54 protein-coding genes and 2 pseudogenes (1 of these 56 running past the window's edge) are annotated in these 57,671 nt (G+C 35.5%); 39 read left to right on the top strand and 17 right to left on the bottom strand.

Annotated features, from left to right (window positions below; translation table 11 throughout):
• The 3 genes from RMA95_RS03680 to RMA95_RS03700 all read left to right on the top strand — a co-directional run.
• Positions 1 to 9,521, top strand: a 9,521-nt coding sequence (locus tag RMA95_RS03680) for a hemagglutinin repeat-containing protein (RefSeq protein WP_409187556.1), incomplete at its 5' end; no start/stop codon positions are given.
• Positions 9,522 to 10,238 carry a pentapeptide repeat-containing protein gene (locus RMA95_RS03695; RefSeq protein WP_311069617.1) on the top strand — a complete coding sequence of 239 codons (717 nt, stop codon included), beginning with the start codon at positions 9,522 to 9,524 and terminating at the stop codon, positions 10,236 to 10,238.
• Between the two features lie 236 nt (positions 10,239 to 10,474).
• On the top strand, positions 10,475 to 10,750 hold the full coding sequence (locus tag RMA95_RS03700; RefSeq protein ID WP_311069618.1) for a hypothetical protein: 276 nt from the start codon (positions 10,475 to 10,477) through the stop codon (positions 10,748 to 10,750).
• A 93-nt stretch (positions 10,751 to 10,843) separates the two neighbouring features.
• On the opposite strand, the gene RMA95_RS03705 is transcribed toward RMA95_RS03700, so the two are convergent.
• Positions 10,844 to 11,416, bottom strand: a complete 573-nt coding sequence (locus RMA95_RS03705; protein ID WP_311069619.1) for a DUF4291 domain-containing protein — start codon at positions 11,414 to 11,416, stop codon at positions 10,844 to 10,846.
• Between the two features lie 397 nt (positions 11,417 to 11,813).
• Positions 11,814 to 12,354, bottom strand: a pseudogene (locus RMA95_RS03710) (RNA 2'-phosphotransferase).
• A gap of 129 nt (positions 12,355 to 12,483) precedes the next feature.
• Here RMA95_RS03710 and RMA95_RS03715 point away from each other — a divergent pair.
• The 7 genes from RMA95_RS03715 (at position 12,484) to RMA95_RS03745 (ending at position 16,523) form a co-directional block, all read left to right on the top strand.
• The gene (locus RMA95_RS03715) at positions 12,484 to 12,816 is read left to right on the top strand and encodes a hypothetical protein (protein WP_151794308.1); all 333 of its coding nucleotides are present in this window, start codon (positions 12,484 to 12,486) and stop codon (positions 12,814 to 12,816) included.
• Positions 12,817 to 13,335: 519 nt separating this feature from the next.
• A complete protein-coding gene (locus RMA95_RS03720) occupies positions 13,336 to 13,710 on the top strand; it encodes a hypothetical protein (protein ID WP_106465511.1) in 375 nt (124 codons plus the stop codon).
• Between the two features lie 9 nt (positions 13,711 to 13,719).
• Complete coding sequence (locus tag RMA95_RS03725) at positions 13,720 to 14,271, top strand: hypothetical protein (protein WP_209046043.1); 552 nt, start codon at positions 13,720 to 13,722, stop codon at positions 14,269 to 14,271.
• Between the two features lie 81 nt (positions 14,272 to 14,352).
• A complete protein-coding gene (locus RMA95_RS03730; RefSeq protein ID WP_311069620.1) occupies positions 14,353 to 14,964 on the top strand; it encodes a hypothetical protein in 612 nt (203 codons plus the stop codon).
• A 48-nt stretch (positions 14,965 to 15,012) separates the two neighbouring features.
• A complete protein-coding gene (locus RMA95_RS03735; RefSeq protein ID WP_311069621.1) occupies positions 15,013 to 15,288 on the top strand; it encodes a hypothetical protein in 276 nt (91 codons plus the stop codon).
• 147 nt (positions 15,289 to 15,435) lie between these two features.
• Entirely contained in the window at positions 15,436 to 15,819 is a 384-nt protein-coding gene (locus tag RMA95_RS03740) for a hypothetical protein (RefSeq protein ID WP_311069622.1), read from the top strand.
• A gap of 167 nt (positions 15,820 to 15,986) precedes the next feature.
• Positions 15,987 to 16,523, top strand: a complete 537-nt coding sequence (locus tag RMA95_RS03745) for a TetR/AcrR family transcriptional regulator (protein WP_311069720.1) — start codon at positions 15,987 to 15,989, stop codon at positions 16,521 to 16,523.
• A gap of 55 nt (positions 16,524 to 16,578) precedes the next feature.
• Here the strand turns inward: RMA95_RS03745 and RMA95_RS03750 are convergent, their stop codons facing one another.
• Entirely contained in the window at positions 16,579 to 17,679 is a 1,101-nt protein-coding gene (locus tag RMA95_RS03750; protein WP_311069623.1) for a hypothetical protein, read from the bottom strand.
• A gap of 245 nt (positions 17,680 to 17,924) precedes the next feature.
• Positions 17,925 to 18,842, bottom strand: coding sequence for a LysR family transcriptional regulator (locus RMA95_RS03755; RefSeq protein ID WP_311069624.1), 918 nt, complete (start codon positions 18,840 to 18,842; stop codon positions 17,925 to 17,927).
• Between the two features lie 97 nt (positions 18,843 to 18,939).
• Between RMA95_RS03755 and RMA95_RS03760 the strand changes: the two genes are divergently transcribed.
• From RMA95_RS03760 to RMA95_RS03770, 3 genes are all read left to right on the top strand, one after another.
• On the top strand, positions 18,940 to 20,322 hold the full coding sequence (locus RMA95_RS03760) for an aspartate aminotransferase family protein (protein WP_311069625.1): 1,383 nt from the start codon (positions 18,940 to 18,942) through the stop codon (positions 20,320 to 20,322).
• A 108-nt stretch (positions 20,323 to 20,430) separates the two neighbouring features.
• Positions 20,431 to 21,999 carry a CoA-acylating methylmalonate-semialdehyde dehydrogenase gene (locus RMA95_RS03765; protein WP_311069626.1) on the top strand — a complete coding sequence of 523 codons (1,569 nt, stop codon included), beginning with the start codon at positions 20,431 to 20,433 and terminating at the stop codon, positions 21,997 to 21,999.
• Between the two features lie 103 nt (positions 22,000 to 22,102).
• Positions 22,103 to 23,500: an amino acid permease gene (locus tag RMA95_RS03770; RefSeq protein ID WP_263614122.1), complete on the top strand. Its 1,398-nt coding sequence runs from the start codon at positions 22,103 to 22,105 to the stop codon at positions 23,498 to 23,500.
• 148 nt (positions 23,501 to 23,648) lie between these two features.
• On the opposite strand, the gene RMA95_RS03775 is transcribed toward RMA95_RS03770, so the two are convergent.
• Complete coding sequence (locus tag RMA95_RS03775) at positions 23,649 to 23,882, bottom strand: DUF2171 domain-containing protein (protein ID WP_024439164.1); 234 nt, start codon at positions 23,880 to 23,882, stop codon at positions 23,649 to 23,651.
• A 298-nt stretch (positions 23,883 to 24,180) separates the two neighbouring features.
• Between RMA95_RS03775 and RMA95_RS03780 the strand changes: the two genes are divergently transcribed.
• From RMA95_RS03780 to RMA95_RS03800, 5 genes are all read left to right on the top strand, one after another.
• The gene (locus RMA95_RS03780; protein ID WP_311069627.1) at positions 24,181 to 25,155 is read left to right on the top strand and encodes an acyl-CoA dehydrogenase; all 975 of its coding nucleotides are present in this window, start codon (positions 24,181 to 24,183) and stop codon (positions 25,153 to 25,155) included.
• Positions 25,143 to 25,937 carry a PIG-L deacetylase family protein gene (locus tag RMA95_RS03785; RefSeq protein WP_263614120.1) on the top strand — a complete coding sequence of 265 codons (795 nt, stop codon included), beginning with the start codon at positions 25,143 to 25,145 and terminating at the stop codon, positions 25,935 to 25,937. Before RMA95_RS03780 ends, RMA95_RS03785 begins: the two co-directional genes overlap by 13 nt.
• Positions 25,912 to 26,511, top strand: coding sequence for a bifunctional 2-polyprenyl-6-hydroxyphenol methylase/3-demethylubiquinol 3-O-methyltransferase UbiG (locus tag RMA95_RS03790; RefSeq protein ID WP_263614119.1), 600 nt, complete (start codon positions 25,912 to 25,914; stop codon positions 26,509 to 26,511). The genes RMA95_RS03785 and RMA95_RS03790 overlap by 26 nt, the downstream gene beginning before the upstream one ends.
• Positions 26,508 to 27,152 (top strand): glycosyltransferase, encoded by a 645-nt coding sequence (locus RMA95_RS03795; protein ID WP_311069628.1) that lies wholly within the window; start codon positions 26,508 to 26,510, stop codon positions 27,150 to 27,152. The genes RMA95_RS03790 and RMA95_RS03795 overlap by 4 nt, the downstream gene beginning before the upstream one ends.
• A gap of 389 nt (positions 27,153 to 27,541) precedes the next feature.
• The gene (locus RMA95_RS03800) at positions 27,542 to 28,012 is read left to right on the top strand and encodes an AnBLUF65 family BLUF photoreceptors (RefSeq protein ID WP_263614117.1); all 471 of its coding nucleotides are present in this window, start codon (positions 27,542 to 27,544) and stop codon (positions 28,010 to 28,012) included.
• Here RMA95_RS03800 and RMA95_RS03805 read toward each other — a convergent pair.
• Both RMA95_RS03805 and RMA95_RS03810 read right to left on the bottom strand, forming a co-directional pair.
• Positions 28,009 to 28,335, bottom strand: a complete 327-nt coding sequence (locus tag RMA95_RS03805; RefSeq protein ID WP_263614116.1) for a hypothetical protein — start codon at positions 28,333 to 28,335, stop codon at positions 28,009 to 28,011. The two genes, RMA95_RS03800 and RMA95_RS03805, sit on opposite strands and share 4 nt — an antisense overlap.
• A 698-nt stretch (positions 28,336 to 29,033) precedes the next feature.
• Complete coding sequence (locus tag RMA95_RS03810; RefSeq protein ID WP_263614115.1) at positions 29,034 to 30,185, bottom strand: alpha/beta fold hydrolase; 1,152 nt, start codon at positions 30,183 to 30,185, stop codon at positions 29,034 to 29,036.
• Positions 30,186 to 30,555: 370 nt separating this feature from the next.
• Here RMA95_RS03810 and gltS point away from each other — a divergent pair, with 370 nt between their 5' ends.
• Together gltS and RMA95_RS03820 are read left to right on the top strand one after the other, a co-directional pair.
• Positions 30,556 to 31,791 (top strand): sodium/glutamate symporter, encoded by a 1,236-nt coding sequence (gltS, locus tag RMA95_RS03815; RefSeq protein WP_263614114.1) that lies wholly within the window; start codon positions 30,556 to 30,558, stop codon positions 31,789 to 31,791.
• 210 nt (positions 31,792 to 32,001) lie between these two features.
• Positions 32,002 to 33,837, top strand: a complete 1,836-nt coding sequence (locus RMA95_RS03820) for a monovalent cation:proton antiporter-2 (CPA2) family protein (protein WP_004707961.1) — start codon at positions 32,002 to 32,004, stop codon at positions 33,835 to 33,837.
• A gap of 139 nt (positions 33,838 to 33,976) precedes the next feature.
• Here the strand turns inward: RMA95_RS03820 and RMA95_RS03825 are convergent, their stop codons facing one another.
• From RMA95_RS03825 to RMA95_RS03835, 3 genes are all read right to left on the bottom strand, one after another.
• Positions 33,977 to 34,810, bottom strand: a complete 834-nt coding sequence (locus tag RMA95_RS03825) for an SDR family oxidoreductase (RefSeq protein ID WP_311069629.1) — start codon at positions 34,808 to 34,810, stop codon at positions 33,977 to 33,979.
• A gap of 36 nt (positions 34,811 to 34,846) precedes the next feature.
• Positions 34,847 to 35,245: a DoxX-like family protein gene (locus RMA95_RS03830; protein WP_311069630.1), complete on the bottom strand. Its 399-nt coding sequence runs from the start codon at positions 35,243 to 35,245 to the stop codon at positions 34,847 to 34,849.
• Between the two features lie 198 nt (positions 35,246 to 35,443).
• Positions 35,444 to 36,082 carry a TetR/AcrR family transcriptional regulator gene (locus tag RMA95_RS03835; protein ID WP_311069631.1) on the bottom strand — a complete coding sequence of 213 codons (639 nt, stop codon included), beginning with the start codon at positions 36,080 to 36,082 and terminating at the stop codon, positions 35,444 to 35,446.
• 583 nt (positions 36,083 to 36,665) lie between these two features.
• Between RMA95_RS03835 and csuAB the strand changes: the two genes are divergently transcribed.
• The 6 genes from csuAB to csuE all read left to right on the top strand — a co-directional run bounded on the left by csuAB (position 36,666) and on the right by csuE (position 42,685).
• The gene (gene csuAB, locus RMA95_RS03840) at positions 36,666 to 37,202 is read left to right on the top strand and encodes a Csu fimbrial major subunit CsuAB (RefSeq protein WP_002049140.1); all 537 of its coding nucleotides are present in this window, start codon (positions 36,666 to 36,668) and stop codon (positions 37,200 to 37,202) included.
• Positions 37,203 to 37,275: 73 nt separating this feature from the next.
• Positions 37,276 to 37,824, top strand: coding sequence for a spore coat protein U domain-containing protein (locus RMA95_RS03845; RefSeq protein WP_311069721.1), 549 nt, complete (start codon positions 37,276 to 37,278; stop codon positions 37,822 to 37,824).
• A gap of 4 nt (positions 37,825 to 37,828) precedes the next feature.
• Complete coding sequence (locus RMA95_RS03850; protein WP_311069632.1) at positions 37,829 to 38,347, top strand: spore coat U domain-containing protein; 519 nt, start codon at positions 37,829 to 37,831, stop codon at positions 38,345 to 38,347.
• Positions 38,341 to 39,174: a Csu fimbrial biogenesis chaperone CsuC gene (csuC, locus tag RMA95_RS03855; protein WP_311069633.1), complete on the top strand. Its 834-nt coding sequence runs from the start codon at positions 38,341 to 38,343 to the stop codon at positions 39,172 to 39,174. Before RMA95_RS03850 ends, csuC begins: the two co-directional genes overlap by 7 nt.
• Positions 39,171 to 41,669: a Csu fimbrial usher CsuD gene (gene csuD / locus RMA95_RS03860; protein ID WP_311069634.1), complete on the top strand. Its 2,499-nt coding sequence runs from the start codon at positions 39,171 to 39,173 to the stop codon at positions 41,667 to 41,669. Before csuC ends, csuD begins: the two co-directional genes overlap by 4 nt.
• The gene (gene csuE / locus RMA95_RS03865) at positions 41,666 to 42,685 is read left to right on the top strand and encodes a Csu fimbrial tip adhesin CsuE (protein ID WP_311069635.1); all 1,020 of its coding nucleotides are present in this window, start codon (positions 41,666 to 41,668) and stop codon (positions 42,683 to 42,685) included. The genes csuD and csuE overlap by 4 nt, the downstream gene beginning before the upstream one ends.
• Positions 42,686 to 42,767: 82 nt before the next feature.
• On the opposite strand, the gene RMA95_RS03870 is transcribed toward csuE, so the two are convergent.
• Positions 42,768 to 43,001 (bottom strand): hypothetical protein, encoded by a 234-nt coding sequence (locus RMA95_RS03870; RefSeq protein ID WP_025469101.1) that lies wholly within the window; start codon positions 42,999 to 43,001, stop codon positions 42,768 to 42,770.
• Between the two features lie 509 nt (positions 43,002 to 43,510).
• Here RMA95_RS03870 and RMA95_RS03875 point away from each other — a divergent pair.
• Entirely contained in the window at positions 43,511 to 43,903 is a 393-nt protein-coding gene (locus RMA95_RS03875; RefSeq protein WP_049064551.1) for a hypothetical protein, read from the top strand.
• 68 nt (positions 43,904 to 43,971) lie between these two features.
• Positions 43,972 to 44,109, top strand: a pseudogene (locus RMA95_RS03880) (lauroyl acyltransferase); the annotation flags it as partial.
• 72 nt (positions 44,110 to 44,181) lie between these two features.
• Here RMA95_RS03880 and RMA95_RS03885 read toward each other — a convergent pair.
• Positions 44,182 to 44,415 carry a hypothetical protein gene (locus tag RMA95_RS03885; RefSeq protein WP_311069637.1) on the bottom strand — a complete coding sequence of 78 codons (234 nt, stop codon included), beginning with the start codon at positions 44,413 to 44,415 and terminating at the stop codon, positions 44,182 to 44,184.
• Positions 44,416 to 44,675: 260 nt separating this feature from the next.
• Here RMA95_RS03885 and RMA95_RS03890 point away from each other — a divergent pair, with 260 nt between their 5' ends.
• Positions 44,676 to 44,903, top strand: coding sequence for a hypothetical protein (locus tag RMA95_RS03890; protein ID WP_151750472.1), 228 nt, complete (start codon positions 44,676 to 44,678; stop codon positions 44,901 to 44,903).
• A 117-nt stretch (positions 44,904 to 45,020) separates the two neighbouring features.
• Entirely contained in the window at positions 45,021 to 45,260 is a 240-nt protein-coding gene (locus RMA95_RS03895; protein WP_025469103.1) for a hypothetical protein, read from the top strand.
• A gap of 235 nt (positions 45,261 to 45,495) precedes the next feature.
• On the opposite strand, the gene RMA95_RS03900 is transcribed toward RMA95_RS03895, so the two are convergent.
• Complete coding sequence (locus tag RMA95_RS03900) at positions 45,496 to 45,648, bottom strand: hypothetical protein (RefSeq protein ID WP_171493767.1); 153 nt, start codon at positions 45,646 to 45,648, stop codon at positions 45,496 to 45,498.
• Between the two features lie 425 nt (positions 45,649 to 46,073).
• Between RMA95_RS03900 and RMA95_RS03905 the strand changes: the two genes are divergently transcribed.
• The 5 genes from RMA95_RS03905 (at position 46,074) to RMA95_RS03925 (ending at position 48,996) form a co-directional block, all read left to right on the top strand.
• Entirely contained in the window at positions 46,074 to 46,385 is a 312-nt protein-coding gene (locus tag RMA95_RS03905; RefSeq protein ID WP_311069638.1) for a hypothetical protein, read from the top strand.
• 225 nt (positions 46,386 to 46,610) lie between these two features.
• Entirely contained in the window at positions 46,611 to 46,760 is a 150-nt protein-coding gene (locus RMA95_RS03910) for a hypothetical protein (RefSeq protein ID WP_200002508.1), read from the top strand.
• A 96-nt stretch (positions 46,761 to 46,856) separates the two neighbouring features.
• A complete protein-coding gene (locus RMA95_RS03915) occupies positions 46,857 to 47,327 on the top strand; it encodes a hypothetical protein (protein WP_068936264.1) in 471 nt (156 codons plus the stop codon).
• 143 nt (positions 47,328 to 47,470) lie between these two features.
• The gene (locus RMA95_RS03920; RefSeq protein WP_200002496.1) at positions 47,471 to 47,659 is read left to right on the top strand and encodes a hypothetical protein; all 189 of its coding nucleotides are present in this window, start codon (positions 47,471 to 47,473) and stop codon (positions 47,657 to 47,659) included.
• 782 nt (positions 47,660 to 48,441) lie between these two features.
• Complete coding sequence (locus tag RMA95_RS03925) at positions 48,442 to 48,996, top strand: TetR/AcrR family transcriptional regulator (RefSeq protein ID WP_151750317.1); 555 nt, start codon at positions 48,442 to 48,444, stop codon at positions 48,994 to 48,996.
• Positions 48,997 to 49,032: 36 nt separating this feature from the next.
• On the opposite strand, the gene RMA95_RS03930 is transcribed toward RMA95_RS03925, so the two are convergent.
• Together RMA95_RS03930 and RMA95_RS03935 are read right to left on the bottom strand one after the other, a co-directional pair.
• The gene (locus RMA95_RS03930) at positions 49,033 to 49,461 is read right to left on the bottom strand and encodes a hypothetical protein (protein WP_077169368.1); all 429 of its coding nucleotides are present in this window, start codon (positions 49,459 to 49,461) and stop codon (positions 49,033 to 49,035) included.
• A gap of 92 nt (positions 49,462 to 49,553) precedes the next feature.
• Entirely contained in the window at positions 49,554 to 50,135 is a 582-nt protein-coding gene (locus RMA95_RS03935; RefSeq protein ID WP_311069639.1) for a TetR/AcrR family transcriptional regulator, read from the bottom strand.
• A 1,248-nt stretch (positions 50,136 to 51,383) separates the two neighbouring features.
• On the opposite strand from RMA95_RS03935, the gene RMA95_RS03940 reads away from it, so the two are divergent.
• The 4 genes from RMA95_RS03940 (at position 51,384) to RMA95_RS03955 (ending at position 55,087) form a co-directional block, all read left to right on the top strand.
• A complete protein-coding gene (locus RMA95_RS03940; protein WP_263614097.1) occupies positions 51,384 to 51,950 on the top strand; it encodes an ester cyclase in 567 nt (188 codons plus the stop codon).
• A 210-nt stretch (positions 51,951 to 52,160) separates the two neighbouring features.
• Positions 52,161 to 53,054 carry a DMT family transporter gene (locus tag RMA95_RS03945; protein ID WP_311069640.1) on the top strand — a complete coding sequence of 298 codons (894 nt, stop codon included), beginning with the start codon at positions 52,161 to 52,163 and terminating at the stop codon, positions 53,052 to 53,054.
• Positions 53,055 to 53,132: 78 nt separating this feature from the next.
• Entirely contained in the window at positions 53,133 to 54,200 is a 1,068-nt protein-coding gene (gene ada, locus RMA95_RS03950) for a bifunctional DNA-binding transcriptional regulator/O6-methylguanine-DNA methyltransferase Ada (RefSeq protein ID WP_311069641.1), read from the top strand.
• A 122-nt stretch (positions 54,201 to 54,322) separates the two neighbouring features.
• Positions 54,323 to 55,087, top strand: coding sequence for an SDR family oxidoreductase (locus tag RMA95_RS03955; protein WP_311069642.1), 765 nt, complete (start codon positions 54,323 to 54,325; stop codon positions 55,085 to 55,087).
• Positions 55,088 to 55,147: 60 nt separating this feature from the next.
• Here RMA95_RS03955 and RMA95_RS03960 read toward each other — a convergent pair whose 3' ends face one another.
• A complete protein-coding gene (locus RMA95_RS03960; RefSeq protein ID WP_019458396.1) occupies positions 55,148 to 56,746 on the bottom strand; it encodes a bifunctional aspartate transaminase/aspartate 4-decarboxylase in 1,599 nt (532 codons plus the stop codon).
• A gap of 56 nt (positions 56,747 to 56,802) precedes the next feature.
• On the bottom strand, positions 56,803 to 57,671 hold the 3' portion of the coding sequence (gene aspT, locus RMA95_RS03965; protein WP_311069643.1) for an aspartate-alanine antiporter. 817 nt of this gene lie beyond the right edge of the window; the window shows 869 of its 1,686 coding nt (coding positions 818–1,686); its start codon lies beyond the right edge, outside the window — the gene reads right to left on this strand; it ends in the stop codon at positions 56,803 to 56,805.

A 57,671-nucleotide genomic window follows, 5' to 3' on the forward strand; every position in this document is an offset into this window, starting at 1 on the left:
CGAACAAGCAACTTCAGGTAAGCAGCCAGAACTTAAGTAACCAGTCTGGTGTGATACAGACAGGCGAGCAGGCGGATCTAAATTTAACTGTTCGTGAAACGCTAAATAACCAGTCTGGACAAATTTATGGCGGTGCAAATGTTCAGATTAATGCTAGCTCGGTCAATAACAACCAGCAGGGACAAATCAGTGCACAGGATGCGTTGAATATTATCAGTGCAGGTCTGATTGATAACGAAGCTGGCAGCATGGTTGCCAACCAGAACATTAGCCTGAGTGGACAAGGATTAAATAACCGTCAAGGCCAGATCGGCAGTATTCAGGGTGGGTTATCTGTTGATGCGGGTACTCAGGCAGTGGTTAACCAGTCTGGATTATTACAGTCAAAAGCAGACTTAACAGTTAAGGCCTTGTCACTTGACAGCACGGCAGGCCAGATGACTTCGCAGGCGAAGATTGATCTGCAAAGCCAGCAAGAAGTGAACAATACTCAAGGTGTGATTTCAGCAGATCAGGGGATTGAGGTTAATAGCCAAGGGTTAAATAACCAGAAAGGTCAAATCGGAACACAAGGGCATTTGACTCTGCAGGTGGGGAATTTAACTTTAAACAACCAAGCTGGATTATTACAGGCAGGTCAAGACCTCATTGTAGATGCGGCATCAATTGATAATTCACTATCTGGGAAGATCAGTGCTCAAGGTCAGGCTACATTACAAACTACAGGCCTTTTAAATAATCAGACTGGGGCAATTACAGCTAATCAGGACATTACTTTAACAAGCCATGGTTTAAATAATACCCAAGGCCAAATTGGTAGCGTCGCGGGAAGCCTAAATCTGGAGATGGGGGATCAGGTTCTAAATAATCAATCTGGGTCTTTGCTTTCTGGTCAGCATATTAATATTCATGCTTCAGGACTAAATAATAATCAAGGACAGATTATTGCTCGGCAAATTTTAGATATTGATACCGAGTTACAAGAATTGAATAATAAACAAGGTCTAATCAGTGCTGATACCGCGAATATTCGTTCTGGTACCTTAAATAATGATCAAGGGCTTATTCAAACGAATACTGTTCTAAGTATTGATACACAAAGTCACGATTTAATTAATACTCATAGTGGCAGCCAAGGTGGACTACTAAGTCAAGGTAATCTTACTTTGAAAAATCTTGCCACAATTGATAATACGCAAGGTTATATTGCTAGTGGTCAAACTCTAGATATCACTGCAAATCAGGTACAGAATGGTAGTGGTACTTTACTAGCAGCTCAAAACCTTAAGCTACAAGGCAGTGGACAGAACCAACTACTGAACAACCAGTCTGGTCAGTTATTGTCTATGGGCGATATGTCATTGAATATAGACCGAATCAATAATGCTGGTAAAGTTAACACTACTGATACTGACAGCCATATTATGGCAGCTGGTCAATTAAATATTAGTACGCAGCAACTGGATAACCAAAATACAGCATTAACAAATAGTGGCACATCGGTTCAGGGGATTGATGCTGGAAGCTTGAACCTAAATGCTTTGGCTGTTGATAACCAATCTGGTGTAATTCGGAGCAGTAAAAATAGTCAATTGGATATTAGCCAACAATTAAATAACCAGTTCGGTGAAATCAGTGCAGTAGAGCAACTCGGTATTCAAGGTAACTCACTTGCTATTAATAACCAAAAGGGCAAATTACTTGCGGGGGAAAATTTAAATATTGCGGCCTTGTCTCTTAATGGAGATGGTCAGATTTTAAGCTTAGGCAATGCTGATATTAAGTTGCAAGAAAGCTTTAAGCAAACCCAAGCTGGACAGTTACAGGCTAATAATAATTTAAGTTTAACAACGGCTGGTGATATACAAAATGACGGAAAAATCAATGCCGGCAACACTCTAAAACTGAGTGCTACTAATGTTAATAATAGTCGAGATGCTCAGATTGAGAGCCATGATACTCAAATCATTGCACAAGATCAGATTAATAATACTGGACTGATCAATGGCGACTACACCACTCTAAAAGCCAATATCGTAAATAACCAAGGTTCGGGTCGTATATATGGTACAGAACTTGCGATTGGCGCTAATACGTTAAATAACTTGCCTGATGTTAATGGTCAGGCACCAGTAATTGCTTCACGTGGTGATATGAACCTTGGGGTTCAAACACTCAATAACCTAGCTAATACGACAGATTACACTAGTCAGGCATTGATTCTAAGTGCAGGGAATATGTATTTAGGAGGAGCTTTAGATACGAACCGCAAAGCAACTGGTCAGGCGAGTGTCATTAATAACGAAAGTGCCACGATCGAGTCTTTAGGAGATATGCGTTTATCTGCTCGTCAGATCAATAATATAAACAGGAATTTTAAAACGAAAGTCGTAGAAGTTAGCCGTAAAGATGGATTAGAAAAGAGATTTAGTTCATGGCGTACATTTGATGGTGAACTTATTGATTTAAAAAATCCTGCTGAAGATTTTACAAAATATTTTTATAGTGAAATAGTGTCTGAAACACAAGTTACTGAATCAGCCCCAGGTCAAATTAAGGCTGGTGGCAATATGGACCTGTCTGGCGCACAAATATTGAATGATAAAAGCAAGATTTTAGCAGGTGGCTTATTCACGATTACTGCTGGAAATCTTAAGTCTGATGATACTAAAGGTATTAAAGAAACAATAGCTACAGGGATACGACAACTTTATGAAGTAAGATCGGGGAGTGATTATGATGAAAAAACTCCGTTTACTTATAAACAGGCAGCAGAGATTGATTTACCGATTAGCCAGGCCTTGGGTAATCAAAAATTTAATCAAAGTTCAATTTCAGTTACACCTGTTTCCAATAATAAAAATGGTACTCAGATTCAATCTAGCCAAGCCAATCCAAGCCATCTTAATGATTTAAAAGATAGTGATGTTTCGACACAGGTAGGCCAAGCACAAAATGCACAAGGACAAAATATTAGTGTAGTCGATACTGTAAATACATCGAATAATACTAGTATTCAGACTGGGCAACAGACTCAGCCAACAAACCGAACTAAAGATATAGATGCGAAAATTACTGGTTCGCAGTCAAATGTGGCTCAAGCAGTTCAAGCTAATGGACAAAATTTAGATGTTGGCCATAGTGTAAATATCTCGAATAATACTCAAACTCAGTCTGTACAGCAGAATCAGCCAACAAACCGAACTAAAGATTTAGATGCGAAGATTAGTAGTTCACAGACAAATGTGGCTCAAGCAGGTCAAGCTGGCACACAAAATTTAAGCATGGGTTCTAGTGCGAATGTATCGAATAGTACTCAGACTCAGCAAGGACAACAAAATCAAGCATTGCAACAATCTAAGGATTTAAATGCAACTATTACCGAGTCACAGTTAAATGTGGCTCAGGTAGGTCAGGTTGGTGGACAAAATCAGGTCATTAAAGATGGAGAGCAGGTAACAAATACTAGTGAAATAAACGCTAGTCAACAGAATTATCCAGCACAAAAGTCTAAAGATTTATCAGTTGCGGTTGACAAATATACCCAGCAAAAAGGGCATACCGCAGATCAAACAAATACCCAAGAAATGATTGATCAGGTAAATGCTCCAGATCAAGCTGCTGATGCGGTACAGTATGAAATACGGACTTTGACTGCATCTGAAGTTAAAGTTCCGAATAGTGCATTGTATAGAGTTAATAAAGATAGCAAAGCTGGTTATTTGATAGAAACTGACCCAAGTTTTACAAATTATAAAAATTGGTTATCTTCAGATTATATGTTGGATGCATTAGGCCTTGACCCTGCACTACAACAGAAACGTCTTGCGGATGGTTTCTACGAGCAACGTATGGTGCAGGACCAGATTGCCAACTTAACGGGTTACCGCTTCCTTGCGGGCTATACGACGGATGATGAGCAATATAAAGCATTGATGAATAACGGGGTAACCTTTGCCAAACAGTATGATTTACGTCCAGGTATTGCTTTAAGTGCTGATCAAGTCGCGCAATTGACCAGTGATATTGTGTGGTTGGTTGAAAAAGATGTGATTTTAAAAGATGGTACAAAAGCTAAAGCTTTAGTTCCACAAGTCTATGTAAAAGCTCGTGTGGGGGACTTAAAAGGAGATGGAACATTACTTTCTGGTAATAGCATCAAATTTAATCTAGATGGCGATCTAATTAACGGAGCGACAATTGCTGGACGCCAAGCAGTAGAAATTACGGCGGATAATGTCCATAACCTAAATGGACGAATTCAGGGTAATCAGGTCGCGATTGAAGCTAAAAAAGATTTAAATAATATTGGTGGACAGATTATTGCCAAAGATGCAATGACATTGAAAGTAGGCGGAAACCTAAAAGTTGAAACTACAACCCGTACATCGACAAGTCAGGTAGGTGGTTCCGGTTCAAGTATAACTGGTGTGGACCGTATTGCAGGCTTATATGTAGGTAATGGTAGTACTGTACAACCGAATCAGGCGACACTAGTTGTAGATGTCGCTGGAAATACAGTTCTTAAAGCTGCTGAACTGAATAATAGCAATGGCGCTACGGTAATCAATACTGTAGGCAATGTAGATATTGGCACGGTACAAACGGGTTATAAACTCACTACTTATCAAGATGTAAGAAATAACGCAACTAGTCAAAAAACTCAGGATATAGGCAGCCAGATTAATAGTACAGATTCATTATTGATATCTGGGCAAAATATTAAGGTCAAGGGTTCAGCTTTAAATAGTGTACAAGGTACGACCCAACTTTCTGCAGTTGATGAGTTAAATATTGAAGAAGGCCGTAAAACTAGCCAATTTGATAGTCAATCTTATAATAAACACAAAGGTGTATTAAGTAGTAAAAGTACAAGTAGTCTAGTTCATAATCAAAGTGATGAAGCGATTGCCAGTATGGTTGAAGGCAACAAAGTCATACTAGATGCTAAGAATATTAATATTCAGGGTAGTCAGGTAGTGTCTAAAGAGCTGACGCAGATTCAAGCCAAAGAAAATATCAAGATTACTACTGCAGAAAATCAATATTCCAACCAACAGGAACAGACAGTTAAGAAATCAGGATTTAATGCAAGTCTTTCTGATGGTGCAGCAAGTGTAGGTTACGCAAAATCTAACCTAAACACAAAAGAAGATGGAAAATCTACAACCTTAGCCCAAAGTGTGATTCGTAGCCAAACAGGTGATACGACGATTATTGCTGGTAAAGATTTGACCGCTGAAGCTGCCATTTTAGATGCAGGTAATAACCTCAACTTAAAAGGCGCAAATGTTAATCTAAATGCAGCCTATACAACCGATGAAAAATATTCAGAAGTTCATAGCAAACAATCGGGTATTTCTGTTGGTGTCACTTATTCACCAGTACTTGCGGCAAAATCTGCATATGACAAGAGTATGGGCGATAACCAATACTCTGACAGTGCTATTGGGAAAATCATGTCGCAAGCCAATGCCATCGATAAAGGACTCATGGCAGCACAAACCCCAATCGTGATTTCTGGAGGAAGCAAAAAAACAGAACAAACAAAGAATACCATTAGTAGCCAAGCAGTTGTTACGCAAGTTGCTGCCAAAGGCAAGTTAAATATTATTGCGACAGAAGGTAGCATTAATAGCCAAGGCGCACAGCTTTCTGCTGAAGGTGATGCTTTATTACACGCTAAAGAAAATATAAATCTTGCCTATGCGCAAGATCACTCAGCGCAAACGGCTGACCGCAAGCAAAAAGGCTTTAGCATTGATAGCCGTGATTGGGTTGCACCTGGAGGTGTATTTAACAATCAAGAGCAAGGACAAGCAAACACCAGTAAAACTACAGGCACACAACTTTCAGTTGGCGGAAAAACCACCTTACAAACTGAACAAGGTGATATTAACATCTTGGGTAGTTCGATTGCTTCGCAGGGGGATGTAAATCTCAATGCCGCTCGAGACATCAATATCAAGTCTACACAAAACAGCCAAAGCCAAAGTGAGCACAGTTCAAACAAAGGCATTGGTAGTGCACAGATTTCAGATACTGAAAAATTCTTTGGTTATATGAATGGCAATAGCCAAAGTAATAGTAATGATATTGAACAACAACGTAGTCAGGTCGGAAGCCTAACAGGTAACGTTAACATACAGGCGGGGAATCAATATACACAACAAGTCGCAGATATTGTTGCGAAAAAAGACTTAAACATTTCAGCGCAACAAATCAATGTTTTAGAGGATCATACGCGAGGCAGTTCATCTAGTGCGGCAGATGACTTAAAAATTGGCATATTTGCTAAAGTCAGCTCACCGATTTTGGATTTAATTAACAGTATAGATAAGACTGCTCATAGCAAAGCGGATGATCGTACACAAGCACTACAAGCTGTTGCAGCAGGTGCTCAGGGTTATCAAACCTATAGTGATATAAAAGGTGGCGCATTATTTAAAGCAGAAGCAGGTATTGGCTTTAGCACCAGTGAAAATCAGCAAGCTAGCAGCTATGCCACTTCGCAACAAAACAATCTGAAAGCTGGTGGTAATGTTAACTTAACCAGTACCAATGGTGATATTCATCTTCAAAATACACAGGTGAAAGCGGAAGATAAGATTAGTCTCGATTCAGCAAAAAATATTGTATTGGAATCTGGACAAAGCCAAAACAAAGCAGATGGCAAAAACAGCAATGCGGGATTAAGCGTAGGTTATGGCGTTTCTGTTGGAGCTCAAACAGGCGTCTACATTTATGGAGAGGCAGGTTATGGTAAAGGTAGTAACCATTTAGACAATACGACTCAAAATAATACGACTTTAAATGCCGAGCAAATTAATCTTAAGAGCCAAGGAGACACCACTTTACGAGGAGCGCAATCGAATGCTAACCGTATTGATGCAAATGTAGGTGGTCAGCTTAAAGTTGAAAGTTTGCAAGACACTGTTGAGCAAAGCAGTAACCAAATGGGAGTAGGAGGACGCGTCCAAGCTTCATTTGGTACAGCATGGCAGGCATCTGGTAATTTTAGTAGTAGTCAGGCTTCCGGTAATTCTAATAGCGTTAATCAACAGTCTGGTTTATTTGCCGGAGATGGTGGATACCATGTGAAAGCAGATAGTGTTGACTTAAAAGGTGGTGCAATTGTTTCGACAGCATCTAAAGACAATAATGATTTGACTGCAAATCGTTTAACTTTTAGCAATATCGAAAACCAAACCCAGTACGATGCGACGACAGTCAGTTTATCTGGAGGCACAAGTTTAGGTAAAGGTAAATCAACTGGAGATAGTAAGGCATCGACACCAACTAACAATGATAACTGGCGTAATGCAACCAGCTTTAGCCCAAGCTTACCGCAACATGAGTCTGACAAAGATAGTAGTACCACTTATGCCACTTTAAGTGCAGGTAATATTACGATAGGTGGTAAGTCGACTACAGTTGAGCAATTAGGTATTCATAGCGATGCCTCGACAGCCAATAGAGTGGTTGAGACCTTACCGAACTTACAAACTATTTTAGATAAGCAAAAGACAGTAGCGGATGCGACGTCAACAATTGCGGCAGCATCACGTACCTATGCTCAAGACCAAATCAAGAATGCAGCAGCAGAAAAAGAAGCGATCGGCAAGCAGATAGCCAGTCAATTAAGTCCAGAAGAACAAGCAAAAGTTCAAAAAATGTCTGCGACTGAGAAGGATGCATATCTAGCTCAATACGGTGCTTATGATGCCGCACTTGCAAATGAAAAAGCAGTGACCAAGCAATGGGGTATGGGTGGAGAACAGAGCCGCGCCCTGAATGCGGTTACTACCGTAATCACGGGTGTCCTTGGTGGGCAAACTGATATTCAAGTTGCTGCAAATACACTTGCACCTTATGCCGCACAGCAAATTGGTGAGAAGTTTGGACATGGAGAAGACAAGAACAAGGCTGCACAATTAGCATCACATGCGATATTGGGTGCAACGCTTGCTTACTTAAATGGAGGCAATCCAGCAGCTGGAGGTGGTGCAGCAGTTGCAAGTGAAGCAGCAGCAGATTACTTAGCGAATCAATACAATGACGGTAAGACAGCAATTAATCCAGGAACAGGCAAGTTCGATGCAAATTTATTACCAGAAAATGTTAAATCGAGTATTCGAGACTTAACGGCAGCGATTGGAGCAGTTGTTGGTGGAACAGTTGGTGATTCTAAATCGAATGCACAGTTGGCAGGTGTGATTGGGCAGAATACGGTAGAAAATAATGCTTTAATTACTGAATCTCCAGATGGAAAAAGCCGATATTATACAAAAGAAGATAATAAATTTAATTTATTGCAATATTTGGTTGCTACAGGGCAATTAACACTTGATCAAGTACCAAATAGCATTTTTGAAGATATGGCAAACAGGGGGTATGCTTCTTTGACTGAAGAAGATAAAGCTCCAAATAATGCATCAGAAGAGCAAAAATATAGACAAAATTTTGTAGACGGAATAAAAGATGGACAAATAATCAGTGAACAAAAATTTTCGGATCTTATGAATAAAAATCCTGAAATTTGGACTGAAGTAAAAAATGAAATTGAAACTAAACAATTTTGGGAAGGTGTTAAAGAACCTATATTTCAATATGTTTTACCTGGGCTTCAGTTAGTAGGTGGAGGAGTACAAATTGTTGGTGCAGGTGCTATAGATGTTGTAGGTTGTGCGACAGTTGCTGCCTGTGGGTTAGCAGTAGGTGGCTCGAGTTTATTGGTTGTTAATGGTCTTGATGATATAAGAACAGGTTGGAATAATTTGGGAGTTCAATCTGAAGGTCAATCTGCATCATCTACATTAACATCATTGGGTATATCAGAAGGTACTGCTGAATGGATTAAATTAGGTGCTGCTGGCGCTAGTATTGGTGCAGAAGCAATAGTTATAAATAAGGGATTGAGTAGTACATCTATATCAGATATTAAACCAAATACTTCAAATCAGCCTCTTACCTCTGAAGAAATTTTACCTGAAAAAACAACAGAATTAATTAGTGGGGCTGATAAAGCTTTATTAAATGGTGAAGTTGTTTATCCACAAGTTTATAGAGAGCTTTATCATGGTGCAGATGCAAAATCATTAAATCTCCCAGATAATTTAACTTCCGAGCAATTGGCATCTTATATTCAGCAGAATGGTCTAAATGCGAGAGGAACAAATATTGAATTAATGTCACATCAAGCAGGAAATAAGGATACAGCTTTTAGAGGAACAACCACCAGTGTAATTTCTCAAGGAGGGGATGCTGGAGCAGCATATTGGGCTGGACCAAATGGGATTGTTGTAGAGTTAAAAAATGTTAAAGGTTATGATTTGGATGCACTTCAATCGACCTCTTCAAAAGGAATTGGTATAGGTGGTATGGTTCAAAAGAATACTTTAGGTGGTGAGTTAGAGATTTCTGTACCAGCTCAGATTGACCCTTCACAAATTAGTAGAGTTGGTATAGTAAAAACAACACCAAATGGTAAAACTTATGTAGACTTCGATTGGGAGAAGTAAATGGAAAATAAATGGGATCAAGTAGATTCTTATATTTTTTTAAAAAATTTGATTAAGTGTAATTTGCAGACGGAAGAAAATTTAGGAATAGACAATGATACTTATCTGAAATTACCTAAAGTAATAATGCAAGAAGATAAATCTGAGTTAATAGATTTATCTTATATTGATTTAAGTAGTCTAAACTTTGGAAAAGTATGGATGGGACATTATTTGGCTCATGCAAATTTATCCTATTCAAATTTTTTTAGAACTCACTTTCATCATGCTATAGCAATTAATGCTAATTTTACGGGATCATTTTTTGAAAGAGTACAATTTATACCATTCTTTGCTCCTAATTCAAATTTTGAAAACTGTTATTTTAAAGATTGTTTAGCTTTTGGGAATGGTGGAAACCCAAGAAATAGTGGAGCTTATAATAACTTTAACTATTGCAACTTTAAAAACACTAAGATGATTGGTTGTGATTTTTCAAAATCTAGTTTTCAAAATTCTAGTTTTGAAAATGCTGAAATAAAAGATTCAAGATTTGAAGGAGCAATATTTTTAAATGCTAATTTAAAAAATGCTCTATTTAATAACTGTTCTTTTTCTAGCTTGGAATATAATGGGGTAAATGACTTTGTAACAAATGTGGATTTCTCTTGTTCTGATGGTGTTAAGTTTATTAATTGTGATTTTAAGGGCGTTAAAATTGATAATATTTTGATTTAACATACATAATATTTCTTTAAGTCAAACTTGGTGATTCTTGAAGAATGTAAATTAATAGCTTGTATAAATGTTGATAGTTCAACTCGCATGCAAGCTCTGAATAGGTACATTATTGAAACAGTCACCTTTTTTATCTATTGAACCTTTAAACCGTGTTTTTCTTACTGTTGTAAAGTAAACAAATAATGAAAGTTTTTATAATATTATGTAAAGTTCATGCTGTGGTTGAGTCAATTATGCCTTCAACGATGACTAAAGCATTCGTAAATTGTTATACGAGTGCTAATTCTTATGAAGAAGCTATAAAAAAAATTATAAATCAGTTTGTGTATGATGGAATCTATTTGGATGAAATTGAATCACCAGTTTATGAAATGCCTGTTACTAGTTGGCAACTCCATATTCAAGAGGAATATAAATCTCTATCAAGTGAGATGTTAAGTCAATCAGAATTTGAAAATGAAATTAAAAATGGTAAAGTTGTATACGGTATTTTTAGTGGTTTTAATTGATTTTTAAAACATTCTTTAAGCCCCCCAGTTTTATAACAAGATTGGGGATGCTTATTAGTTTAAAGATTGTTTTTGATTTATCCAATATAAATTTTAATTAAAATAATAAGGATAAATTTTTTCAATAGGAAGCATGCTTTTTGCGTTTTCTACATCGCCCTTATCTATTAAATGTTTAATAGTGAGTACATCATTAGTAATATCGTTAATGGTAATAATCCATTCATTTATATATTTTAACACAGCTTCTTCACTTAATCCTATTTGAATGGCTCTGTAGGATAATGGTTGTGAAAATATATCTCTTTCAGGATCCCATTGAATTCTAACAGGATATTTACTCTTGTGAATTTTCCATTCTTCATTATTTAAAAGTTCAGGTTTATGACTTAAACAGCCATTCATTAAAGCCCATTCGAAACCTTCTCTCTTAATATCAATAGCTAATATTCTTTTTTGATTAGCATCTTTTTGAGCCCAACCTGAGCGGTACATCATCCATAAAAAAGAAGGTTTTATCCAAGTCATTCTATCAATTTTGAACGGCGGTGAAACGAAAGTACCATGTTCTAAAGCAGAGTCAGCGATTATATCCGAGTATGCTTGATATATACGGATAGTTTCATCAGTATAGTAAGCCCTAATTTGGTTATTGGGTATAGTCATTTTGAAGTTAAATAAATATATATAATAAATATTCTAGCATAATTTTAATTAGATTCTCTTACTTTGAAAATTGCATTACATAGCTATCCGAATTAGAGATTCAAAAAAGCCCAGCAATTGTCGTTAAAAGTAGTTGATTTATAGAAGCTATAGATGGTGACTGGGCAGTTTGTTTTGATGCAACAGTTAATAGTGGTTCTCTTAAAGTTCTTGTATATGACTTATGAAATAGAGAAAATTATTATGAGAAAAAGAATTTTGATGAATGGTTAAAGTTCGTCATTAGCGGAATCTAATTATATTATTAATATGATTTACATAATTTATCTTATTGGATTTCAATTTTTTTAATTTTTGAAAAATGCTTCCACCTCTGAGTGGAAGCATAATTTTCATTTTACTGAAAAGCAATAAACTCTACTGGTACATGTTTAACCAACCAGACTCCATTTTCAGCTTGGAAAAATTCGAATCCATTCTTATGCATTTCTAAAGCATGTATAGTTAAAATCTGTGGTTTGCCATAACGTGCTCACAGATAGAGCGGTGTCTTTGTTTTCTGTTAGATGCACATATTGACGATCTTTAGAGATCAAACCTTGCTCTTTTATTGAGGCTATAAATCTTTGAGCTGTACCATGATAAAGAGAGATTGGTGGCACAAGCTTATTTAGAGTAATATCGACACTTGTGGTTGAGTGGCCCTGTACAGCGCGAATATATTTTCCATCATCAGAAATTTGGAAGCGCTTTTTATCACTATTGTTCACAATATTCTTAATAATTTCTTCGTCCAAAGCTACATTCTTGACTGGTTGTGACTTGGAAATTAACTCTTCAATATTTGCCCAACCTTCACGATCTAATGTCAGACCAATTTCTTCTGGTTTGTGTCTTAGAATAAAACTTAAATATTGGCTAATTGCTTTTTCGTTCATAGGTATAGACTATTAGAGTTTTTTATATTTTAGTGATTTTATTAACTTAAGAGTAGTCTTATAGTGAAACTAAAAAATTGACATGAAAATTGTTGGTTCATTGTTAGGTGCTTAATAAAGGAGTTAACTGTGTTAGGTATATCTTTAAGTGAAGAGTGGAATGATGACACTATTTATATATACGGCATATACCATAGTAATAACGATATATTGTTTTATGGAATTTCTGGGGAACATGGTAATGAACTAATTGCATTTAAGCAGAGAGAAATAGAAATAAAAGATCCTAAAGTACGGTATGAGATGGTCTATTATGGTAATGATGGTCGTAGTCATTTTATGATGCTTCATTGGGCTTTAGCTGAAGATGGCTTATTAGATAAATTATTAGAACGTGACCCAGATTCTTTAGCACTTTTTTCTAAGTTAAGATGGCTTGATAGTAAGCAAGATTTTACTTAATTCAATGACCTTTATTGCTTGAAGATTTCTTTAAAGGGTTATTTATCTAGAGAAATAAGCCTATATGGGATGAAAAAAGTATTGCAAAAGTAGTACTAAAATCAACAGTGTGACAATTACAGGTATTTTGACGGGATTAGAAGTAAATTTCTATTTGGGATATTATTTATGCTTGATGAGCTTAGTTTTTTTCAAAAAGTTGGTATTTTCGTACAACCAATTATTTTAGTGATAATGGGAATTTATGGGCCGAAATCATTAAGAAATGTCTCATGGGCAATGTTGTTTTTTACGTTAACTACATATCTTTTTAATTTATTTTGAAGCAGATGGCTGTATATAAGCGTATCAAAACCATAGTGATATAAAAAGTATTCACTATTTGAAGTTAAATCTAGTATTGGTTTTAGTAACTGTATTAGCAATACAGGAGCCATACAATAGATCATGTTATATTCTGATAGAAAGCTTTAAAAAGGCATTCACTAGCGAAATAGTAATAATTAGGAATTATAAATAGTGTTACAAGTTCATGCTAAATTTGAAGATGATCTTCATACAGAAAATATGCTTAAAACATCACAAATACCGTGTTTATGTAAGATTGCTGAAAAATTTGAAATCGATTTTTTAGTCGCTTATCCTCAGGTTACAGGTTTTGTAACAGGTTGGAAGTATAAAGAAATTGATTTAAGAGTATCCGCAGGTGCTGGTGGGGAATATCTTCATTATAAATATGGATTAATTACTTTATCTAAGCTTGAGAAAGATTTATATATTATTGAAAACTTGTCTATGTTCGAATCAGGAAGTGGATGGCTTCCAGTAGTTGAAAATAGAGAATATAGCCATGTAGCTGAAGTTGAAGAGCCAGATTGGTTGAAAGATTTATGACCTAAGTCCATGGAAAATTTAAAAAATCCTTTAAAAAGCCTATCTAATATTGATAGGCTTTTTATTGAATTAGAGATACTTGGAGAAAATAAAATGAGTGAACTAAAGTTGTACACTTTTTTTTGCGCAGAAGATCAAGAGATTAATACACCGATTATAGAAGTTATAATTGACAGATCATTAAATTTTATTGGTGATATTACTGAATATATCGGTCAGCATGTTTATAAGAATTATCCATATGATAATCCTATATTTCCCGGCAATAAATATTATTTTGGTGGTACTAGCGCTGATGCTTTTTTTGACTGTTTAACTGATTATTTGAATTTAAGAAATAAGAACGTAATGTTGTGCTTAAAGATATTGAGCAAAAGTGAAGGAGTAGCAGATAAAGAATTTTTTTTATTTTTAAATGCTATAGCAATTGCTATGCTTTCTTATAATTATGACTCAAGGTTAAAAGTTTATATTTCAAAGGAAATATTGGATATCTATTTAAAGGAATCAAAAAGATTGCTTGATTTAGATACACATCCTGATGATTTTGTTGTTTATTAGAATTTTTATAAATAGCAAAATTTTAATTTATAAAAAACTATCAATACTAGATAGGTCTTTTATGTGATTAGAGAAAATTATGTGAAAAAATTAATTAAATTAATGCCAGATTATCAATGCTATCCTTTATGGGAATATGATGAATTTGGTTTAGTAGTTAATTTAAATCCAAAAGATTTACCAATATCAAAGGTATTTAGTATAATAAAATTTTTTAAAGTGGAGCGTAAATTGAGTAGAAAAAAATTATATAGCCTTTTTGGTGCTGAAGAATATGAATGTCGTAATGAGTTAGTTTTGAAAGTTGATAGCACACTAAAAACTATTTATGAAATTTATTCCTATTTTGGTGAAAAAATATACAACAGATATCAATATATAAATACTATCTTGCCTGAAAATAGAACTTATTTTGGTGCAAGTCCAGATGGTTTTTCAGATTGTTTAACTGAATTTTTAGATCAGTTAATCAATAGTGATTTACTGAGAATTGAAATAATAAGCAAAGGAGAGGAAATTTCTGATAGTGAAATTTATATGTTTTTATATATTCTATCTATTAATATGGTGAATTATAATTATGAATCAAAATTAAGGGTGTTCGTTTCAAAGGAAGTATTGGATATCTATTTAAAGGAATCAAAAAGATTGCTTGATTTAGATACACATCCTGATGATTTTGTTGTTTATTAGGCTTTTTATATAATTAGGGAAAATTATCTGAAAAAATTGATTAAGATGATGCCAGATTATCAATGTTATCCCTTATGGGAATATGATGAATTTGGCTTAGTAGCTAATTTAAATCCAAAAGATTTACCAATATCAGAAATACTAATAGATAAGCTTATGTTATGGTCTGATATGTATGATGAAACTTTATGTTTAGATGATCCTATTAATTCTGCCTTTAAATCGATTCAGGATGAGAGGAAATTCAAACTATTAGGAAGTGAATTATTCGATATTTTAAAAGAAGAGTTAAATGGTCAGTATGAAGTTATCTATGAAAGTTAAGATAGCTTAAAAAATTACTCCCCAATTAACCTAGTTATATGACATTGTATGACTTCTAAATTTTTTTTAATATTTTTGAAAAATGGGGAAGTTGAAGATTTCCTTCTCAGAATGCACCAATTTCAAATCAATAGATATGGATAAAACATGAATTCAATAAATCGCAGTAGTAAGTTTTTTCTTGCAGTTTTTCTAATGATGAGTCTTTCAAATACATATGCAGCAAAGACACAGGTTGAAGAGGTTGATGCAATGGAAGCTGCTGGAGCAGAAGTGGCAGAAGCGGGTGGAGCTGATGTTAGTGGAGTAGCGGTTGGATGTCGTGCTGATGAAGCTTGTGATGCGGTAACTTCTGTAGCTCCTGTTTCTGAGGATGAAATGTACGGTGGTATTGAACAGGAATATGTTGTAAAAGGCTGTAAAGTAACGGTCTACAATGATGGGCCAGTGAAAATGGTCGATGTAAAGACAGATCAACCATGTGATGCTCCACTTCCTAAAGGTCACAAATTCTCTAAAAAGAACCATTAATTATTTTGTGTAGCATCTTTAAACGGGTGCTATTGAAATGAATTTACCAAGCCTCAAGCCAACTGAGAGTACGAGGCTTATTTTTCATATCCATTCTAATTGGGTACTACATAAATAGCCCAATCTTTTATTGCTGAACGCAATTATTTTTTAAAAAAACTGTAGAAATAACAACAAATGTTGTAAAAAAAGGGATTCATCTTTTCCATCACGGTGGATTTCACACAGTTGGCGTTGACAAGATTGTGAGAGAAACAGAAGTGAACAAAATGACGTTTTATAACTATTTTCACTCTAAAGAGCGCTTCATTGAAATCTGTTTAATCGTGCAAAAAGAACGTCTTCAAGAACAAGTGATTGAAATGGTCGAATATGACCACGCTACAAGTACACTAGATAAACTTAAGAAGCTGTACTTTTTACATAGCGATATAGAAGGGCCATATTACATATTATTTAAGGCTGTTTTTGAAACAAAAATTAGCTATCCAAACGCTTTTCAGACCGCAGTGAGATATAGAATGTGGCTTATCAATGAAATTTATAGCCATCTCAGACAGTTAAAAACCGATGCAACATTTAATGAGGCCAGACTCTTTTTATATATGATTGAGGGCACGATTATTCAATTGTTAGATAACTGCAATGTGGCTGAAACAGAGAAGGTACTGGATTACTTTTTAATAAAGCTTGGTGTGGTTTAGATAAATATCCCAAAGTACATGGGCAAGGTACTTTGGGATATACAGGTTTTAAATTTTACTTATAGTAAGATTGGATTTGGGCAACAAGAAAGTCATAACTCGCTTTGTTGAATAAAGCAAAGTCACTTTTTGATTGGTAGTTGGTGTTCGATGTGGTTGAAGGTGCACCATAGGTTTCAGAGATAACATTACCTTTAACTTGCCATTCACCATCGTAAATTTTGCCATTCATTTCAATGGCTGGGTCTTTACCATTGTCAAACATTGGGTTGCCTGCACTATCTACAAAATAAGTTACTTTGTAACCAGCAACAGTATCAAACTTATAATTAAAGTTTGGATAAAGTTTTTGTTGCCATTCAGCTAGGGTTTTGAAATCAGTGAGTGAGCTATCAAATAAATAAAACTCTGTATTGTTATAAATAACAGACTTCGGTACATAAATAAAAGAGCCATTTGGGAACGTTGCATTACTATTTACTAAGTTTGCAAAGGCTGTTTGATTATCTTTAAGAATACGAGAAAATTGATCACCGATATAGCTTGTATCTTTAGTTGTTGCATTCACTGTATCAGGTGGGAAAATATCAGTTATTTTTTTACCTGAAACATCAATTTTCTCATAATCGAAACTCACATTATCTGAATTTAAACTACAACTATCATTAAATTGAGCAGTCGTAATTTGTGAGCCTTGTGATGCAACAATATAGCCCTCAGGCCAACCATTATTTTGCTTCTGATAAGTCTTTTTAGTGAAAAGACCAAAAGAGTTAAGGTCGTAAGTTTGTACAACATCTTCAGCCGAACTACTTTCGATTTCGTCAGCAGTTACATTATAAATTGCTTTTGGAGATGAATATATCATCTGCCCATTTCTTTGGAATTCATCTGCATACAATTGTTTTACTGTAGTGTAGCTGTTAGCTGTAGGGACTTGTTTATAATTGTATGTCAGAGAGTATAACGGCTCATCAAAAATTGTATTGGTTGAAAGGGTAGAGTTTAAGAGAATACCTCTATCACACTTTAGACTAGATTGCCCTTGAGTTTGTGATGATACATTTTCAGAATTATTAGAGCTTGAACTACCTCCACCGCACCCCGTTAACATAATAAAAGAAATAGAAACTGCTAAAGTTGAAATTTTTTTCATGAATAAACCTTAAGTATTTATGTTTACTTTGCGGGCGTGATTATATATTTTTTATTTATTAAAAACAGTTCGTTAAGTGATATTTATTAAATATTAAATATATTTAAATATACTGCATAGTCATTTTTACCTAAAAAGCCCCTATGGAGCTTTAATTTTATAAATTTCTATTGTGAAGTTTTTATAAACAAAAAGGCTTGTTATTTATATAATATCTATATTCTTACATCTATATATAAATATTTTTAATCACTGTTGATTCTTTTCTCAAGCATATCTACAAATGTTTTTAAAATATTATTGTGGTTCTTACCCTTATGAGTAATTAAGCATATAGGGGTACTGTAGTGCATTTTATCTTTTAAAACAGGTTGCATCACACCGTCTTCAACCCATTTTTTTGCATAGTGGTCGGGTAAAAAGCCTAAAAATTTACCAGTTAAAATTAGAAAGGCAATCCCTTCGCGGTCACTTGCTGTCGCTTTACAGTCTAAAAGCTGATGTAGCTTTACCGCTTCCGATGTAATCGCATAATTAGGAAGAATGGCTTGCCATTTTTTTAATTCATTTAAATTGATGCTACTGCATTGGTTAAATAAAGGATGGTTTTTACCGCAGTATAAAAATGAACTTTCACTATATAAGTCGAAATAGTCTAGACCAGACAAAGGCGTAACAAGGGGAATAACGCCTGCATGCAAACGGTTATCGAGCACCCGGCATTCAATATCTGACAAAGTGCTCATACTAATATTAATAATAACTTCGGTATGCTCTTCGGCAAGTTGAGTCAAGGTGTTGGTGATATAGCCTCTAGGCATAGTCACAAGGTTGTTAATAATGCCGATATTAAACTCACCCTTAAGACGGTTATGCATTTGGTTGACTTTAGAGCGGAAGTCTTCAATCGCTGCTGTGAGTACTTCAATATATTCTAAAATTTCCCGTCCTTCGTCGGTCAGGGCAAATCCGGCACGGCCGCGCTGACATAGCCGAATACCCAAACGATTTTCTAAATCACTCATATGCAAACTAATTGCAGAGCGGCTAATACCTAAAATGCTTTCGGCAGATGTAAAGCTGTGACAGTCGCAAACCGTTTTAAATATTTTGAGAAGTTTTATATCAAAATCAGTAACTTGATTTAATTTTTTGGGTTTCATTTAGTTTTGTTTTTTTAAATCTAAACTCAAGATAATTTGAATTTATCAAACTTATCTCGCTATGTACACTCAAACCATAATTTGAAAATAAACAGGAATGGTTATGTTTGATACGGATAAATTCAGCGACTCAGAGCATACTTTGGATGCGGTTCAAACTAATAATAATATGTACATAAACTATCAGGCACACTGGATGCCTTTCTCTGCAAATCGAAACTTTGCTAAAGACCCGCGCATGATTGTGGGCGCAAAAGGGTCGTACTTGATTGATGATTCGGGCCGTGAAATTTATGACTCACTTTCAGGCCTATGGACGTGTGGTGCAGGCCATACCTTGCCCGAAATTCAACAAGCGGTAAGTGCTCAGTTAGGTCAGCTCGACTACTCACCAGCTTTTCAGTTTGCTCATCCACTTTCTTTTAAGTTGGCAGATAAAATTGTTCAGCATATGCCTGAAAAACTACAACACGTTTTCTTTACCAACTCAGGTTCAGAGTCGGCAGATACGTCAATCAAAATGGCACGTGCGTATTGGCGTATTAAAGGTAAACCAAGCAAGACTAAATTGATTGGTCGTGCCCGTGGCTATCATGGGGTAAACGTTGCGGGAACAAGCTTAGGCGGTATTGGTGGTAACCGTAAAATGTTTGGTCAGCTTATGGATGTAGACCATTTACCGCATACCTTGCAGCCAAATTTAACTTTTACCAAAGGCTGTGCAGAAACAGGTGGTGTAGAACTTGCCAATGAAATGCTTAAATTAATTGAGCTACACGATGCTTCAAATATTGCAGCCGTTATTGTAGAGCCTATTTCTGGTTCAGCAGGTTGTATTGTGCCGCCAACAGGCTATTTACAACGTTTAAGAGAGATCTGTGACCAGCATGACATCTTGTTAATTTTTGATGAGGTGATTACAGGTTTTGGTCGTTTAGGAACATGGACGGGGGCCGAATATTTTGGGGTCACACCAGATATTTTGAACTTTGCGAAACAAGTCACCAACGGTGCCATTCCTTTAGGTGGTGTGGTGGCAAGCCATGAAATTTACTCTGCGTTTATGCAGCAAGACTTACCAGAGCATGCCATTGAATTTACCCACGGCTATACCTATTCGGCACATCCGGTTGCTTGTGCGGCCGCTTTAGCTGCGCTTGAAGTTTTAGAAAAGAAAAACTTGTTAGCTCAATCGGCGGCGTTGGCTCCAAGTTTTGAAAAAAAGCTGCATGGTTTAAAAGGCGCACCGCACATTTTAGATATTCGCAACTGTGGCTTGATTGGTGCTTTGCAGTTAGCTCCGCGTGATGGCGATGCCACCATTCGAGGCTTTGAACTCGGTATGAAACTCTGGAAAGAAGGTTTCTATGTCCGTTTTGGAGGCGACACACTTCAGTTCGGTCCAATGTTTAACAGCACGGAAGCAGATATTGATCGCTTAATGAATGCCGTGGGCGATGCGCTTTATCAAGTGAAATAAGCCTTATAGATATTTATGAGCATCAGTAGTGTCTCTGGATGCTCTTTAAAAAAACCAAATGAAAAAGCAGTTTGATCTGAAAATTAATTGTAGTAAGGAGTAACAATAATGACAAATGGCCTAGAAGATTTTAGCTATGAAGAAGTTTCAACTGAAAATGGTACGCATAGTGAACAAGCCAAAAAAGTGCTAGGGCATTTCATTCAAGGAAGAATTGTATCTAAAACGGCAAGAAAACAGCCAGTTTACAATCCTGCGACGGGTGAAATTAGTAAAGAAGTCGAAATTGCAGATGCTCAAACGGTAAATGAAGCCGTTCAGGCAGCCGAGCAAGCATTTCCTGCATGGCGCGATACACCAGTTATTAAACGTGCACGTGTCATGTTCAACTTCAAACAATTATTAGAACAAAATGCCGAAAAGATTTGCGCTTTGATTGGGCAAGAACACGGTAAGATTTCTCATGATGCTCAAGGTGAATTGCAACGTGGTATAGAAAATGTTGAATATGCTTGCGGCGCACCAGAGCTTTTAAAAGGGGAGTTTTCAAAAAATGTCGGTCCAGATATCGACTCATGGAGCGAGTTCCAACCGTTAGGCGTTGTAGCTGGCATTACGCCATTTAACTTCCCAGCCATGGTGGCTTTATGGATGTTCCCAATGGCACTGGTTTGCGGTAACTGCTTTATTTTAAAACCTTCTGAAAAAGCACCTTCTGTGGTTTTATACCTTGCAGAACTATTAAAACAAGCGGGTTTACCTGACGGCGTATTTAATGTGGTGAATGGTGACAAAGAAGCGGTAGATGCCTTATTGCACCATCCGCGTATTCAGGCAGTCAGCTTTGTAGGTTCAACACCAATTGCTGAATATATTTACCGTACCGCAACTTCAACAGGTAAACGTTGCCAAGCATTAGGCGGTGCAAAAAACCACGCGATTATTATGCCGGATGCCGATATTGATAACGTGGTGACTTCATTGTTAGGCGCAGCTTTTGGCTCTTCGGGCGAACGTTGTATGGCACTTTCGGTTGCGGTTGCTATTGGCGATGAAGTTGCCGATGTCGTAATTGATAAGCTGACTCAAGAAATGAAAAAATTGAAGTTCGGCCACTATGCAGATGCAAGCAACGACTTTGGACCACTTATTACCCAAGCGCATAAAGACAAAGTGCAGGCTTATATTCAAAGCGCAGAGCAGCAAGGCGCAAAAATTGTGGTAGATGGCCGTGATGCAAAACCGGCAGGTTATGAAAAAGGTTTCTTTGTTGGGCCAACTTTAATTGATCAAGTCACACCAAACATGACCAGTTACCAGCAAGAAATTTTTGGTCCTGTGTTGCAAGTTATGCGTGTGAATAGCATGCAAGAAGCGATGCAACTCATTAATGACCACGAATATGGCAATGGTACTTGTATCTATACCCGTGATGGGGAAGCTGCTCGCTATTTTAGCAGTCACATTCAAGTCGGTATGGTCGGTATTAACGTGCCTTTACCAGTACCTGTGGCTTACCACAGCTTTGGTGGCTGGAAACGTTCGTTATTTGGTGATTTACATGCGTATGGTCCAGATGGTGTCCGTTTCTACACACGCCGTAAGACCATTACACAGCGCTGGCCATCGGCTCAAGTCCGTGAAGCAAAACAGTTCTCAATGCCGACTTTAAATTAATTTTTATTATCAGGGAAAACAGCAGTTTTCCCTTTTTTCATGACTGTAGGATTTTAAGCATGTAATAGATTGTTTTTATGGATATATTTTTAAGGAATGAAATATGAATAATGATAGAACAAAAAAATTAGGCGAAGGACTCTCAAATCGCCATATCACAATGATTAGTATTGGCGGTGTTATTGGCGCAGGTTTATTTGTCGGTTCATCTTCTGCAATTGCCAAAGCAGGCCCCGCGGTCATTCTTGCATACCTGATTACCAGCATTATGGTATTTCTGGTGATGCGCATGTTAGGTGAAATGGCCGTTTTAGAGCCGGACACCGGTTCATTTTCTACCTATGCCCGTAAAGCCATTGGCCCGTGGGCAGGCTTCACTATTGGTTGGTTATATTGGTGGTTTTGGGTGCTTGCGATTCCGGTAGAAGCCATCGCAGGTGCTGAAATTTTACATTCGTGGTTTCCGAGCGTTTCAGTTTCTATTTATGCATTTTGCTTTATTGTGTTCTTAAGCTTAGCCAACTTTTTTAGTACCAAAAGTTTTGGTGAGTTTGAGTTCTGGTTTTCCTTAGTCAAAGTGGTTGCCATTATTGGGTTTATCATTATTGGTATTTTGGCAATTTCAGGTGTTTGGCCTTTAGCTAAAAATGTCAGTGGCGTTGCCAATTTATACAACAACGCTGGTTTTATGCCGCACGGTATGGGAGGCATTTTATCTGCCATTTTAATTACGGCATTTTCATTCTTTGGGGTGGAAATTGTCTCGATTGCCGCAGCAGAGTCATCTAACCCTAAACAGAAAATTAGACGTGCCACCAATTTGGTGTTGTACCGTATTATTCTTTTCTTTGTGGTCTCAATGTTTATTGCTGTTTCACTTGTCGATTGGCGTTCACCGGACTTACAAAAGTACGGGACATTCCAATACGTTTTAATGAGCTTAAACGTACCGGGCACTAAACTTATTATTGATACCGTTGTGTTTATCGCCGTGGCGAGCTGTATGAATGCCGCAATTTATACGTCTTCTCGTATGTTATTTCGCTTAGGAACACGCAATGAAGCACCACAGGCAGTGACGAAAGTGAATTATGCGGGTGTACCTGCTATTGCGGTGTTTTCTTCAACTTTTATTGGTTTAGTGTGCTGTGTCATTAACTACGTATTCCCTGGAAAAGTATTTAGCTTATTGCTCTCAAGTACAGGTTCCATTGCTTTGCTGGTGTACTTGGTTATTGCATTTTCACAATTGCGTCTAAGACATAAGCTCGAGGCAGCTGGAGCGGAAATTCCATTTAAAATGTGGCTATTTCCATGGCTCACTTGGTTTGTGATTATCATTATTTTAAGTGTATTGGCTTATATGTTTTTCTCGCCAGCATATAGTTATGAAACCACTTTATCATTAGGTGTGACTTTAGCTGTGGTGGGTTGCGGATTATTTGTGACCCGAAAGCGTAAAGCAACCAGCTCGGTTGCGATAAATCAGAGTAACTTATAAAAATATTAAATAAAAATTTTAATGCTATAAGTAAAAAGCTCCTTAATAAAAAGGAGCTTTTTACTTTTTAATTCTAGTTGTTTTATTTTAATTATTGTTTATCTTTTTAAATAAGCTGCACAGTTAGAAAATCACTGTGCAAAGAAGTTTAAATGGCTTGCCAGTTTTCTTGAACTTCTTTTGAGTTTTTATTTAAAATGACTTGATCATCTTTTACCTCCCCAATCCAAGAAGTAGGAATAAGGTGATGTTGATCGTTTTCATCACGAGTGAGTTTCAACTGATTTTCACCTTCTAGATGATCGACAGTCCCTACTTTAGTACCACAAGAAGCAATAACGTCTGCATGTTTTTTAATATCATTAATATTTAAAGTACTCATTTTGGACCTCTTCTTTGGAAATAGAAAAACGGTAGAAACTAAATTACTGGATAAAATCGGAGAAATCTTTGTTTTTTAATAAACCTTACATGATTATTTTATAATTTCACTTAAGCGATATATTTAGATAACAATGAAATAAAAAGAAATATTCATTTAATAAAGTTATAGAAAATATCTTTTCATTACATTTTATATCTTTAATTAAACAGAATTATTTCGATATGTTTAAGTGAATACTTTTGAATAATTATTTGTAATGAATATTAGAATATCTATAAATATGACTGTCTTGAGTATGTTGAGTGAATTCGAGCATGCTCAGGCTGAAAACAAAAGTCAGCTACGCCAAGATTTGCTTCGCGAATTGGTAAGATTAGCTAAAAATTTACCCTATCCAGCTTCAGGTCAAACCTATCAACGGTGGCAAATGTTTGCTCAAGTGGCAGGGTATGATTTAAGTCTAGCTAAATTATTTGAATCACATTGTGATGCCTTAAGTATTTTAAATGAGCTTGGCTATCAAGATGAAATAGATGATCAGACTTGGGCCGTATGGGCAGCAGAGGGTGGGCCAGCACCCGTACAAGTAGAGAGCAATCAGTGTAGTGGTATAAAAACTTGGTGTTCAGGTGCTGAGTTTATTCAAAAAGCTTTAATGAGCTATAAGGACAAGCAAGGCCAAGCACAGCTTTGTATTGTTGAATTGGCTCATCCTTCGGTTCAAGTTGACCTCAGCCACTGGCAAGCAGTAGGCATGCAGGGAACTCGAACAGCCCAAGTACATTTTGACAATACTCCAGTTACTGCTATAGGTCAGCCAAATCGCTATTTGGAACGTCCAGGGTTTTGGCATGGTGCCGCTGGCGTCGCTGCGTGTTGGTATGGTGCGGCGGTACGCTTAGTCAGTTTTTTACAGAAAAGCTGCCAAACCCATCCAAACGCATTTAAAAAAATGTACTTAGGAGAGCTAGCTCAACAGCTCTCTGTAACTAAGCAGTATTTTCAATATGTTGCCAAGCTTATAGATGACGAGCCTATGCTCAGCCATGAGCGTGAAATCCGTATATTACGTGCCCAAACAGAACAATGCTGCCAGAGTGTTATTCAACTCGTTGGCAAAGCTTTAGGTGCACGGCCTTATTGTGAAGAAGCTATATTTTCACAGCTCATTGCTGATTTGCCTGTCTTTATTCGACAGAGTCATGCAGCTTTTGACTATGAGTCTATTGCAGAGCTCTGTTTGCCGGAGAAAAGCTTATGGGAACTTTAACGCATCCCTTGGTCGAAGACCGCGTGATTTCAGGTGAAGGGACACCGAAGTTCAGGTGGCTAGAGGCATTTAAAAATCATCCGTTAGATGGGCTGAATTTACAGTTATTTCAATCTAAACGAGTGGTGATTGTCGCGCCGCATCCCGATGACGAAGTGCTGGGTTGTGGTGGTTTAATGCAACAGCTAGTCAAAGAAAATTGTCACCTTGTTATTGTGGCTGTCAGTAATGGAACACAAAGCCATCCGCACTCAACAAAATACAGTCCAGATGAATTAAACGATTTACGGCCACAAGAAACTTTAGCTGCTTTAGACAGTCTTGGTGTGTCAGATTTTTCTGAACGAATTGCTTTAAATCTAACGGATGGTCAGATTCATTTACAGACTCATCAGTTGACTCAAGCGCTCAGCAGAATCGTTCAGCCTGAAGATATTTTAATTTGTAGCTATGCACTTGATGGCCATCCTGACCACGAAGCCGTTGGAAAAACGGTACAGGCCTTTGCAAAAGCTCATCAGTTACTCTGTCTACATGTATTGATTTGGGCATGGCATTGGGCAGAGCCTTTAGACCCACGTATTAATTGGTCCAAAGCAAAAGCTTATGCCTTAACTGAAAACCAATTAATTAAAAAACATCAGGCGGTTATGCAATTTAAAACACAACTTGAAGCCGATGAAAGCACAGGAAATTCCGCAGTTTTGTCTTCAAGTGCAATTAGCCGTCTTTTAATGCCTTATGAGGTATATCTGAGTGACTCATTCTCGTATGTATTTTGAGGAGTTGTATCGTAGTAATAATGATCCATGGGGCTATGATTATCACTGGTACGAAGCCCGTAAAAGACAAATCTGCCTTGCATTATTAACACGACCACACTATCAAAATGTTTTAGAAATTGGCTGTTCAAATGGGCATTTAAGTGTTCATTTGGCAAAGCGTGCGGCTCATCTTTTATGTATAGATGTGTCTGAGCATGCCGTTCATTTGGCGACTCAGCGATTACAATCATTTGAGCATGTAACTGTTGAAAATAGAAAAATACCTGAAGAATTGTATGAACAAAAATTTGACCTGATTGTGATTAGCGAAGTGGCGTATTACCTCACATACGATGAGTTAGATGAGTTCATTAAAAAATTAAAGCATGCACTAAACCCAGAAGGGGAAATTTTGTGTTGCCATTGGCGACATGATATTCAGGATTTTGAATTGAATGCCCAAAAAGTCCACCAAAGCTTTCAGCAATATTTTCCATTTCATCACTATTTAAGCCTAAACGATCCGGACTTTATGGTCGATGTTTGGACGGTTAATCCTTCATCAACAGCTCAGCGGGAACAATTACGATGAAAATAGGTGTTGTAATTCCAGCGCATAATGAAGAGCAACATTTGCCAGCCTGTTTGCAGTCAATTCAGGATGCGATAGAGAAAGTACCGGATGAACAAGTCGAGGTCATGGTTGTACTTGATAGCTGTACAGATATGTCGCGTTTAGTTGTACAGCGTTACGGAGTAAATTGGATTGAATGTGATTATAAATGCGTTGGCAAGGCTCGGGACTTAGGCATTCGCCAACTCATTCAAAATGGAGCAAGCTGGATTGCCTGTACAGATGCCGACACTATAGTTAGTTCAGACTGGTTAAGTTGTCAAATTCGATATCAACCTACCGATGCAATTTGCGGTATTGTCACTTTAGATGATTTGAGTCATTTATCGGCTCAAAAACAAAAAAAGTATTTGTCTCATTATCAAGACTGTATGGATCATCATCATATTCATGGTGCAAATTTAAGTTTTAGTGCTGCTGCTTATATGCAGGTGGGTGGTTTTGAGTCGATCCCATGTCATGAGGATGTTTCACTGATTGAGAAACTGACCAGACATTGCTGCAATATTACTTGGAGTAATTTAGTGCGTGTAACCACCAGTAGTCGACTAGAAGGAAGAGCACCTGAAGGTTTATCAAAATTTTTAGAAAATCTTTAATTAATATTACTTTCTTAAGTTTATTTTAATAATTGATTTATATTCTAAACTCATATCCTCTGGTATACATTTGTTTCAGTGTTCATTGCGTTACATCTTTTGCCACATCACCCGATGTGGTTTTTTTTATTAAAAAATAACCAAACTGCGACTTGTAATGTTCAAACAACTCAACAACCGTACTCTATATTTAGCACGATAAAACAAAAAATCTAGTACTAGGGATTTAATACATTTTTTAGTCTTGGGAGTTTGAGCGAAATTTTGGCTTTTTATGAAAATACCTAAAATTATGATTTTTATAAGAAAAAATATAAAGTAATTCTAAGAAAGGTGTGTTAATTTGAAAATTAAATTAGTAATGAAATTTTAAATTTCACGGAAGTCTTATGAACGTTCGACTGTGTTATGCCAGCCAACGAAATGAAAATAATGAAGATTTGCTACAAGATTTGCGTGATATCCTGACTGAAGCTCGTGATTTCAACGATTTAAACGAGATATGTGGGGTGCTGTATTATGCCGATAATGCATTTTTTCAATGTTTAGAAGGCGAAAAAGAGATTGTTGAAAAGCTATTTGAGAAGATTCAAAAAGATCAAAGGCATTACAATATTAAATGGTTGTGCACATATTCCATTGAAGAAAACTCTTTTCAACGTTGGTCAATGAAATATGTGCAACGCAATACAAATATTGAGGCTTTCTTTCTTGGCATGGGAGAGAATACCTTTAACCCAATTTTGCTGAATCAACAAAATCTCAAATTTTTCTTAAATGAACTATTAATTGCAGAGCAAACTAAAATTAATACGGTTAAGAAAGTTGGAATGGTTAATCGGGGAGTAAACCCATTCTAGCTATTTGAAGCTATACCGATATGGATGTGCTTGAGTTTAGGTACAATTTTAGTCATGACTAAATATACAATCATTGAGACCGAAAGCATCCATATCACTTCTAAACTTTGGCTAATCACAAACATTGCCCAGTAAAAAAAACTAAAAAGGGCTATACACAGTCCACTACCTTTGTAGTACCACGTAATAAACATTCCGAAGAGTGCCGAAGAAATTAAGAGATTAAGCGTCTCGTTCATTCCTACATAATTAAAGAAAATAATTAGTAAGCACAACGCTAACATTGATAGTAAATATACAAATATATTTTTTGCGATAAACATTTTCTATATCCTATCTGAAGATTTTAAAAGGTATCTTTCCTCTGTTTCCAGAGGAAAGATAGTACATATTAATTTTTTGAGATTCTTTTTCTATTATTAAGAGTTTTTATATTAATAAAGATGACTTTATCATTTTCTCCAGATCTCTTTATTAATATTCAGCTTTCTATTTAATAGTAAAGATTGCTTATATGTAATGAAATTAATTATAGGAAAAACAATCATTTGTGTTGTAAGCTTTGGCTTACATAGTTGTGAGAGATTGCCTACATTTGTATAAAAAATGATCTAATTTTACAAAATTATTTGATTTGAAATTGTTATATTACAGTTATTTAGTTAAAAATATTGTTGAGATGAGCTTTACATAAATAACAAAAAGTAACATCGTCTTTAGAAAGCTAATTTTAAAAGTTAAATTAATTATTTGGCGGGAGCTATTTGGATTTAAAATTTTTTAACATTTGATAAAATGTTGTTTTATGAAAATAATTTTTTAATGAATAAAATTCATATTTTTTGAGTATGCAATATATTAAATAAGTGAAGGAGCGTAATGTTTTAAAAATCTAACTTGTAAATTGTGATAAGCAAGTGAACATGTTATCAATCAATAAAATGATATAGAAGAATGAGTTAAAATTTGAATTTTTAACCAGCGTAGAGATGACTACGCTGGCTTACTTTTTTGACTAGATTTAATCTGAACGTGTAGCTAACCAATTACTCATTTCAGGCCAAACAGAACTTGGAGCTTGGCTACCAGAAACAACACCCATATGGCCGCCTGGAACCACTTTAAAAGTTTTATCTTGGCTACTAATTAAATCCATAAGCGGTTTCACTGCGTCGGCGGTCACAATAATGTCTGTATCGCCCCCTACAGCTAACACTGAACAATTAATATCTTTTAAATAAGCTGTAAGTTCGCCAAATTTGATTACACCTGTTGAGAGTTCATTATCTATCCAGAAACGTAGAATGATATCGCGCATCACACCACCCGGATACGCCAACATATTGTCGATAAATGAACTAGACGTAGCATGGTCAACAATAAATTCACGGTTATCAAGATTTTTAAAAAGCTGCCAATAGGTTTTTAAATTTCCAATCGGGTCAGTTAGCTTAAAGCCAAGCGTGTTTTGCCAGCCATGAATATGAAACACTTCACTTGGTACATGTTGGCGAATACGGAAAGGGGTGTGCTTACGAACCCACTGTGCAGGTTTAGTCAAGCTGCCATAGAGTTTACCCATATAACCTGCTTTATGGGTGTCGATAGGTGAAGCGAGAATAATCAGATTTTTAATATCTTTATCTTTAAATAATGCGGTATAGCAGAGTGAAAGTGCACCGCCTAAACTCCAGCCATGTAATGAAAGCTGCTGTTGTCCACTATGTGCACGGACTTGCTTTAACATTTCAGGCATAAAAACTTTAATGTAGGTGCCAAAATTGTATTTTGCTTGGTGGCGGGTTGGTACACCCCAGTCTATTAAATAGACATCAAAACCTTGAGCTAAAAAGTAACGTATAAGGCTGCGTGTAGGGAATAAATCGTAAATGAGCATGTTCACTGCCAATGGCGGAACAATCACTAACGGTACGCGGTGTTTATGTGTAGGAGCTTCAGTCTCATTTCTATAGTGACGTAAACTCATAATCTCATGCTTATAAATCACATCAAAAGGTGCTTTTCCTGACAAGGCAATTTGAGGACCTCTAAAAAACAGATCTGATGCATTGGTTAGCATGTGAGGTAATTTCTGACCAGCATGCTTTTTAAGAGATGTTTTAAGCGACTTCACTTGAGGAACATTCTGTCGAACTTTAAGCAATAAACTCATTGAATATAAAACCTATAAAGATGTTGCCCAGAGCAAATAACGAGCTGGTCTTTGAGGCATATTAACGGTAATGAAAAGCGAGTTCAGTGACTTAAAAGACAGTATTTTCTGCTTAAGATATCAAAACATAAAGATCTTTAAATTGGGATTTTTATTGATTAAATTGTTGATTCTAGTAATTAAATAAATATTTTTAGAAAATTATTTATAAAATATTTAAAAATTTAAGCTATTTTTAAGAATACTAAAAATTTATTGGTAGGGTAATTTTGTAAAGTTTATTTGTGTTTTTTTTACATATTAAAAAATAAAATATAATTATTTTACAATCGATTAGGAATGTAATCAGAAAGTAGTCTATGTAATATATATGGAATTTGTATTTAATGGTTTTTATACACTAATTTCGGCGGTCATTGTTTTATTGTTGGGCCGCTTTCTTGTCAATCGGATTGATTTTTTAAAACGTTATAATATCCCTGAACCTGTAGCGGGTGGTTTGGTTGCTGCTGTAGTTTCTTTACTCGTCCACACTTTGTGGGGGTACAGCATTGTTTTTAGTAGCGAATTACAAACTAGCTTTATGCTCGTGTTCTTTGCTTCAATTGGTTTAAGTGCCAATTTTATGAAGCTTAAAGAAGGTGGTACTGCTTTAGTCATCTTCTTAATTTGTGTGGCCTCATTTATTGTTGTGCAAAATGCTGTAGGTATGAGCCTTGCGACTTTATTGGGTCTAGACCCACTGATTGGTTTGATTGCAGGTTCAATCACTTTAACGGGTGGTCATGGTACAGCAGGTGCATGGGGTGAAATCTTAGAAAGTCAGCATGGCATTCAAGGTGCTTTAGCACTGGGTATGGCGAGTGCAACGTTTGGTTTGATTATTGGTGGTGTGATTGGTGGTCCGTTAGCTAAATTACTCATTAACCGTTATAGCCTTGCTCAACCGAAAACTAATGCTGAAATCCAACATCGCGATACGCATGTTGAACAAAATTCAGATGACCTGGCGCCGTTTGAAAACCCGCATCAAGTTCGTTTAATTACAGCCGATAATGCAATTACCACGCTGGGTATGTTTGCAGCGTGTTTGGCGTTTGCTGAGTTTATGACTGGCTTTAGTAAGGGAACATGGTTTGAGTTACCAACTTTCGTTTGGGCACTTGGTGGCGGTGTAATCTTAAGAAATATTTTAGAAAGTGTGTTGAAAATTGATATTTTCGACCGTGCGATTGATGTGTTTGGTAATGCATCTTTGTCGCTTTATTTAGCAATGGCATTGCTTTCATTAAAGCTTTGGCAACTTGCCGACCTAGCTGGTCCGCTTGTGGTGATTTTGGGTGCTCAAACATTGACCATGGCTTTATATGCAGCATTTGTGACGTTCCGCGTTATGGGCAAAAACTACGATGCAGCAGTGTTAGCAGCAGGTCATTGTGGTTTTGGTATGGGTGCAACACCAACAGCCGTGGCAAATATGCAAGCGATTACCAACATGTATGGTCCATCGCATAAGGCATTTTTAATTGTTCCGCTTTGTGGTGCATTCTTTGTCGATTTAATTAATGCAACGGTTATTCAGCTCATGTTGAAATTTGTTGTTTAATAAAAAAAAGCCCGTAAGGGCTTTTTTTACGAGTGCTTAATTATGAACCTGAAAAAAGATATATATTTTTTTTCATATGGGTACTCTAAATTTTCATTTTCGGACGATTGAAGCCATTTTGTTTTTAGGATACTTCTTCTCAAAACTAATAATCGCCCTTAAACATGCTTTCACATAGAATGAATTGCAGATAAATAAAATGAGAAATGTATGAGCTCAGAAGCACATTCAATTAGCTTGGTTGCCCCCGTAGTTTTATTGGCAGCGGCTGTCATTGCAGTCCCTATTTTTAAACGTATTGGCTTGGGTTCAGTATTAGGTTATTTAATTGCGGGTCTGATTATTGGCCCATTCGGTTTTGCCTTTTTTCAAGATTCCACCGCAATTTTACATATTGCCGAATTAGGAATTGTGATGTATCTATTTGTGATTGGTTTGGAAATGCAACCATCGCATTTATGGAGTCTTAGACGCGAAATTTTTGGCCTTGGTACACTACAGATCATCATTTGTGCGCTAGCTTTGACTGGCGTTGGGTTGTTATTTGGTTTTACTTGGCAAGTCGCTTTTATTGGTGCGGCAGGGTTCGTCTTAACCTCGACTGCGATTGTGATGCAGTTATTGGGTGATCGGGGTGATTTGACTCAGCCACGTGGGCAAAAGATTGTAGCCATCTTACTATTCGAAGATTTACTCATTGTGCCATTGCTGGCTATTGTTGCTTTTATGGCACCGAATCATGTGGTCGAAAGCACATCGGTACGTCTAGAAAATATAGGAATTGGTTTGCTCGCAATTGCAGGGCTTATTGCGGCAGGATATTGGTTACTTAATCCGTTATTTAGACTATTGGCCGCTGCTAAAGCCCGAGAAGTCATGACTGCGGCTGCTTTATTGGTTGTGTTGGGAGCGGCGTTACTCATGCAAGTCAGCGGTTTGACTATGGCAATGGGTGCTTTCTTGGCGGGTGTACTTTTATCTGAATCAACCTTTAGACATCAAATTGAAGCTGATATTGAGCCATTCCGTGGAATCTTACTGGGCCTATTTTTCCTTGGGGTCGGCATGTCATTGGACTTATCAGTGGTTGCTCAAAACTGGCAACTCATTGTAAGTGGCGTAGTGGCCCTGATGTTTGTTAAAGCGCTCATGATTTATATTGTCGCTCGAGTAACCAAAAGTCCTCATACAGAAGCATTAGACCGCGCTTTACTGATGGCTCAAGGGGGAGAGTTTGCGTTTGTACTTTTCTCTGCTGCATTAAGTGCCCAAGTTATTGATAGTACTGTTAAATCTAACTTAACTGCGATTGTTGTACTTTCAATGGTATTGACTCCAATTGTCGGTATTATTTTTAAACGATTTACTCAAGCTAAAGCAAAGGTTTCATTGGAAGACATCAATATTGCTGATGGACTAAGCGGTAGTGTTTTAATGATTGGCTTCGGGCGCTTTGGGCAGGTCACCAGTCAATTACTGTTGGCAAGAGGCGTAGATGTCACCATTATTGATAATAATACCGACATGATTCGAAACGCTGAAAAGTTTGGTTTTAAAATTTATTATGGGGATGGCTGTCGCCTAGATATTTTACATGCTTCCGGTGCTGCAACAGCACAGGCGATTGTGGTGTGTGTAGATAGTAAGGAAACGACTAATCGAATTGTTGAATTGGTTACTCACGAATTTCCTTTGGCAAAATTATTAGTCCGTTCATATGACCGTGAGCATTCACTGCATTTAGTCAAACAAAAAGTAGACTTTATGATCCGTGAAACGTTTGAATCTGCGATTAAGTTTGGTGGAGTGATTTTACAAGAACTTGGTGTAGATGAAGACGAAGTAGAAAGAATTACCGAGGAAATACGCGATCTTGATAATGAACGCTTTGAGACTGAAATCGCAGCAGATGACGTAAATGCAGGAGTAGGTATGCAATATACCCATACTTATCATCCAAGACCAACTGCACCATTAATTCGACCAAAGCGGGAAGGACGTATTCTAAATAAAGATAATGCCTCAGAGAATGAGGGAACTGATTAGTTATAACGCTCAGTAATGGCTTTAAAAGAACTTTTACTGAGCTTTTCTATAGGAGGAAGTACCTAACAACGAAGTCCTCCATTTACCAATCAAACTGGCTTACTTTAGTAAGTTAAATGGCTAATCATATTAAGTTAAACTAGAGATGCTCTAAGGCTGTGCCTTTAACAGGATTTCTGCGCCAGTAGTAAGGCTGTAAAAATCTAAGGAAAAGTTTCCAAGGTGTTATCCATGCGATGCGACGGTTAGCTTTTTTATTTTGAATAATTTGTTTTGCTAAATACGCACAAACAACTTCAGGTGGGTCAATTACAAAGAAGAATAAGCGTTTCATCTTTTTCCAGTTTTGTATATTGCCATGGGTCCAAGATGAAACTAACAAGTCGGTTGCCACCATACCGGGACTAAGAGTGCCAGTTAAAATAGAGGTCGACTTAGTCTCTTTATAAAGCGCTTTACTAAAATAACTAACCGCTCGTTTGGTGGTTGCGTAAGGAGTCATTCCAGCACTCCATTCGCCGTTGCTTCCCCAGCCTTCCATATTAAAAATTTGACCATGACCCTGTTTGAGCATGCCTTTTAGAGCCACTTGAGAACCAAGCATTGTGCCCAAAATATTCGTCGAAATGGCTGCATTTAATTCATCTGGCTGAAGGTTAATAAACTCTTTTGTTGGGTGGCAGCTGCCTGCGTTATTAATCCATACATTGACTTGTCCAAAATGCTGAATTGCTCCATCCCATAAGGCTTGTACATCCGTAATTTGTGTCACATCACAGCATAAGCCAATAAAATTCTCTTTATTGAATTGAGTTTCTAAATGAGAAAGAGCATGGTGAAGATGCTCCGTGTTCCGTCCAGCAATCACAACTGAACATCCCAGATCTAAAAAAGCGTGGGCGAGTGCTAAACCAATACCTTTTGTGCTTCCAGTGATAACTACACAGCCAACTTCACGACTAGATAAACTCATTGAAATCTCTATAAATTTTTTAAAAACTTAACGCTATTAAGCAGTTTTATGAAAATGAGTTGTTTGCTCTTTTAATAAAAGCAAATAGATAATTGATAAACTTATCATCGAAATATTCATTACGATAGGGTTATAAGGCGAGATAAGTGTAGATGGTTTTAAAACACCAATTAAAAGCAGTAAGCCGAATAAACCTAAAATACTTAAATAGTGAATGTATTTATGAGTAGAAAAAAGAAACAATAAACCAAAAATAATTTCAGCTATACCGCTGGCGCGCCCTGCAAGTTTTGCATACTCAAAAGAAAGTCCGATTGTTTGCCATACAAAGATTTCGTCAGAGTTAATAAAAATTAGTTTAGGAATGAGTCCTTGATAAATCCATAAAAAAGCGAGCACAAAGCTTATAAATTTTAATGCTTTAGCATTATTCATTAAGATTCTCTAAAAGTTTGAAATTTCAATTTTGATCATTGCGACTATTATGTTTTGATTTAATTTATTCTTCAACAGAAAATAAGATGAGCTTATTTTTCAATCATTTCTTATGGTTATTTTTTAACAGTAATGTCGGAATAAGATAGGAAGATTTTATATTAAAAACATAGGAGAAATGCTCCTATGTTTTTAATCTTATGGTTCACTCACTAATCTTGATATATTTTTTAAAAGTATATTTCTTAAAAATTGTTTATAGCATTCATCTGTATTTTTGTTCGAATGTTGAACTAAATAACCGTTAAGTTGTGTAATTATAATTATAGCTCTTTCTTTATATTCTTCTGATGATATTTCATTATGAATAGGGAGTATGATTTTATATATAAGTTCAAAATTATACTTTTGTATCATTGACAAAGATTCATGTGCATAAGGTAAATGGTCAGAAATAGAAAAGACCTCTTTAAATGTATGCGTAATGACCGGTTGTTCTATTTCGTATATTATATTGGTGATAATATTCATAAACCGATGCAAGGGTGGTTCATTTGCATTTAAATTAATTAAAATTTCAATCCGTTGTATGTAGTCACAAATTAATTTATCGAGTAAAGCTTTTAATAAAATATCTTTATTTTGAAAATAATGCTGCAAGGTGCTTAAACTAATATTTGATTGAGCTGCAACTCCTCGCATGCTAAACCCAGAATAACCTTTAGTAATAAAAACCATCTCAGCATTTTTTAAGATTTGCTTTATTCTTTCTTGACCTTTTAGTGTGGTAAAGGACTTCTTTATTTGCATAGTATCAAAGGTATCAATTTTGATCATTATCCCGCCTGTAAGTACTATTTAAAAAAAGGCATTCTAAACCATGAAATTAGAAAAATATAAATAAAATATTTAAATTCTATTAAACTAATTATAGGTCGCATGACCCATAATTTTTTTATCTCGGTCATTTGACCCAATTTAAAATTTAAAAATAGGTCGAGTGACTTGGTTTTGTTTCTTTAGAAATGGTTTAAATAGGTCGGATGACCTATTTAAAATAGAGTAAATAGTATGCAATTTTTTTAAGTTTATAAATAATTGTATTTCAATGAATATTGACTAATTTTTATTTGGTTAATGATATTTATTTTCTTTATTTTTTTGAGTTTTTTTTAAAGTAGGGGTGGGTATTTAATTGTGTATTTTTATAGGTATTAAAAAAAGAATTTTAAATAAGTAAACATAGTCTTTTTGTAATGTGTGTATACAAGTTAAATAATTGTTATTAAATTGTGAAAGGAATCACACAATAGTAAAAGGTAGTTTGTTTTATATATAAAACAAATTGGACATATTTTATTTATTACGTTTGATTCATTTTGTTCTACAAAATTAATCATTATATATGTAGGTTATGAATATGAAAAACATTCAGAAATCACTTCTTGCAGCATTAATAGTTGCTGGTTATGCAGTAAATACTCAAGCGGCTGTTACTGGACAGGTTGACGTTAAATTAAATATCTCAACAGGCTGTACTGTAGGTGGTAGTCAAACTGAAGGGAATATGAACAAGTTTGGTACTTTAGATTTTGGTAAAACTTCCGGTACTTGGAACAACGTATTAACAGCTGAAGTCGCTTCAGCAGCAACAGGCGGTAATATTTCTGTGACTTGTGATGGCACGGATCCTGTTGATTTTACAGTTGCAATTGATGGTGGTGAACGTACAGACCGTACTTTAAAAAATACTGCTTCTGCTGATGTAGTTGCATATAACGTTTATCGCGATGCTGCTCGTACAAACCTTTATGTTGTAAACCAGCCACAACAGTTCACTACAGTGAGTGGCCAAGCTACAGCAGTACCAATTTTCGGTGCAATCGCTCCAAACACTGGCACAGCAAAAGCTCAAGGTGATTATAAAGATACTCTATTAGTTACTGTAAATTTCTAAATATAAAAATAAATAATTAATTGAGTGGCAGGTTTGCTTAAAAGTGAGTGAACCTGTTTTAAATGGAGGGAAGATGGTATTCAATCGCGGTTCTATATTTATAATTTCTTATTTTTTAGTTTCTTCATTAAATGCGGGTGGGATTGGAGCTAAATTAACAAATCAAATTGAATTATTACCTTCTTGTTCTATCAATAATAAAGTTGTTGAAAATAATGCGACAAATTTAAATTTCGGAACTGTTGATTTTGGTGAAACCTCGACTGGTTTTAATGGGGTGATCGACGCAACTTTAGTAAATAATGGAAACTCTGGATTGCAGATAGAGTGTGCTGGTATTTCTACTGTAAAAATAATATTTGGTTCTGGAAATAATGATAGTAAAGTTCCTGCTTCATTTTTACAAAATTATTATCATGCATTAAGTAATGGTAGAGATTTTGTTGCTTATAACTTGCTCTATGGTTTAAATAAACAGGTCATTAGAGCGAACGATGCTTTTATTCTTAATGATATGAATACTAAAAATAATATCGATATTTTTGGTCAAGCCATACACGATGGTGGACGTATATCTAAGGGTGAGTATACAGATATAGTGCCAATTACAATTGAGTTTTAAGAAAATGAAATATTTTTATTTTAAAGCAATATTATTGCTATCTGTAAGTCCATTTATATATGCGGTAGATCCTCAATTAAATTCTAGTTTTAAAGTTCAAGCTAAAATTGAAAATGGATGCTCAATAGATAATATCGAACAAAAAATGGATTTTGGTCAGTATTCAGCTTTATCAAAAGATAAAGTCATTTCCAATATTATAAATAGCAAAGAATCTTGGAATATTCGTTGTACAGAAAGTTTACCTGTTAGTATTTCTATAGATGGTGGTGAAAATCTACAGAATAATGTAAGACGCATGAAAAATGGTTCATCTTCGAATTATTTACCTTATAAATTATATAACTCTAGCAGTTTTTCTACTGAATATATTGTTGGTAATAAATATTTATTGCCTGCTACAACACCTACAAACCGTCTGGCAAATTTTGAAATATATGGTGTCGTTAATTTAGAAAATAATAATGAACCACATACGGCCGGAATTTATAAAGATACTGTTTCAATAATGATTACATGGTGATTTGTATGAACAATTCTGCATTTATTAAAAATGGCATTTTAAAATCTTTTTTATTTGCAAGTACATTATCACTTGTTACACCTGTGATGGCACAAGCAACTTTTTTAATTTGGCCTATTTATCCAAAAATTGAAGCCAATGAAAAAGCAACTGCGGTTTGGCTCCAAAATACTGGCAAGACCGACGCGATGGTACAAATTCGGGTGTTTAAATGGAACCAAGAAGGCTTAAAAAATAACTATAGCGAGCAATCAGAAATTATACCTAGTCCACCTGTAGCTAAAATTAAAGCAGGTGAGAAGCACATGCTTCGTTTAACCAAAAGTGCCAATTTGCCAGACGGCAAAGAACAGTCATATCGTTTGATTGTAGATGAGTTACCGATTCGCCTGTCTGATGGAAACGAGCAAGACGCCTCTAAAGTGAGTTTCCAAATGCGTTACTCCATTCCGTTATTTGCCTATGGAAAAGGTATGGGTAGTGGTTTAACTGAAGAAAGCCAAAAAGCGAATGCAAAAAATCCTTTAGCCAAACCGGTTTTACAATGGTCAGTCCGCAACAATGCCCAAGGTCAGTCTGAGCTATATTTAAAAAATAATGGACAGAAATTTGCTCGCCTTTCGGCACTTAAAACTTCAAAAACTGGCCATGATATTTCTTTAGGGAAAGCTGCTTTTGGCTATGTTTTATCGAATAGTACCGTGAAGTTTGCTATCGATAAATCGACTGCAAATGAGTTGTTAAAAACTTCTAAAATTTATGGTGTTGATAGCTCAGGCATAAAACAAGAGTTGATCGAAATTAGCAAAATGGAGGATCCAACATGATCCTTCGGCATAATAATTTATGCAAAAGTATTTTACTAATTTTGTTGTCGGGTGGATGCTTAAATATTCCAAATATTGCTTTTGCTGGCGATTTGCCTCCACCACCAAAAGATATTAACGAAATTAATCAACTGTTTAAGCTATATCTAGACTTGGTTGTAAACCAATATTCAGTGCAGCAGGTTGTACCTGTTATTGTTAAAAATGATGAGTACTTCATACAAAAAAACAAGCTGATTGATGAGTTGGAAATTCAAATTCCTCAGGAGCTACTGACAAACAACGACACTACTTTAACCAATCAAGATATCTTAACTTTGGGGTTTAGTGGTGATGCGAGTGACTGGATATCTTTAGATAAGTTGAAAGATGTAAGCTATGAATATCAATCATCAAATCAATATTTTAAGCTTAACTTTCCACCTGCTTGGATGCCGACTCAAGTTTTGGGTAAAGACTCATGGTATAAACCTGTCGTTGCTCAGTCGGGTATAGGGCTGCTCAATAACTATGATTTTTATACTTATAGACCGCATCAGGGTGGATCAACCAGTAGTTTATTTACAGAACAGCGCTTTTTCTCTCCGTTAGGGGTCATTAAAAACTCTGGGGTCTATGTCAAAAACCAATATAAAAATGAAGGTAATACCGAGTCACTAGACAATGACGGCTACCGTCGTTATGACACATCTTGGCAATTTGATAACCAAAAGAATGCTACGTCTTTTGTACTGGGTGACATTATTACTGGTAGTAAAACGACTTGGGGAAGTTCTGTCCGTCTGGGCGGTTTTCAGGTACAAAGAAACTATTCAACCCGACCAGATTTAATTACTTATCCCTTACCACAGTTTATTGGGCAAGCTGCTTTACCAAGTACAGTCGATTTAATTATTAATGGGCAAAAGACCAGCTCAACAGAAGTACAGTCTGGTCCGTTTATATTAAATAATGTTCCCTTTATTAATGGTAAAGGTGAAGCCGTTGTTGTCACGACCGATGCAGTCGGACGTCAGGTTACCACTGCCGTACCGTTTTATATTTCTAATACTTTGTTAAAGCCCGGCCTATTTGACTATTCATTATCCTTAGGGAAAATTCGTGAAGACTACGGACTTAAAAATTTCTCTTATGGAAAGTTTGCAAGTACAGCCGACGCCCGTTATGGGGTAAATGACTGGTTTACCGTAGAAGGTCGTACTGAGCTTTCCTCAGACTTACAGTTATTTGGTGCAGGGTCTGTACTCAAGCTTGCAAACTTAGGTGTGCTGAGTGCTTCTTTTAGCCAAAGTAAGGCCGACAAATCTATGTCTGAAGATCGCACCAAAGACTTAGAGGGTAAGCAATATACAGTCGGGTACAGCTATAACCGTAATCGCTTTGGTTTTAGCATTAACCATAACCAACGTGATGATGAATATACCGATCTTTCACGGCTGCAATATAGCAATTTAATTTCGGTCAATAGCAATAAAAGCTTAACGGCCAATACTTACTTTGCAACTAAAAACTCAGGAACCTTTGGTGTGGGTTATATTGATACCAAAGCAAATGACTTTAAAAACCGCTTTTTAAACTTGTCATGGGCACCTGTTTTACCGACTTATATGAATGGGGTGACCGTTTCATTAAGTGCTAACCGTGATTTTATTGAAAAAGAGTGGAGTGCTGCATTTCAGCTTTCGATACCACTGTTCCAACGCAACGCGACTGTAAACTCGGGTTATGCATTTAATAAAGAGGGCGATACGGGCTATGTTAATTTCAACCGTTCTGTACCATCTGAAGGTGGTTTCGGTGTCGATTTAACCCGACGCTATAATGAAAATAGTGAAGATTTAAATCAGGCACGAGTCAATTACCGCAACGGTTATATCAATACTGACTTTGGTATGTCTGGAAACCATGACTATAACTACTGGTTTGGTCTATCAGGTTCACTTATTTATATGGCAGGTGAGGTATTTGCTTCAAACCGTTTAGGCGATTCTTTTGCATTGATCGATACCAACCAAGTACCGGACGTTTTGGTTCGATACGAAAACAGTTTAATTGGCCGCAGTAATAAAAAAGGACATATTTTTGTGCCATCGGTGACGCCTTATTATTCGGGTAAATACAGCGTCGACCCAATCGACTTACCTTCAAACTTCACCATCACACAAGTTGAACAACGTATTGCTGCTAAACGTGGCTCGGGTGTTGTGATTAAGTTCCCAGTTCATCAGTCTATTGCCGCCAATGTTTATTTAACTCAAGCAGACGGCAAACCTATGCCTGTTGGTTCTGTGGTGCATAGAGCTGACCAAGAGTCGTCTTATGTGGGAATGGATGGCATTGTCTATTTAGAAAACTTAAAACCGAACAATACCGTGACTGTTCAACGTTCAGATCAGAGCGTATGTAAGGCAGATTTTTCTGTAGATGTAGAACAAGCCAAGCAACAGATTGTGGTGGTTAAGCCTGTTATGTGTCATGAGGTATCTTTACCATGAATATAAAAACAAAAAAATTACTTCGCCATTTATGTATTTTTTCTGGACTGATGCTGGCTGGAAATTTGGCTCATGCTGCATGTAGTGTGAGTGCTTCGGGTTCATCTTCTATTTCGGTTCCGTCTATCTATTTAACGGAAAACGGTGAAAACTCTTCACAGTTTAATTCGGGTTTGTCGTGTACGGGTTTTAGCTTGGCTTTGGCGAACATGACCTATTTAAAATATCGGGTTGAGCAAATGTCGAATTCATTTACCAATGCTCAAACTGGTGAAAAACTCAATGCTGTTATTTTAGACAGTAACAATGAAATCATTAGTTTAGGCCAAGAAAAAGACATGAGTAGCTTTACGCTGGTCAATCTTTTTAGTGGGCCAGATGGCAACTTGCCTTTCTATATCCGCCTTCCGGCTGGGCAAAGTGTATCACCGGGTGTGTATCAAGCTGACTCACCATTAAAAGTAAAATGGTTTTATTCTGTACCCGCAGTTGCGATTGTGGGAATCGGGGTCTTCTTTGAAAGCCCAGGATTTAGACGTGGGGCATTAGGAATTGGCTTTAATTGGGGAAGTGGAGCAGACTCGCTTGGTTCACTCTCCATTACTGTGCTTCCGGACTGCCGAATTTTAACGCAAGACGTAAACTTTGGTACGGCCGCTTTTGCTTCTAAGCTTGAGCCTGTGCAGTCGTCTATGGGAATACGTTGCTCTGTAAATACGCCATATTATGTGAGTTTAAATAATGGGCTTTCCCCGCAAAACGGCAACCAACGAGCGATGAAGTCACAAACGGGAAATACATATTTAAAATACGATATTTTCAAAAACTCATCGAATGATCGATGGGGTAGTGGTAACGAGCGTTGGTCGAGTTTAAATGCGACTCTTAACCCCGGTGTACATAACGGAGTGACGCAGCAGAGCTATGTCTTTACCACAAAAATTGTCGATGAAAATGCAGACACAGTACCAGCGGGAACGTATCAAGATACGGTTACGGTACAAGTCGAGTTTTAAAAGCTGATTTATATAGAAGATAAAAGCTCAGTTCATGGGCTTTTTGACTTTAAAAGAAAAGAAATGCTTAATTTTTATAAACTTACTCAAGCTCTAATTGGTCATCATCTTTGGTAATTTTAATCTTTATCTTTTTATATTTTCGTTTATTTGGATCTAGCGCCGAGTTCATTACTTCATCTGCAAAAGGCGGGCATTGCATGAGCTTTGCATACGCTCTATAGCCAATGCGTATTCGAGTAGGTGGGCAATCGGTTCTTTTTGAATAGTATTCAATGAGAGAGTTCAGTTCTTGTAATAAAGTTTGCTGTTCCATCATACATACTTAACAATTAGATAACTCAAGCATAATAGACTTAAATGTTTAGTGGAATATGTATTTAAAATATACAAGTTGCTTAAATTGTGACTCAGTTCGCTAAAACTACTATTTTGTGTATCAAGTTTGTTTTTATATAGGTGCAAGCTGTTTTTTTAACCGAAATGTCATAATGAAAAGTTAAGTTAAGCCTATAACAAGAAAAGATGAAGATTGTTGCGAACAATAAAACCAAGAAGCAATTTTCAAGTAAAGCTGGTCTGTTGTAATTAAGCTAATTCGAAAGAATTGGCTTTTTTGTTTTACATATGATTGAAAGAGAAAAGACTTTTTTAAGTTTTTATTTATTCCAATAACAAGACTTAGAATTTTTCTCACAGTTAGTGTGCTATGACCTGATCAAGAAGAGAATCTGATATTACTTTCTCACAACTGAATATTACAGTGAGATATGCTAAGTTTTATAGTGTAAGTCACTATTACTTTTTAAGTTGGTGAGGTGTGTAATGAACGAAATATGGGGATATCATTTTAAAAAGGGTTGGATTCAACAGCATAATTTTCTTGCCGCTTATCTCACTTTATTTAATGAGCATGATATATCTAAAGCTATAATTGCACTTGGATATTTTGGAAAATATGGAGTTTATCAAATAGATGATTCAATACTGGGAAATCCAATTGAAGTATATGAATTACAAAATGGTTCAAGACTGCCCAAATATTTAATTGAATATTGCCCAGTAGGAGCAAATGTCGATTATTTTGTTGCATATAATATGCCGAGCTTGATTGAGCTTTTAAACAAGCTAGCTCCATTAGTGCATGCAGTAACAGCATGTAATCAAATTAATGATATATCACCGAATTTAAAAAAACGTTCAAAAGCAGTCAATTAGACTTTAAATACTATTTAAATTAATTCTCGTTACTAAGATTGAGTTAATTTTTGATTATTTGTTCTATTGGGGATATTCGAGATCCTCAATACAATGGACTAGTCACACTTAAACTTGAAAACTTTCCAAGTGAATGCGAAGTAAACGATGCTGAACGCGTCAATAAAATTATTGAAAATCAAATTCGAATCGCCCCAACACAATAAATGTGGTTGCACAGACAATTTAAAATTCGTCCTGTCGGTGAGGCAAAGTTCTATTGATAGATTTTGCTTTCATTATTCAAGATCGAGTTGGTTATCATCTTTGGTGACTTTGATTTTTAAATTTTTATATTTTCGTTTGTTTGGATCAATTGCGGAGTTCATAACTTCATCTGAGAAAGATGAGCATAGCATAAGTTTTGCATAGGCCCGGTAACCAATCAAAATTCTACGTAAGGGATAGTCTGTTCTTGTAGAGTAATATTCAATTCGGGCGTTTAGCTCTTGTAGCAGGGTCTGCTGGGCCATTGGAATAATTTTCTATAAGTGGTTCATTACAGCATATAGAGATTTACACTCTCTAAGAAGAAATATTTTAAAAAATTAATATTATTCATAGTTAATTTATTAAAAATCATATGCTATAAATTTTTATTCCTTTTAAATTTAACTAGATATAACAAATTTTTAAATATTTTGGTTAACGTTTAATTATCAAAAATAACAACTCTTTTAAAACAATAAGCGTATGTGTGTTATAGTCAATTTTAAATAATTTTTGGTATAAAATGGATATTTGTATTGGTGGCCTACTAAATGGTCAGAAAAGACATGATAATCAAAGCTTTTTTAAAGTAGAGAATCACTATTGTGATAGTTTCTCCGAATATACTAAAGAGTATTTTCATTTAAATGGTCAAATTTTTTCATTTTGGATTAGTAAAGAAATAGACTTTTTTGAAGCTCAAAAGAAAATTGAATTATATTTGATAAATATTAAAATTAAACATGCATGATAGAAACTAAACTGACTAATATAAAAATATTTTTTAAATTTCTCTATATATGAAATTTAATGAATTTGTCTTTTTGGGATTGTAATATAAAAAATAAAGTAGGTTGCAGGTATGGGTATGAGTGATCAATTAATTGAAAGAGATAAACTTTTAAAATATCTAACTCAAAAAAATGCTGAGAAGGAATTAGAGTGTGAATGGCTTAGAAATATTATTATTCGGTTGCTTGATGAAATTGAAGATAGTCGATTACAGGCTCTGCTGATTAGACAAGTCAATGAAGAGCTGATTTTACTAATCCAAACACATATAGAGCCAGAGTTTAATTTAAAGGATTTAACTCAGTTTCCAAATTAAATGAGTAATAAATATTGCTAAAAATAATCATTTATTTTGAAATGGATTTAAAAGAAATAAAATATTCAATTAAATTATAATATTATATCTTTGTAAAAAATAGTTGATAGATTTTAGATGAGTGAAAAGAAATTGTGAAAAATGATAATGAATCAATGAATTTTTAAATGTTTAATATAAAAGCCCTATATTAAATAGGGCTTTTATATTAATTAAAGAGTGTATTTAATTAATTTTAATGTTTATTTTCCTTCTCGTTATTTTCTGGTGAAGGATTTTCAACTTCAGGAGATTGAACGGGTTTCTCAATTTTTTCCTCAGTTGATTTAGGGTTGAAATTATTTTGCTCTTGAGTTGCTTTTTTGGAAAAATCTTTAAAATCAGACATTTTAGACTTCTTTAATAATAGTAGTAAGGAAGCTTTATACTAGACCTTTAATTTAGTTACATTACGGTAGTTGTGAGAGCACTATGTAGTGATATGTTCTAGAAATAGGCTAGTTATCGACATAATATTTCTATAAATTGATTTGAGTGTTGATATATATGTAAAAAAACCATTTAGTTAAATACAGGATGTAACATATAAATTAATATTTTCATTTTTAGAAACCCTGAACATAAATTGCTTTTGAAAATGTATTTAAATGTTTAGGTTTTTAATTTCTTTAATGATATAAATTATAAGGTTAAAAGTTTTGAAGTGTAAAAGTCTTTAACTACTTACTTGTAAATATATTTGAACAACTTAAAGATACATTTTTAGATAAATAATGCATACTTAGTTAGATTAAATTTAAAAAGAGAAATAATATGGATACTGAAGTAAAAAAATATTTTGATGTTGCTGAATGTGTTTATAGGAATATTAGTTTTAAAAATCAGACTAATAAGGGGAGAGTCGATTATCTTAATAAGCTACTAGTAGAGATAAAAAAAGAAGCTGCTATCCATCAATTAAGGTTAATGTATAGTAATATTGATTTCGAAAACTGCTTAAATAGACCAATGAAAGAACGTGTTATCAAAATAGATTTAACTCTGCTGCCTAGTTTAGATAGCAAACATGAATATATTATGTGGTTGGCGAGTTTTATAAAAAGTATTTCTGCCGAAAGAAAATAAAATATATAGCCATGAGAATTTTAATTTAGAGTTTTTATCTAAAATTTTATTAATTTTGTAGATTGTTGAAAATTAAAATGAAAAAATATAATTATTAATTATCTTAATAATAAACAAGGTGATGACATTTAGATACATTTGTATAGTATCTAAGTTTGCATAAAGGGAATATTATCAGTAAGTGCTAGATAATCATCTGCACATCATTAAATAGGAGAGACTCTAATGTCTCAACATGACCAAGTTAAAAATGATCAAGAAAAATCAAAACAGCAACAACAGCAGCAGCAAGATGGTAAAGAGTTTGTTCCTAAAAGTCCTGATCAGAATGATTTAGAAAAATTAAATCAAAATGATGAAAATCAGAAAAAATAATATTATTATAAAATTTATTTTTTCTTAAAATATTAATTGGTAGAAAGAGTTTCTATTCTTTTTGCCAATTTCTAAGATTAAGAGGAATATTTTGAAATGTTTTTTATTATAGTAATTGTTTTTTTAGTTATTGGTGCTTATTTTTTAATTAAGTTTTTTTCAAAAGTTTATTTAGAGTTGCCTGAGAAAACTATAAAAATAGCTGGAAAAATATTTACTGAAAATAAAAATTTTTTTGAGCATGAAATAGTTGTAACTTTGTATCAGGAAGAGTTAATAACTTTGGTTGGTGAGCAAGATGGCGATAGAGTTACTGTTTTTAAAAATGCTGTAATATGTCTAGAAAAAGAAACAAATAAAATAGCAGTATATATTGATACTTTAAGAGTAGGATATCTTAATAAAATAAATGCTCATAGTTTTTCTGATTTTTTGAAAATAAAAGGTTTTAATAAAAGGGATGCTTTTGAAGTTGATGCGGTTATAATTAGTGAAAACTTAAGCCTGTGGAGTGTGAGGCTAGATATACCATATGACATGAAAAAATTTAGGTTTGATAAATATTAGATTTATAATAAATATTTAAGTGGTATTTCTGTAATGTATCTTAGAGCTTTTTTTGAATTTAAAATAAAAAGAGATCATAATAATTTTATTGATAATAAAAAAGGAGAACGGTTATGGAACGTAGAGCTGTTAAAGTCCATAAAATGTTTAGAGAGTTTCATGAAGAAAAGGATCGTGGTTATATAGGAGAATATGATGAAAAACATAACCTTATAGCGATATATGATATTTTTAAAGAAAAAATGAAGAAAATAGAAGGAACTTATCAATGGATTTTACCTTCTTCGGGTGAGATCTTTTTTGTTGAAGAAGATCCCATCTATATTCGGTAATTAATAAAGAAATCATATTTGTTAATAGACTAACTTTCAAAGATAACAATAAGGCGTTATCTAATCTGGCTTTAAATGATCTATTTTATATTGTTTAAATTTTAGACTGAGTATCTCCTTGCTGGTAGTTTTTAGATTCCCGTACAGATCATTACTTTATAAACCCCAATTTAACAATAAATTTTAATTATTTAGCTTACTTTTTTAATGCTCTAAATTAAAACAAATGTCATTTTGTATGCTTGACTGTAATAGGGTAGAGCACTATCCTTTGCCTGCTGGCCACATTGCCAGTTAGCTTTGACAGGCTAGAAAACAAAGGGCGATATATAGAATTTTCTTTTATATGTCGTGTACCCGCTCGTCCCCTTTCTTTACGGTAGGACGGAAGGGGGACACCTTCGGGTGTGCTGGTTCCTTTGTTTCCAGTCTGTCAACCCTCTTTCGTTCTGCCACCATCATTTGACAGTGATTTGGTAGAACTTTTTCAAACAAAGGATTTACCATGCATATGTATATCAATTCATCTCATTTATTGGCCTTTGCCAAATTCTCTCTGCCCATACCGCTTAAAAAGTCTATAAAACGGTTTAATCGACTCTAGGTTTTCTACGCCTTAAAAATCGTTACGACCAAAAATCATAGCCACAATAAAACCGAGATAGGCGAGCACACCATTATTGTGCGGCTTTCTTATGCCTGTATTTAGCACTCATTTTAAGAGTGAAGGTATTTATATCTCTTTTTTTATACAACAAAAAATTATTTTAAGCGGTAAAACTATGCGAAATTTAGAAACATCTTCCAAAAAACTACATGTAATTCAAACTACCATTCAACTTATGACGATACATGGGTTCCATAATGTAGGCGTAGACCTGATTGCTAAAGAAACCAAAATTGCAAAAGGTACGCTTTACAACTATTTTCACTCAAAAGCAGGCCTTATTGAAATATGCCTGTTACTGCAAAAAGAAACGCTCATGGAAAAAGTAAGAGAGGTACTAGAAACAACCCAATATTCCACTTTGACTAATAAACTCAGACAAATTTATCTTTTACATGCCGACTTAAATAGCGCTTATTACCTACTGTTTAAAGCGGTTTTTGAAACTAAATTACTTTATCCTCATGCTTACCAAAGTGCTGTGCGTTATAGACGTTGGCTAAAAAATGAGATTTTCTGCCTTATAGCAGGAACTAAAAAAATGGCTTCATATACAGAAGCTGAGTTGTTGGTATTTATGATAGATGGAGCAATTTTGAGGCTTTTAATTTCAGATAAAATTGAAGAACAAACTAAGTTGTTAGATTACTATTTGATGAGGGTAATCTAAGAACTCATTGCCGCCCAAGCTATTGAGCTTGGGTTGCTAAATACCTATTACGGTAATGCCATCATATTTGTTTTCGACTCTTTCAAGAAATTTGGTAATTTCTATGATCATGTTGAGAGCTTGTGGTTTAAAAAAATTGAAGTGATTTGCAAACCATTTTGTTTCTTTTTCGAAAATGAGCTTTAACGTCTTATCGTATTTATCTAACTGATTTATAAATGAATGAAGCTTATACAAATCTTTTATAATTTCTTTGATATTTTCAGAGTCTATAAAAGTATTTCCCCAATGAAAAAACTTTTCTTTATCTCGGTTAAATAAATTTTCAACGAGTGAAAAAGCAATTTCATCAACAACTATAGAGTCGATACAATTTTCATTTCTATCGAGGTCCATAGGTATCACTTGAATATTTAATGATCCTACTAAACCAGAAACAAATTTAACGTCAAAATTAATTTTCATATTAAATAGCTGAATAAATTAAATTTTATATTTATGAGATTAAGTTTTCACTTAAATTCAATTCTTTAGAAAATATTGGGTTAGATTTCCAGTTAGATTGTCTCTAGCTCAATTAATGTATTGATATAGTTCCACGTTTTCTCTGGTTCAATTGGATTTTCTTCGCAAACAGACGCATTAATCAAGCCATCGAGGAGAGAGAGGAATAAATGAGTGAGCGTTATAGGATCCTTTATTTCTAATTCTTTAAAAATAGAACTGGTAGTGTCAAATAACCAATTTCGATATTCATCTAGCACGACATGAATAGTTGGATATAAGCTTCCTACATCCATTCGTGCTTTATGAAATGGGCATCCTCTGGCACCATTTTGATTTACCCAATTGATATACCACATATAGAGTTGTTCTAATTTTTCTAAAGGAACTGATCGTGTAGATATTTGCTCTTCTACCGCAATCTGGATATCAAGTTTTAGTTCCTGTAGGCAAGCGGCCACCAGTTCTTCTTTAGATGGGAAATGTTTATAAAAGGTCGCTTTGGCAATATCAGATTCAGCAATAATTCGGTCTATACCGACAGCAATATAACTTTCCTGAATAAAGAGCTGAGTTGCTGTTCTTAGAATAATTTCTCGTTTTGATGGTTTTTTTAATTTTATTTGTGCATTCATAAGGGTTTATTGCATTTTGTTGAAGAATTAAGCTTGGTATTTTAGTTGATAGAAGGACTGTTAGACTAGTCGATATGGTTGAAATTTAGACAAAAGGAAGACAGAACTGTATGTATTTAATCGCATATCTTGGATTATGATCTAATCTATAAAAATGTAATGTTTAATTTAATAAGATTTATGAAATTTTAGAGATTTTTGCTTCATTTGGCACATCGTTCGCTGTACAACCATTTTTTATATGCATCCCTGAATTATCAGTTTTTTAAAATGTATAGATGGGCAATTTTTCTTCATCAGGCTATGACAACAAAGTTGATCTGTTTACCAACTCATGTCCATATTTTACTTAAGACCTTGAAACTAAGTATTAAATAGAGAGTTAATTAACTTTGTTGATATATTAAAAATATTAAATAAAGTTAATACTTATGAAGTTTGTCTAATTAATTGTAACTAACTTATTGATTTATAATTATAAATATAAGGGTGCCTAAATTTTAATTAAAAAATATCATAGATAATATGTTTTATACTGAATTTTGCATTAACTATATAATAAATAATTAAATTATTTTATTAATCTTGAATGATGTATGTAACACCGCTATGAATTTATTTAAACCATCGAAAAAGGTTAATAATGTTTATTTTCGCTTTGGAGAACATCAGTTTGTTTTATTAGCAGTCTTTATTTTTGCTGCGTCCAAACAGAATTGGTCTAAAAGTGACATTAATATAGTTATAGAAGAAGCTTGTAGCAAGGATTATAAGCATTTAGTACATATACTTAGACATCATTCATAGCTCCTGTCAGATTGAAAAGGATATAACCTCATATATCCTTTTTACAGTACATTTGTAAAATGGTTAGATATTTGATTTTTAATTAATACTTAAAATATATTGAATAATATAGAGCAGAAGGCTTTATTTTTAGTGGTTTTTTCACTTTAAGTTCATAATGGGTTTATTTAAATCTAAAAAATGAGCTTAAATAAAAAGCAATCATCTAATTGAATTATTTGATAAAAGCTTTTAAACATTAAATTATTTTTTCATTTCACTCTTTAGATGGCCTACAAGTTTTTATGTATTTGACTGCATAAATCATCCCAAGCATACTCTAAAAGCTATCCATTCATTAATAAATAGGTTTGGTAAAGCTTGTAAATAATAAATTGATAATTAAAAGAGTGTGAAAATTGTTTAACTACAAATCCACTCAAATTGCTGCCAGGAAAATATATGATGAAAAAATTAGGTGTATTTACACATATCGCTTTAGGCCTAGTCATGACATTGGGCACTACTGCCAGTCAAGCAGATTCGGTATTGTCAAAAAAAGATGCAAAAGAGCTAGCTCAATATAGAGAAGCAGAACGTATTGGTAAGGAACATCTCATTAAATTTGATACCTTAGATTTTGATGTTTATAGCAATCAAAAATGGGATCGTTTGAAAGAAAGTCATGCTGTTAATATTCGCGTGCATTACCCAGATGGAAGTACGACGGTTGGAATTCCAGACCATATTGTTGAACTAAAAAAAATGTTCGTTTTTGCACCTAATACCAAAATCAAAACACACCCTATACGCATCGCTTCTGGAGAGTGGACAAGTGTTGTTGGTGAGATAGAAGGTAATTTTAGTCAACCTATGCCAATTGGTAACGGCAAAACTATTCCACCTACGGGCAAAGCATTTAAATTTAAAATGGTGACGGTAGGTCATTGGAAGAATGGCACGATGGATGAAGAATATTTATTTTGGGATAACCAAGCATTCATGAAGCAAATTGGTTTAGAAAAATAAGAGTGTATGAACATTAGTAACAACGCTCAATTCAGTATATTTTACAAGAAATTAGACTTTTGGGCTTAAGTTATTAAAAACCTAGTTTATTCAAATAGACTGGGTTTTTATTTCTATTGAGATTCAAAGGCATATTTGAAGAAACTTTAGTCGACTAGATAAATATAAATAAGTCAATTAATTAACGATATAAAACTATTGGAGAAAGCTGTGGATGAACACAAGTTAAAAACAAAAGTCGGCACACTTGAAATGGTCGTAGCCATGCTGCTTTCAGGGAGTATTGGCCTATTTGTGATTAAATCAGGTCAATCACCAATAAACATCGTATTTTTCCGCTGCCTTATATCAGCCTTATGCTTAATACCCATCTGTTTGTTTTATGGTCATTTTAAAAAAGTATATTTTGGCAAAAAAGAACTATTTTTAATGGTGACTTCGGGCTTACTTATTATTTTTAACTGGGTTCTGCTGTTTGCTGCTTTCCCTAAAACCTCTATCTCTTTAGCTACGATTGTTTATCACGTAAACCCGTTTGTGATTTTATTTTTAGGGGCTTTGGTCTTTCATGAAAAGCTAAATAAAAATGATGTGCTATGGACCCTAGTTGCTTTTGCTGGGCTAATTGTAATTATTGGTTTAGGTAGTGCCTCGGTCAACTCCAGTGAGTTAGCAGGTTTAGGCATGGTTCTTATAGCTACTACACTGTATTCAATATCGGTTCTAATCACTAAAAAACTAACTAACACGCCGCCTTTATTAATTGTGCTTATACAAACCTTAAGTGGAGCCATTGTTATGACTCCGTTTATTTCGGCTTTTGCAAATCCACCGATAGGCCAACAATGGCTGTTTGTACTTGGGTTAGGGGTTTTACACACAGCATTTCTTTATTATTTGATGTACTCGGCAATTAAGAAAATACCTTTAAATAACATTGCGATCTTATCTTTTATCTATCCTATATCGACCATAGTAATTGATTATTTCTTCTTTGATCATGTGCTGACCGATACTCAAATTTTAGGTGCAGCTTTAATTTTATTGGGTGTGCTCGGAGTAAAGTTGCATTGGAATGTTTTTGCGTTGAAAAGATTAAAATAGCAATACCAAGAGTTTTGCTTATCAACAAAGTTGCGAAAATAAGTCATTAAATATTAAATTGCAATTGAGGTGAGCAAAATGAAAAATCAGTGGATAACAGACGAAGATAGATGGCAAGCAATTGTTGATCGTAATGCAGAAGCTGATGCATATTTTGTTTATGGCGTGAAAACCTCAGGCATGTACTGTCTGCCATCAAGTACCAAAAGACTGCCTAAAAAAGAAAATGTAGTTTTCTTTGAGAGCGTCGCGCAAGCCGAGAAAAATGGTTATCGCGCAAGCCAAAAAATACAAAATAGACTCTTAAATGCACACGATCCAAAGCTTATAGAGAAAATCGAGAAAGCATGTAGATACATCGAACTACATGAAGAAAACTTGTCTTTATTCGATGTTGCAGATCATGTAGGAATGAGTGCATATCATTTTCACCGAGTTTTTAAGCAAATTACTGGCTTAACACCTAAGGGCTATGCCGATGCGCATAAAAGTAAAAAGCTAAGAGAAAACCTAGACGAAAATATTAGTGTGACTGATGCAATATTTAATGCAGGTTTTAATTCAAATAGTCAGTTCTATGAAAATTCAAATTCGCTATTAGGTATGACAGCGAAAGAATGGAAATCTGGTGGTAAGGGGGTACGCATTTTTTTCGCCATAGGAGCGTGCTCTTTAGGAGATATTTTAGTTGCCCAAAGCCAGAAAGGCATTTGTGCAATTTTGCTAGGCGATGACCCTGAAAAGCTTTTAAATGATTTACAAGATAAATTTCCAGAAGCCGATTTGATTGGCTGTAATGATGAGTTTGAGCAATTGATTGCACATATTGTCGGGTTTATTGAAGCGCCTCAAATCGGATTAGATTTACCGCTAGATATTCAAGGGACTGCATTTCAACAAAGAGTATGGCAAGCCTTGAAAGAAATTCCTGCGGGGCAGACAGCCAGTTATTCCGATATAGCCCAAAAAATAGGTTCACCTAAAGCCGTTCGGGCCGTTGCAGGGGCGTGTGCTGCAAATATGTTAGCTGTTGCTATTCCATGTCATCGTGTCGTTCGAAATGATGGTTTTATTTCGGGGTATCGTTGGGGTGTTGAACGTAAACGCGCATTGTTAGAGAAAGAAGCAGAACTGGCACGAACCTAAAATTGTTTTAGTAGGCTGTTTTTATAGAGTTAATTTTTTCAAAACAGCAAGAATCAGAGAGTCTATTTTCTTCGGGTTACTCAAAATATATCTATCAATTTAATAAAGATGGAATTGTGAGTATGAGCAGATTAAAAGATAAAGTGGCTATTATTACGGGTGCAAGTTCAGGTATAGGTTTAAGTGCCGCGTCGTTATTTGTAGCCGAAGGAGCGAAAGTTATTCTGGTTGCACGCCGTGAGCGTGTTTTAAAAGAGCTTTGCGATAGTTTGAATCGAGACGGAGTCGTTGCGCACTTTATTGCAGGGGATCTTAATGACCCTACAACCATGCAAAAAGCAATTGATATGGCTACGCAACATTATGGCAGGTTAGATATTGCATTTAATAATGCTGGTCTGTTGGGAGAATATCAACTGACTCACGACACAACCGATGAAAATTGGAATTATGTGATTCAGAGTAATTTAACCAGTGCGTTTCAGTCAGCCAGAGAACAACTTAAAGTCATGTTAAAGCAAGGCTATGGTTCAATACTGTTTACATCATCTTTTGTTGGTCATCATATCGGGTTTCCTCAAATGGCGGCTTATGCTGCAAGCAAAGCAGGACTCATTGGTTTAACCAAAGTGATGGCAGCAGAATATGCAACCTCAGGCATTCGAGTAAATGCACTTTTACCCGGTGGAACAAATACTTCAATGGGTCAAGAGGCCGCTTCTTCGCCAGAAGTTCTAGAGTTTGTAAAAAGCATACATGCGATGAAACGTTTAGCAGAACCCGATGAAATTGCAAAAGTGGCGCTCTTTTTAGTAAGTGATGATGCAAGCTTTATTACAGGCAGTGCTGTACTCGCCGATGGTGGAGTGACTATTTGTAAAAGCTAGATAAAGAATAAATAGGTCGTAAAAAAGTGAGGCTGCTAGAGCCTCACTTTTTATATGTACTTATTTTCCTTTTTTGGTTTTTAAATACTCGGCATAAGCTTCATCTGCGAAGCGTCTTAAAGAGTCACCAATAGCAGCATATTGGTATTCATTTAGGTTAGCCAATGACGCACGGGCAGAAGGGTGCTGCACACCAAAACCAGAACCCGGCAATAAAACCACACCTGTTTCATCTGCTACTCTAAACAATAGCTCAGTCGGATTTTTATTTTTCATCACCCAATCGGCAAACTCATCTCCATAAAGAGTACGTGATGTGTTTTCAAGGTTAACAAGGGTGTAGTAGTCCACCGCATTTGGATCTGTTGGAACCTCGACGCCAAGTTGTCGATACAGTGCTGCATCGCGTTCACGTACAACAGATTTAACTGCTTTTTTATAGCTTTGGCGTGAGTCCATCATATTAAACAGTGCAAATAAAACCATTTGCACTTGCTGTGGGGTAGACAGACCAGCGGTATGGTTTAGAGCAACATTACGGCTGTCTGCAACTAAACGGTCAATAAACTTAATGCTTGATGGGTCTGTAGTTAAAGATGAATAGCGCTCTTCAAGCTCTTTCTTCTCTTTTTTCGATAAGTTCGCAATTTGTTTATCAAGCACATTGTTATTTGAAAGTGCAATGACACCAAGTCGCCAACCAGTTGCGCCAAAGTATTTAGAGAACGAGTAAACCAAAATGGTGTTATCAGGACAGATCGCAAATAGTGATTTGAAGTTATCGGCAAACGTACCATAAACGTCATCAGTCAAAATAATCAGATCAGGGCGTTTTTTGACAATATCCGCCAAAATCGCAAGACCTTCATCACTCATTTTTACCGATGGTGGGTTACTTGGGTTGACTAAGAAAAACGCTTTAATAGATGGATCTTCTAACTTTCTAAGTTCCGATTCTGGATATTGCCAGCCGAGTTTAGGATCAGCCTCAATGAGCACTTCTTCAAGTTGGTAGTCATTAAGTTTCGGAATTTCCAGATATGGCGTAAAAATAGGACTACCAATCGCAATGCGGTCGCCATTTTTAATAATTTTATTTTCTTTTAATGAGTTAAAAATATAGGCCATTGCGGCTGTTCCGCCTTCAACAGCAAACAAATCTAAGTCTCTTTTCTGCATGCCTTGTACGCCCATTTCTCGTAAGACGTACTCTTTAATAATCGTTTCACTTACTCTAAGCATACGGTCTGGTACGGGATAGTTACAGCCTAAAATCCCTTCAACCATTTCAAGTAAAAAAAGATCTGGGTCTAAGCCTAATTGGTCACGTACATAAGATACGGCTTTACCTAAAAAGACAACGCCCGGTTTATCGCGGTTTTCCAAAATGAAGCTGTCAAAACGTGACTGGAGTCCAACAGGGCGAGGGAAGCCGCCTAGACCTTCTGGCATATAAGAAAATGAAAATTCGGATTCGGTTGCCGAAAACAGACCTAGTTGAAAGAATGCTCGGCGTGGGATAGTCGCAAGAAAGTTCGGATTGCCTCGGCCAGCATTTAACATCATGCGGTCAGTTCGGCTTTGAGCTAATTCTATTAAATTATCTTTCAGTTCAAACGGACTGAGTTTTGCGTATTTAGAATAATCGACTTTCCCCATGGGACGTCTCCTTAATTATAGTGAGATGAATAAAATTTCTAATTCAATGTATAAAATCAGGCTAAGCCTACGATTAGTGGTCCGAGTAAGGTCAAGAACACATTTGCGAGGGCATAGGTGATTGCGAAAGGAACAGTCGGAATTGAGTTGCCTGCTTTGTCTAAGATGGCACCAAAAGCAGGGTTTGCACTGCGTGAACCAGATAGCGCTCCAGCCATTACCGCAACGTTGCTATAACGCAGAACATAACGAGCAAACAGCATGGAAAGCAGCAACGGAACCAGTGTTACAACTACTCCAATCATAAAGAGTGAAAGACCACTTTCTTTAATGGTTTGAATGGCCTGTAAACCTGATTGTAAGCCAACCGCTGCAACAAAGCCTGCCAAACCTAAGTCTTTAAGAAGCTGTGAAGCCGCTAAAGGCATATTGCCATGTACCTGATTTCGACTACGAATCCAACCAAATAGAAGACCCGATAGTAAAGCACCACCGCCAGCGCCAAGCGTTAATGGCACATCGCCCAAACGAATCACAAAAAGACCAATCACTAAACCAACAACAAGACCTGCACCATGAAAAATCCAGTCTGTTTTTAGGCTTTCAGGTAAGGCTTTACCAGCTTCTTTCACTAAACGATCGAGGTCACTTTTTGTACCATAGACAGTAACGACATCACCTTGCTTTAAAACGGTGTCATCACTTAAAGGTTGAGTTTCATCGTTACGTTTAATCGCAAGTACATAAATACCATGCTTCAAATAAGCTGGAGTATTGGCCTTAATATCACCTAAGGTACGGTTAATGTATTTGGAATTTCTTAAGATGACATCGCTGGTATCCATAATCATTTCCATACCCTGCGATGATTGCAATTCGGGTCCGATTTGCTCGGCTACGGAAACGACACTGGCACGGCGACCGA

Origin of the sequence: Acinetobacter sp. V110_1 (genome assembly GCF_031798975.1) — a bacterium.
Classification (GTDB): Bacteria; Pseudomonadota; Gammaproteobacteria; order Pseudomonadales; family Moraxellaceae; genus Acinetobacter; species Acinetobacter nosocomialis_A.

Coding starts and splice junctions, on each gene's coding strand:
- RMA95_RS03895 (WP_025469103.1), top strand. CDS start 45,021: ATGAGTGATCAATTAATTGAAAGAGATAAACTTTTAAAATATCTAACT.
- RMA95_RS03960 (WP_019458396.1), bottom strand. CDS start 56,746: ATGGGGAAAGTCGATTATTCTAAATACGCAAAACTCAGTCCGTTTGAA.
- gltS (WP_263614114.1), top strand. CDS start 30,556: ATGGAATTTGTATTTAATGGTTTTTATACACTAATTTCGGCGGTCATT.
- RMA95_RS03835 (WP_311069631.1), bottom strand. CDS start 36,082: ATGATCAAAATTGATACCTTTGATACTATGCAAATAAAGAAGTCCTTT.
- RMA95_RS03870 (WP_025469101.1), bottom strand. CDS start 43,001: ATGGAACAGCAAACTTTATTACAAGAACTGAACTCTCTCATTGAATAC.
- RMA95_RS03885 (WP_311069637.1), bottom strand. CDS start 44,415: ATGGCCCAGCAGACCCTGCTACAAGAGCTAAACGCCCGAATTGAATAT.
- RMA95_RS03800 (WP_263614117.1), top strand. CDS start 27,542: ATGAACGTTCGACTGTGTTATGCCAGCCAACGAAATGAAAATAATGAA.
- RMA95_RS03940 (WP_263614097.1), top strand. CDS start 51,384: ATGATGAAAAAATTAGGTGTATTTACACATATCGCTTTAGGCCTAGTC.
- RMA95_RS03930 (WP_077169368.1), bottom strand. CDS start 49,461: ATGAAAATTAATTTTGACGTTAAATTTGTTTCTGGTTTAGTAGGATCA.
- RMA95_RS03905 (WP_311069638.1), top strand. CDS start 46,074: ATGGATACTGAAGTAAAAAAATATTTTGATGTTGCTGAATGTGTTTAT.
- RMA95_RS03850 (WP_311069632.1), top strand. CDS start 37,829: ATGAAATATTTTTATTTTAAAGCAATATTATTGCTATCTGTAAGTCCA.
- RMA95_RS03760 (WP_311069625.1), top strand. CDS start 18,940: ATGGTTATGTTTGATACGGATAAATTCAGCGACTCAGAGCATACTTTG.
- RMA95_RS03705 (WP_311069619.1), bottom strand. CDS start 11,416: ATGACTATACCCAATAACCAAATTAGGGCTTACTATACTGATGAAACT.
- RMA95_RS03695 (WP_311069617.1), top strand. CDS start 9,522: ATGGAAAATAAATGGGATCAAGTAGATTCTTATATTTTTTTAAAAAAT.
- RMA95_RS03820 (WP_004707961.1), top strand. CDS start 32,002: ATGAGCTCAGAAGCACATTCAATTAGCTTGGTTGCCCCCGTAGTTTTA.
- RMA95_RS03785 (WP_263614120.1), top strand. CDS start 25,143: ATGGGAACTTTAACGCATCCCTTGGTCGAAGACCGCGTGATTTCAGGT.
- RMA95_RS03890 (WP_151750472.1), top strand. CDS start 44,676: ATGGATATTTGTATTGGTGGCCTACTAAATGGTCAGAAAAGACATGAT.
- RMA95_RS03750 (WP_311069623.1), bottom strand. CDS start 17,679: ATGAAAAAAATTTCAACTTTAGCAGTTTCTATTTCTTTTATTATGTTA.
- RMA95_RS03770 (WP_263614122.1), top strand. CDS start 22,103: ATGAATAATGATAGAACAAAAAAATTAGGCGAAGGACTCTCAAATCGC.
- RMA95_RS03910 (WP_200002508.1), top strand. CDS start 46,611: ATGTCTCAACATGACCAAGTTAAAAATGATCAAGAAAAATCAAAACAG.
- RMA95_RS03920 (WP_200002496.1), top strand. CDS start 47,471: ATGTTTAGAGAGTTTCATGAAGAAAAGGATCGTGGTTATATAGGAGAA.
- RMA95_RS03765 (WP_311069626.1), top strand. CDS start 20,431: ATGACAAATGGCCTAGAAGATTTTAGCTATGAAGAAGTTTCAACTGAA.
- RMA95_RS03810 (WP_263614115.1), bottom strand. CDS start 30,185: ATGAGTTTATTGCTTAAAGTTCGACAGAATGTTCCTCAAGTGAAGTCG.
- RMA95_RS03700 (WP_311069618.1), top strand. CDS start 10,475: ATGCCTTCAACGATGACTAAAGCATTCGTAAATTGTTATACGAGTGCT.
- RMA95_RS03735 (WP_311069621.1), top strand. CDS start 15,013: ATGCCAGATTATCAATGTTATCCCTTATGGGAATATGATGAATTTGGC.
- RMA95_RS03780 (WP_311069627.1), top strand. CDS start 24,181: ATGTTGAGTGAATTCGAGCATGCTCAGGCTGAAAACAAAAGTCAGCTA.
- ada (WP_311069641.1), top strand. CDS start 53,133: ATGAAAAATCAGTGGATAACAGACGAAGATAGATGGCAAGCAATTGTT.
- RMA95_RS03830 (WP_311069630.1), bottom strand. CDS start 35,245: ATGAATAATGCTAAAGCATTAAAATTTATAAGCTTTGTGCTCGCTTTT.
- RMA95_RS03900 (WP_171493767.1), bottom strand. CDS start 45,648: ATGTCTGATTTTAAAGATTTTTCCAAAAAAGCAACTCAAGAGCAAAAT.
- RMA95_RS03915 (WP_068936264.1), top strand. CDS start 46,857: ATGTTTTTTATTATAGTAATTGTTTTTTTAGTTATTGGTGCTTATTTT.
- csuE (WP_311069635.1), top strand. CDS start 41,666: ATGAATATAAAAACAAAAAAATTACTTCGCCATTTATGTATTTTTTCT.
- RMA95_RS03935 (WP_311069639.1), bottom strand. CDS start 50,135: ATGAATGCACAAATAAAATTAAAAAAACCATCAAAACGAGAAATTATT.
- RMA95_RS03825 (WP_311069629.1), bottom strand. CDS start 34,810: ATGAGTTTATCTAGTCGTGAAGTTGGCTGTGTAGTTATCACTGGAAGC.
- RMA95_RS03805 (WP_263614116.1), bottom strand. CDS start 28,335: ATGTTTATCGCAAAAAATATATTTGTATATTTACTATCAATGTTAGCG.
- RMA95_RS03755 (WP_311069624.1), bottom strand. CDS start 18,842: ATGAAACCCAAAAAATTAAATCAAGTTACTGATTTTGATATAAAACTT.
- csuD (WP_311069634.1), top strand. CDS start 39,171: ATGATCCTTCGGCATAATAATTTATGCAAAAGTATTTTACTAATTTTG.
- csuC (WP_311069633.1), top strand. CDS start 38,341: ATGGTGATTTGTATGAACAATTCTGCATTTATTAAAAATGGCATTTTA.
- RMA95_RS03740 (WP_311069622.1), top strand. CDS start 15,436: ATGAATTCAATAAATCGCAGTAGTAAGTTTTTTCTTGCAGTTTTTCTA.
- csuAB (WP_002049140.1), top strand. CDS start 36,666: ATGAAAAACATTCAGAAATCACTTCTTGCAGCATTAATAGTTGCTGGT.
- RMA95_RS03795 (WP_311069628.1), top strand. CDS start 26,508: ATGAAAATAGGTGTTGTAATTCCAGCGCATAATGAAGAGCAACATTTG.
- RMA95_RS03875 (WP_049064551.1), top strand. CDS start 43,511: ATGAACGAAATATGGGGATATCATTTTAAAAAGGGTTGGATTCAACAG.
- RMA95_RS03775 (WP_024439164.1), bottom strand. CDS start 23,882: ATGAGTACTTTAAATATTAATGATATTAAAAAACATGCAGACGTTATT.
- RMA95_RS03725 (WP_209046043.1), top strand. CDS start 13,720: ATGGAAAATTTAAAAAATCCTTTAAAAAGCCTATCTAATATTGATAGG.
- RMA95_RS03925 (WP_151750317.1), top strand. CDS start 48,442: ATGCGAAATTTAGAAACATCTTCCAAAAAACTACATGTAATTCAAACT.
- RMA95_RS03955 (WP_311069642.1), top strand. CDS start 54,323: ATGAGCAGATTAAAAGATAAAGTGGCTATTATTACGGGTGCAAGTTCA.
- RMA95_RS03845 (WP_311069721.1), top strand. CDS start 37,276: ATGGTATTCAATCGCGGTTCTATATTTATAATTTCTTATTTTTTAGTT.